We start from the raw sequence: 56,729 nt of genomic DNA, 5'->3' as shown, positions 1-56,729 counted from the left end.
GTCACAGCTTTATTGTCAGCCTGCTGGGCATCAAGCACGTGATCGTGGCCATCAACAAGATGGACCTGGTAGAGCATAGCCAGCAAGTGTATGAGCGCATCCGTGAAGAATATCTGGCCTTCTCCGAACACCTGACCATTCCGGATATCCGCTTTGTGCCGATTTCCGCCCTGCGTGGCGATAACGTGGTGACCCGCAGCGAAAACATGGGCTGGTATCAGGGTGCCACCCTGATGGAGCTGCTGGAAAGCGTACAGGTAAGCCATGACGTAGCGCTGGAAGCCTTCCGTCTGCCGGTACAGTATGTCAATCGCCCGAATCTGGATTTCCGCGGTTTCTGCGGCACCGTGGTGGCGGGCGAAGTGAAGCCGGGTGATGCGATTGTGGCCTTGCCGTCCGGCAAGCGCAGCAAGGTGAAGGAAGTGGTCACCTTTGAAGGCAATCAGCCGTCGGCCTTTGTTGGTCAGGCCATTACCCTGACCCTGGAAGATGAAATCGACATTTCCCGTGGCGACATGATTGTGCGCGCCGGCGAGCAGCAGCCCAGCGTGGCGCAAGCCTTTGACGCCCATGTGGTGTGGATGGCCGAGGCGCCGCTGGTGGTGGGCAAGGAGTATGGCTTCAAGCTGGCGGGCAAGGTGGTGACAGGCCGTGTGGCTGCCATCGAACACCGCGTTGATGTCAACTCGCTGCAGCAGTTCGACGCACAAGAGCTGGCGCTGAACGAAATCGCCCTGTGCCGCGTGGAGCTTAACGCGCCGGTGGTGTTTGATGCCTATGCCCAGTGCCGTGGCACCGGCAGCTTCATCATTATCGACCGCCTGTCCAATGCCACTGCCGCTGCCGGTATGGTGACGGCAGCGGCCGAATCCGCTGCCGAGCCGGTGAGCGACGAACTGGCCCGCCTGCGTGCCTTCGAGCTGGAATTCAACCAGCTGGTGCGCAAGCATTTCCCGCACTGGGAAGCCAAGGATATTTCCAAGTTGCTGTAAATTTTCCGGCAGACCTTGCTGCATCTGCGCTGTGGCGGATTCGGCAAGGTCCGGCGATGCATCCGGCCAGCGCACCTGTCATGGGCGCTGGTTTTTCATTTCTTGCAAGCACCATGGCCGCTTGCGCTACCACCTGCGCGGCATTCAGCGGGGTTTATGCTGGCTGTCGGCCCTGTCACGCATGGCAGAAAGCTTTACATACAGCGTGCTGCGCGAGATGCCAAGCGAGCGGGCCGCCTGCGACAGATTGCCCTTGGCGTGGGCGATGGCAGCCTGTATGGCATGTTTTTCCATCTCGGCCAGCCGCCTGACCTCATTGGGCAGGACCGTCGGCACGGCCGGCTCCGGCCTGCGCTCCCCGGCCGCGGCCAGCTCGGCGGGTAGCAGGTCCGGGTCGATTTGCTGGCCCTCGCTGAGGGCAAACAGCGTTTCGTAGACGTTTTTCAGTTGACGGATATTGCCGGGCCAATCGTGGTTTTCCAGTGCTTGCCGGGTGGGCTGATCGAGCGTTTTGGCCGGTACGCCATACTTGCGGGCAAAGCAGCGGTTGAGGTGTTCGATGATCTGGCTGATGTCCTCCCGCCGTTCCCGCAGTGCGGGCAGGGCCAGGGTGGTGACGCAGAGCCGGTGATAGAGGTCGGCGCGAAAACGCCCGGCCTTGACCTCGCCCTGCAGGTCGCGGTTGGTGGCGGCGATGATGCGCACCGACACCCGTCTTTCGCGGCTATCGCCCAGTCGCACGATCATGCCATCCTGCAGTACCCGCAGCAGATGAGGCTGCATCGCCAGTGGCATTTCGCCGATTTCGTCCAGAAACAGGCTACCGCCGTGCGCCTGTTCAAACTTGCCAGCGGCCCCGCCGCGGCGCGCGCCGGTAAAAGCGCCTTCGGCATAGCCAAACAATTCGCTGGCCAGCAGTTCCTGGGTGAAGGCGCCGCAATTCACCGCCACAAACGGCGCATGCGGATGGTTGCCGGACTGGTGAATGGCGCGGGCAAACACTTCCTTGCCGACACCGGTTTCTCCCAGCAGCATCACCGGCAGGTCCAGCGGTGCCAGGCGCCTTGCCCTGGTCTTGACGCTTTGCAGCAGCGCGCTGCTGCCGATGATGTCGGCAAAGGCATCGTGAGGGGCTGCCAGGGCGGCGGGGGGCGGGTCGCTGCCGCTTGCGCCCTGGCTTGGCGGACGAGCCAGGGGAATGAGCAGCAGGCTGCCCAGTACCTCGCCATCGAGCCGCAGCACATGCAGCCAGTCCTGGTTCAGCCAGGCAGGCAGCGGGTCATGGCCGGCCTGTTTCCCCGGGGTGAGATCAGCCGCCGGCACCCGGTTGCCGACTTCCAGCTGCTGGCTGATGCCATGTTTTTCCTGGGCGATGGCCCATTTGCCATTGGTTTTCACGACCTTGCCATCGCGGTCCAGCAGGATGACGCAGGCGTTGGCATGGCGGGTGAATGCGTCGGCCGATTGCGCCAGCAGACGGGCCTCGCGCTCATGGCCGCGGCGGGATAGCAAGGATGCGATCTGGCTGGCGGCGGTCATGACCAGGCCCAGCGAGTGGCCATGAAAGGTTTCCTTTTCCCCGGAAATGTCGATCACGCCCAACAGCTTGCCGGAGTGTGGGTCGAGTACCGGTGCGGCGGCGCAGGTCCAGTGTTTGACGTCCTTGCAGTAATGCTCGCTGGCGTAGATCTGTACCGGGGCATGGGTGGCAATGGCGGTGCCGATGGCATTGGTGCCGATCAGCGATTCCACCCAGCAGCCTCCCGGTGCCAGATTGACCTGCTCACCGGCATGGCGTGCTTTGGATGCGCCATGCAGGTCGAGGATGGTGCCGTTGGGGTCGGTCAGCATCAGCAGCGAGCCGGATTCGTGCACTACCTCAGCCAGCAGGGCGATGACCGGGTGCGCTGCCTGGTAGAGCTCGCTGGCCTGGTGGCGCAGCGCTGGCAGCTGCTCGGCGCTGGCAAGCGTGGGGGCGCCCGGACAGAGCGGGTCGACGGCCTTGGAGCGACAGCGCCACCATGACTCCAGAATCACATTGCGGACATTGCCGGGGCATGGGCTGATGTTCTGGACAAATCGCTCCCAGGAGGCGGCGACCGTGCGCTCGTCACCGACTCGCGGAATCAGCAGGCTGGTGGTGTGCATTCGGATGTGCTCATGTTGGATGGCAAAACCGGCAAGCGGATGGCTCAAAGTATAAAACCATTTCTCACAGTCAATTAATATTATTTAAATCAATGACTTGTGCGATGCAGCATGTCCGGCGCAGATCGTCCGCCATCCGGACAGTTGCTGCAGCTTGTCCGGATGGCGGACGCTGCGCAGCGCATGGCGTGCCATGGCGGCTGCAAGACAGTTTGTAGTTATGTCATTGAAAATAAAAGATATTCATAGGATATTTCTGAAATTTTCATATGGCACGGATATTGCCAAATCAAGTGTGGGGGAAACGCCCCGGCTAGCAGGACGCGCTGGCAAGGCAGTAGCGGGCAGCGGCCTGATCAACAGCACACACCGAGGAGGCAATATGCAATCCGAGCAGTCAAACGTACAGGTCATGGGCATCGATGCCGGCGGCACGATGACCGATACCTTTTTTGTACGCGCCGACGGACGCTTTGTGGTGGGCAAGGCACAGAGCAATCCGGAGGACGAATCGCTGGCGATTTACCACTCGTCGGTCGATGCCCTGGCGCACTGGCAACGGGAAGTCGACGATGTTTTTCCGGAACTGGTGACCTGCGTGTACTCCGGCACGGCCATGCTCAACCGCATCCTGATGCGCAAGGGGCTGGCTGTCGGCCTGATCTGCAACAAGGGTTTCGAGCAAATCCACTCCATGGGCCGGGCGCTGCAAAGCTATCTGGGCTACGCGCTGGAAGACCGCATCCATCTGAACACTCACCGTTACGACGAACCGCTGGTGCCGGTTGCACGTACCCGTGGAGTGACCGAGCGTACCGATGTGCAGGGCAGGGTGGTGATTCCGCTGCGCGAAGAGGACGTGCGGCAGGCGGTACGCGAGCTGGTGGAGGCCGGTTCGCAAGCCATTGTCATCTGTCTGCTGCAATCCCATAAAAATGCAGCCAGCGAACTGCGGGCGCGCGATCTGGCCAGGGAGGAGCTGGCCCGGTTGCAGGTGGATATTCCGGTGTTTGCCTCGGTGGACTACTACCCGTCGCGCAAGGAAAGCCACCGCATGAACACCACCATTCTCGAAGCCTATGGTGCCGAACCTTCGCGCCAGACCTTGAAAAAGGTCAGCGACCGCTTCAAGAAACACGGTGCCCGGTTTGACCTGCGCGTCATGGCCACCCATGGCGGCACCATCAGCTGGAAAGCCAAGGAGCTGGCCCGCACCATCGTGTCCGGCCCGATTGGCGGGGTGATCGGCTCCAAGCTGCTGGGCGAATACCTGGGCGACGAAAACATTGCCTGTTCCGATATCGGTGGTACCAGCTTTGATGTGGCGCTGATCACCAAGGGCAGCTTTGCCATCAGGTCCGACCCGGACATGGCCCGGCTGGTGCTGTCGCTGCCGCTGGTGGCAATGGATTCGGTCGGCGCCGGTGCCGGCAGCTTTGTACGGCTGGATCCCTACAGCAAATCCATCAAGCTGGGGCCGGACAGTGCCGGTTATCGCGTGGGTACCTGCTGGCCGGAGAGTGGTCTGGATACTGTTTCCGTCTCCGATTGCCACGTGGTGTTGGGCTATCTCAATCCGGACAATTTCCTGGGGGGCGCCATCAAGCTGGATGTGCAGCGCGCCCGTGAGCACATCAAGGCGCAAATCGCCGATCCGCTCGGTCTGTCGGTCGAGGACGCCGCGGCCGGGGTGATCGAGCTGCTTGACCTCACCCTGTCCGAATACCTGCGAGCCAATATCAGCGCCAAGGGCTACAACCCGGCTGAGTTCACCTGTTTCTCCTACGGTGGTGCCGGCCCGGTACATACCTATGGCTACACCGAAGGCGTCGGTTTCAAGGATGTGGTGGTGCCGGCCTGGGCGGCTGGTTTCTCGGCCTTCGGCTGTGCTTGTGCCGATTTCGAATACCGCTACGACAAGTCGGTGGACCTGGGGCTGGCCCAGTTTGCCAGCGACGAGCTCAAGGCAGCGGCCTGCGCCACGTTGCAGCAAGCCTGGCAGGAACTGGCGGTCAAGGTGATCGACGAGTTCGTGATCAATGGCTTCCAGCCGCAAGACGTACTGCTGATCCCCGGCTACAAGATGCAGTACATGGGCCAGCTGAATGATCTGGAAATCGTCTCGCCCGTGTCCAGCGCGGCGACGGCGCAAGACTGGGACCGCATCGTGGCCAGTTTCGAAACCACCTATGGCCGGGTTTATGCCAGCTCGGCACGCTCGCCGGAGCTGGGCTTCTCCATCACCGGCGCCATCCTGCGCGGCATGGTGGTGACCCAGAAGCCGGTACTGCCGGAAGACCCGGATGCCGGTCCGACACCGCCTCCGCAAGCCTACCTCGGCACCCGCCCGTTCTATCGTCACAAACAATGGCGCGAAGCCGCGCTGTGGAAAATGGAAGCGCTCAAGGCCGGCAACCACATCACCGGCCCCGCCATCATCGAGTCGGACGCCACCACCTTTGTGGTCCCGGATGGCTTTGAAACGACGATAGACAAGCACCGCTTGTTCCATCTCAAACAAGTCAAATAAGGAGACACACCATGAACCAGATGAGCAATCAGGAAATCGGCGTCGGCTATCTGCTGGCCAGTGGCCTGACACTGAAGCAGCACCGCGATGCCATCATTGCCCGCACCCAGGCGACCGGCTATTACAACGGTCTGGAGAAGCTGGAACTGCGCGACAGCGACCCGATCGGCTATGAAAAACTGTTCTCCAAACTGCGCGGCGGCCTGGTGCATGCCCGTGAAACCGCCAAGAAGATTGCCGCCAGCCCCATCGTGGAACAGGAAGGCGAGCTGTGCTTCACCCTGTACAACGCTGCCGGCGACTGCGTGCTGACTTCCACCGGCATCATCATCCATGTCGGCACCATGGGCGCGGCGATCAAGTACATGATCGAGAACAACTGGGAAGCCAATCCGATGATCAATCCCGGTGACATGTTCACCACCAACGATTGCGCCATCGGCAATGTGCACCCCTGCGACATCGCCACCATCGTGCCGATATTCTGGGAAGGCAAGCTGATCGGCTGGGTAGGCGGGGTCACCCATGTGATCGATACCGGTTCGGTTACGCCGGGCTCCATGTCCACCGGCCAGACCCAGCGCTTTGGCGACGGCTACATGATCACCTGCCGCAAGACCGGCATCAACGACGAGCCGCTGCGCGACTGGCTGCATGAAAGCCAGCGTTCGGTCCGCACGCCGAAGTACTGGATACTCGACGAAAAAACCCGTATCGCCGGCTGCCACATGATTCGCGAGCTGGTGGAGGAGGTGATCCGTGCCGATGGCCTGGCAGCCTACGAGCAGTTCTCCCACGAGGTGATCGAAGAAGGTCGCCGTGGCCTGATGAGCCGGGTCAAGGCCATGACCCTGCCGGGCATTTACCGCAAGGTGTCGTTTGTCGACGTGCCCTACAAGCACGAAGACGTGCAGGTCTCCAATGCTTTTGCCAAGCTGGATTCCATCATGCACTCGCCGTGCGAGATGACCATCCGTGCCGACGGCAAATGGCGGCTGGACTTCGAAGGCGCCAGCCGCTGGGGCTGGCATACCTTCAATGCCCACCAGGTGGCCTTTACCTCCGGCATCTGGGTGATGATGTGCCAAACCCTGGTGCCGACGCAGCGCATCAATGACGGTGCCTATTACGCCACCGAATTCCGCCTGCCCAAAGGAACCTGGTGCAACCCGGATGACCGCCGCACCGGCCATGCCTACGCCTGGCACTTCCTGGTATCCGGCTGGTCCGCCTTGTGGCGTGGCCTGGGGCAGTCCTACTTCAGCCGCGGCTACCTGGAAGAAGTCAATGCGGGTAATGCCAATACCTCCAACTGGCTGCAGGGTGGCGGCATCAATCAGGATGGCGAGATCCACGCCGTCAACAGCTTTGAAGCCTCCTCTTGCGGGACCGGGGCCTGCGCGGTGAAAGACGGCCTGAACCACGCCGCCGCCATCTGGAATCCGGAAGGCGACATGGGGGATATCGAAATCTGGGAAATGGCGGAACCGCTGCTCTACCTGGGTCGCAATGTCAAAGCCAACTCCGGCGGCTATGGCAAATATCGCGGCGGCTGCGGTTTTGAAACCCTGCGCATGGTGTGGAACGCACAAGACTGGACCATGTTCTTCATGGGCAATGGTTTCATGAACAGCGACTGGGGCATGATGGGCGGCTATCCCTCGGCCACTGGCTATCGTTTCGAGGCGCACAAGACCGGCCTTGCCCGGCGCATTGCCAATGGCGAAAGCCTGCCGCTGGGGGGCGACATCAACCCGAGTGCGCCGACCTATGAGCAGCACATCGACGCCACTGCCCGCGTCAAGCGCGACAAGCAGTGCATCACCACCGAAGACTGCTACGACAACTACGACCTGTACCTGAATTACCTGCGCGGCGGGCCGGGTTTTGGTGACCCGCTGGATCGTGAGGTGAAGGCCATCGAAAACGACCTGAACCTGAACTATCTGCTGCCGGAATACGCCCGGAAGGTTTACGGCGCCGTGTTCACGCAGGATGCCAAAGGCGTGTACAGCGTGGATGCCGCCAGGACACAGGCGCGCCGTGGCGAAATCCGTCAGGAGCGGCTGGCACGCGCCCAGCCTACCCGCGAGTGGATGAAGCAAGAGCGGGAACGCATCCTGGCCAAGGATGCGTCGGTACAGGTGCAGCACATGTTTGCCACCAGCTTTGCCTTGTCCGGGAAGTTCACCCGCTCGTTCAAGGAATTCTGGAGCTTGCCGGCCGAGTGGCAGCTGCTGGAGGACGAGCTGGATGTGCCGACCTACGGCTCCAGGCACCGCATGGATCTGTCGTTGATGCCGGATGTCACGACCGTGGTGCAGGTTGAAGAGTGATTTCCCGTCCGCGCAAATAGCCGAATCAAGGAGCAAGCAATGTCTTACACGAACGAACAGGTAGCCCACCTGGTAGAAGGCACGCTGGACTGGGAAACCACCTTCCGCATGCTGTCCATGCCTAAGGACAATAGCCGTTTTGCACAATACCTGGCGGCGCTGCAGGCCAAAGTCGGCTTCCCCGACCGCATCGTCCTGCCGCTGGGGCCGCATTTGTACATCGTGCAATCGGCCAGGGATAAAAAGTGGCTGATCCAGTGCGATTGCGGTCACGCATTCTGCGGCTACAAGGACAACTGGAAGCTGCATGCCGCCATCTATGTGCGCGATACCGAAGCCGCCATGACCGAGGTGTACCCGGCGCTGATGGCGCCGGATACCAGGTGGCAGGTCTACCGCGAGTACTATTGTCCAAGCTGCGGCACCATGCATGATGTGGAAGCGCCGACGCCGTGGTATCCGGTGATACACGACTTCGAGCCGGACATCGACACCTTCTACAAGGAGTGGGTGAACTTGCCGCTACCCGAGCGGCTTGACTGAGTCGGCAGCTGCTTGAGCGCGCAGCAACAAGGCCCCCGCCTCCGGCGGGGGCCTTGCACATGATTCAGTCCTGTCCGGTGGCCTGGCGATACTGGCGCGGGGTCAGGCCGGTCAGCGCCTTGAACTGGCGGCTGAAGGCGCTGTGGTCGGTATAGCCGCAGTGCAGGGCGACATCGGTGATGGCCATGTCGCTATGCAGCAGGCGGTGTGCATGTTCCAGCCTGGCCTTGTGAATCATCTGGCGCGGGGTCAGGTGGAACACCTTCTTGCAATAGCGCTCCAGCTGGGCTGCGGATACGCCGGCAATGGCGGTGAGTTCTGCCATGCTCAGCGGGCGGTTGAAGTGCTGGCGGATGAACTCGTCCACCGCCACCAGCCGCTTGTAGGCCGGGTGGGTCTTGCTGGCAGATTGCAGGTCCAGCGAAATGCCGATCAGCCCGATGATTGCATTGGCCTGGCTGTACAGCGGCCATTTGTAAGTCAGACACCAGCCCGGCTCGCGGTTCTTGAACAGATGCAGTTCCAGCTGGCTTTCCAGTACCAGCCCGCCTTCCAGCACTTTCATGTCCTGCGCGGTATACACCGGCCCCAACTGGGCCGGAAACACCTCGGCACTGGTCTTGCCCAGCAGCGGTTGCCGGCTTTTCAGGCCGCAGCGCTCCACCAGCGTCTGGTTGGCCAGCAGATAACGCGCCTGCGCATCCTTGATGAAGATGGCGGCATTGGGGATCAGGTCCAGCACCGGCAGCAGCGGTCCCAGTGCATCCAGCAGGCTGTCCAGGCTGGCCGGACGCGTTGTTTGCTGCCACTTGGCCATGCTGTCCACCAGATCGCCGGTCATGATTGTTCCCCTCGGTATTGTGTGCGCTGGTCCGGCCGGTTGTCGGACATGGCGGCACAGTCCTGTCTGGCCCATTGTGCTGCAAAAACAGCAATTGTGCCGATTTCGTCATTGTCGCTGATGATAAGCATCAAGATTAACCGCCGCAATAACGCCATTCTATGCAGGTGCTGACGAAGACGGATCCGGCGTGAACAGGCAATGGAATCAATGCTCTGCATGCTATTGCTGCCTTGGTTTTTTCATGGGGCATGCCTGCCGACCGTCCTGCTAGTTCTTACTGAATGGACAGGCTTATGCAAGAGATACACATCATCGACTCCCACACCGGCGGCGAACCCACCCGGCTGGTAATGCGCGGTTTTCCCGATCTGGGCTGCGGCAGCATGGCTGAGCGGCGCGAAGTATTGCGCCAGCAGCACGATCAGTGGCGGCGTGCCTGCCTGCTGGAACCGCGTGGCAGCGAGGTACTGGTGGGCGCGCTGTATTGCCCGCCGCTGTCGCCGGACGCCAGCTGCGGGGTGATCTTCTTCAACAACACCGGTTATCTGGGCATGTGCGGCCACGGCACCATCGGCCTGATTGCCTCGCTGCATTACCAGGGCCTGATTGCACCGGGCGTGCACAAGATCGACACCCCGGTGGGTCAGGTCAGCGCCACCCTGCATGAGGATGGCGCGGTGACGCTGGGTAATGTGCCGGCTTACCGCTACCGCCAGCAGGTGGCGGTGAATGTACCCGGCTACGGTGTGTTCCACGGCGATATTGCCTGGGGCGGCAACTGGTTCTTCCTGGTATCCGAACACGGCATGACGCTGGAAATAGCCAATGTCGAGGCACTGACCACCTTCACCTGGGCCATGTTGCAAGCGCTGGAGGCACAGGGCATCACCGGGGCCGATGGCGCGCTGATCGACCATGTCGAGCTGTTTGCCGACGATGCCAGCGCTGACAGCCGTAACTTTGTCATGTGCCCCGGCAAGGCTTATGACCGCTCGCCCTGCGGCACCGGCACCAGCGCCAAGCTGGCCTGCCTGGCTGCCGATGGCAAGCTGGCCGAAGGCGCGCACTGGGTGCAGGCCGGCATTACCGGCAGCCAGTTCATCGGCCACTACCAGCGTGAGGGCGATGTCATCCGGCCCTTCATTACCGGCCGCGCTTATGTCACCGCCAGCAGCACCCTGCTGATCGACCCGCAAGACCCTTTCGCCTGGGGCATCTGAACCCCGCACTGTACAGACAACACCCCATACACACATACAAGCTGCAAGGAGCAAAACAATGAGCGACAACATTTTCACCGGCTGCATTCCGGCCCTGATGACCCCGTGTAGCGCCGAGCGCAAGCCGGACTTTGACGCGCTGGTAGCAAAGGGGCGCGAGCTGATTGCCGCCGGCATGAGCGCCGTGGTGTATTGCGGCTCCATGGGCGACTGGCCGCTCCTGACCGAAGCCGAGCGTCAGGAAGGCGTGGCCCGGCTGGTGGCTGCCGGCGTGCCCACCATTGTCGGCACCGGCGCGGTGAATACCCGCGAGGCGGTGTCCCATGCCGCCCATGCCGCCCGCGTTGGCGCCCATGGCCTGATGGTGATTCCGCGCGTGCTGTCGCGTGGTGCATCGCCGACTGCGCAGAAAGCCCACTTTTCCGCCATTCTGGCTGCCGCACCCGATTTGCCCGCCGTCATCTACAACAGCCCTTACTACGGCTTTGCCACCCGTGCCGACCTGTTCTTCGAACTGCGTCGCAGCTATCCCAACCTGATTGGCTTCAAGGAATTCGGCGGTGCTGCCGACATGCGCTACGCCGCCGAGCACATCACCTCGCAAGATGATCAGGTCACGCTGATGGTGGGGGTGGACACCCAGGTGGTGCATGGCTTCGTCAACTGCAATGCCACCGGCGCCATTACCGGCATTGGCAATGCACTGCCGCGCGAGGTGCTGCATCTGGTTGCGCTGAGCAAGGCGGCGGCCAAGGGCGACGCCGTGGCGCGTCGGCAGGCCCGCGAGCTGGAATCCGCGCTGGCGGTGCTGTCCTCCTTCGATGAAGGCTGCGACCTGGTGCTGTATTACAAGTACCTGATGGTGCTGAACGGGGATACCGAATACAGCCTGCACTTCAACGAAACCGATGCCCTGACCGAAGCCCAGCGCCGTTATGCCGAAACCCAGTACACGCTGTTCCGCAACTGGTACCGCAACTGGTCGGCCGGGCTGAACGTAGCCTGAGCCAACAACAGGGCAGCCGTGCCACGCTGCTGCGTGGCCGGGCTTTCACTTCAAGCAGGAAATCCTATGAATCTGACAGGCCAGATGCTGATTGGCGGGCAATCCGTCAGCGGCACGCGTGAAGCGCTGCACGCCATCAACCCGGCTACCGGCCAACCCTTGCAACCAGGCTATGCCGGGGGCGATCAGGCACACGTCGAACAGGCAGGTGCACTGGCCTGGGCCGCGTTTGATGCCTACCGCGAAACCACGCCGGCACTGCGGGCGCAGTTGCTGGAAACCATTGCCGGGGAAATCGAAGCGCTGGGCGATGCGCTGATTGAACGCGCCATGCTGGAAACCGGTTTGCCGCAGGCCCGTTTGCAGGGCGAGCGGGCCCGCACTTGCGGCCAGCTGCGCATGTTTGCCCGTACCGTACTGGCTGGTGAATGGCTGGATGTGCGGGTAGATCAGGCCCAGCCTGCCCGCCAGCCGCTGCCGCGTGCTGATTTGCGCCAGCGCCAGATCCCGCTGGGGCCGGTGGCCGTATTCGGGGCCAGCAACTTTCCGCTGGCGTTTTCGGTGGCCGGGGGCGATACCGCCTCGGCACTGGCGGCCGGTTGCCCGGTCATCGTCAAGGCGCACAGCGCCCATCCTGGCAGCAGCGAACTGGTGGGCCAGGCCATTGTGCGCGCGCTGCAACAGTGCGGCCTGCCCGCCGGGATATTCGCCCTGCTGTTTGGCAGTGGCCGCGAAGTAGGGCAGGCACTGGTGAATGATGCGCGCATCAAGGCGGTGGGCTTTACCGGCTCGCGTGCTGGCGGGCTGGCCCTGTGTCAGACCGCACAGCAGCGTGCGGAGCCGATTCCGGTGTATGCGGAAATGAGCTCCACCAACCCGGTGTTCCTGCTGCCCGCCGCCTTGCAGGCAAGGGCGGCGTCGCTGGCCCAGGGTTTTGTCGGCTCGCTGACGCAGGGGGCAGGGCAGTTTTGTACCAATCCCGGTCTGGTGGTGGCGGTACAAGGGCTGGCACTGGAACAGTTTGTCGCCACTGCTGCCGAGCTGCTGCAACACAGTGCGGCGCAAACCATGCTTACACCGGGCATCTGGGCAGCGTATCAGGACGGGGTGGACAGCCTGTCCCGCCACGCCAGCCCGGTAGCCAGCGGCGTATTGCCCACCGGGCCCAACCAGTGCCAGGCACAGCTGCTGCGGGTGACTGCGGCGGAATACCTGGCCAATCCGGCCTTGCAGGCCGAGGTGTTCGGCGCGGCCGCGCTGATCGTGCAATGCCGTGATGAGGCAGAACGCCTGCAACTGGCCGAGGCGCTGGAAGGCCAGCTCACCGCCACGCTGCAACTGGATGACGACGATATCGCGCTGGCACGCAGCCTGTTGCCGGTGCTTGAGCGCAAGGCGGGCCGCATCCTGGTCAATGGCTGGCCTACCGGGGTGGAAGTATGTGACGCCATGGTGCATGGCGGGCCGTTCCCGGCCACCTCGGATGTGCGTGCCACTTCGGTGGGGACAGCTGCCATCCAGCGTTTCCTGCGCCCGGTGTGCTATCAGGACTTGCCGGATGCACTACTGCCGACAGCCTTGCGGCATGGCAATCCACTGGCGCTGCGCCGGCTGGTCAATGGCGTGCGGGAGGGCTGAGCCATGGCCGACACCCTTGTTGCGGGAGATGAAGTCATTGTGGTGGGGGCTGGGGTGGTGGGCATCGCCATTGCCCTGCATTTGCGGCTGGCTGGCTTGGCCGTCACTCTGCTGGACCGTGGCGAACCGGCCATGGAAACCAGCTATGGCAATGCCGGTGCCTTTGCCATCAGCGATGTGATTCCGCTGGCCGAGCCCGGCGTGCTGCGCAAGGTGCCGGGCTGGATGCTGGACCCGCTGGGGCCGCTGGCCCTGCGCTGGCGCTATCTGCCCAGCCTGCTGCCATGGCTGCTGCGTTTTCTGGCTGCCAGCCGCCCCAGCCGGGTGGCATCACTTACGGCTGAACTGTCCGCCTTGCTGGGCCGGGTGAACAGCGACTACGCCGCGCTGATTGCCCAGGCCGGGCTGGGGGCCATGTGGCGGCGCCACGGCAATCTCACCCTCTACCGTAATCAACAGGAATTCGATGCGGCCCTGCCTGCCTGGGAGGAGAAACGCCGCCACGGCGTGCAGTGGCAGGCCTTGTCACGCACCCAGTTACAGGAACAAGAACCGTTGTTGGCCGAAGAGTGGCAATACGCGGTGCGGGTGCCGGACTGGTCGCATGTGGACGACCCCTACACCTTCAGCCGCGGCCTGTTTGATGCCTTCATTCGTGCCGGTGGACGGTTTGTGCAGGATGAGGTGCTGGCTACTGTCGAGGGGAACGGGCGGGTGAGCGGGGTGGCGACAGCCAGCCATGGCCGCCTGTCGGCAGCCGCCACGGTGATTGCCTGCGGCGTGTGGAGCGACCGTTTTACCCGTCAGCACCGTTACCGCGTGCCGCTGGAAAGCGAACGTGGCTATCACGTCAACCTGCCCCAGGCCGGGGTGAGGCTGCATCACTTCATCCAGTGTGCCAGCGAGAGCTTTGTCATTTTGCCGATGGCGGGTGGTGGCCTGCGGCTGGCCGGCACGGTGGAGCTGGCACACCGCGATGCCGCGCCGGACTGGCGGCGCGCCCACATCCTGCTGGACAAGGCGCGGCGCATCGTCGGCGATTTTTCCACCGCGGACATGACGGTGTGGATGGGCAACCGCCCCTCGCTGCCGGATACCTTGCCCATCATCGGCCCGGCACCGCAGCAGCCCGGCCTGTGGTTTGCCACCGGCCACGGCCATCTGGGCCTCACCCTGGCCGCCACCACGGCGGCCTTGCTGGGTGATTTGTTACAGGGCCGCGCACCGGCACTGGATATGCAGCCCTACCGCTTGCAACGGTTTTGATCCTGTCAGGCGCCGGCGCAGACCGGTCATGACGGGGGAGCAGTAGCAGGGGAAACCAGCGGGTTTCTCTTGAATAAATGCAGCATCAAAGGAGAAATGACATGGCACAGAAGAAACTGTTTGCAGAAATGAACTGGGTGGTGGCGCTGGGCGGCATGATGATGCCGTTTGCCATGGCCGCCGCCCATGCCGACACCGTGGTGAAAATCGGCTTTTCCTCGCCGCTGTCCGGCCCGCAGGCCCACTATGGCAAGGACAATGAAAACGCCACCAAAATGGCGATTGACGACATCAATGCCAAGGGCCTGATGGTGGGCGGGCAAAAGATCAAGTTCGAGCTGGTGTCCGAAGACGACCAGGCCGACCCGCGCGTTGGCACCCAGGCGGCGCAAAGGCTGGTGGATGCCGGGGTGAAGGCGGTGATTGGCCACTTCAATTCCGGGGTGTCCATTCCCGCCTCGCGCATTTATTCGGAGGCGGGCATTCCGCAGCTGTCGGTGTCCACCAACCCGGCTTACACCCAGCAAGGCTACAAAACCACCTTCCGCCTGGTGGGCAGCGACAGCCAGATTGGCGGCTCGCTCGGCCAGTTTGCGGTGAAATCGCTCAAGGCCACGCGCATCGTGGCGATTGACGACCGCACCGCCTATGGCCAGGGCATTGCCGACGAATTCGTCAAGGCGGTGACCGCCAATGGCGGCAAGGTGCTGCGGCGTGAATTCACCTCGGACAAGGCGACGGATTTCACTTCCATCCTCACCGCGGTGAAGGCGGTCAATCCGGAAGTCATCTTCTATGGCGGGGCCGATGCCCAGGCCGCGCCGATGGCCAAGCAGCTCAAGCGGCTGGGGCTGAAGGCCAAGCTGATGGGCGGCGACATGATGAACACGCCCACCTTTATTCAGCTGGCTGGTGCGGATGCCGCCGGGCATTACTCGGCCGTGGCTGGCGGCATCCTGGCGGCCCGCCCGGCTGGCAAGGAGTTTGAACGTCGCTACAAGGAGCGCTTCCATCAGGATGTGGTGCTGCTGGGGCCGCAGTTTTACGACGGCGTGATGCTGGTGGCCGAGGCCATGAAGCAGGCCGGCTCGGTGGAACCCGCGAAATACCTGCCCAAGCTGGCGGCTATCCGCTACAGCGGCGTGACGGCCGACTTTGCTTTTGCCCCCAATGGCAATCTGCTGAAGGCACCAGTCACCCTGTCCGTAGTCAAGAACAATGCCTGGGAAGTGCAAACAGTAGTGCGCTAGACCGGGCGGTTTTTGCAGTTTTTCCCCGCGCTTCTCATCAGTCTCATGCTTGGGCTGGCTGTCATCTGGCAGGCCAGCCGTTTTTTTGGCGATGCCAGACAGCAAAAAGGCCATCGCACGGGATGGCCTGGCTGGAGCGGGGCGGGCTTACAGATCGCCGCCGGTTTCCAGAATGAAACCGGCCTTGGCATCCTGGCCCAGTTGCTCCACCAGATAGGGCAGCACTTGTTTCAGGGTTTCCGGCAAGGTCCATGGCGGGTTGAGCAGGAACATGCCGCTGCCGTACATGCCAAAGCCGTCGGCCGACGGTGCTTGTACATGCAGCTCGGCGCGCAGCCAGCTCTTGGCCGGCAGCTTTTTCAGCTCCTTGGGCAGCTCTTTCATCTCGGCGCGCTGCAGGCAGGGGTACCACACCGCATAGACGCCGGTGGCGAAGCGCTTCAAGCCTTCTTTCAGTGCGGTCACCACATGCTGGTAGTCGCGCTTGTCTTCGTAGGGCGGGTCGATCAGCACCAGGCCGCGGCGCGGTGGCGGCGGCAGAATGGCCTTGATGCCTTCAAAGCCGTTGGCCTGTTGCAGCTGGGTACGGCGCGGCTGGCCGCCGAAGTTCTGCTCCAGCAGCTGGAAATCAGTAGGGTGTAGCTCAAACAGGCGCAGCTTGTCGCTTTGCGGCATCACCGCGGCCGCGCACCAGGGCGAGCCGGGGTAGAAACGCAGCTCGCCATCCGGGTTCATTTCGCGCACCACATCCACATAAGCCGCTACGGCGGGCGGCAGGTCGCTACGGTCCCACAGCCGGGCAATGCCGCTCAGGTATTCGGCATTCTTGGCGGCGTAGCCTTCCTGCAGGGCATAGCCACCGGCACCGGCATGGGTGTCGATATACCAGTAGGGTTTGTCTTTCTGGCCCAGGTAGTCCAGTACGGCAATTTCAATCAGGTGCTTGAGCACGTCGGCGTGGTTGCCGGCGTGAAAGGCGTGGCGATAACTCAGCATGCATCAGCTTTCTAAGACAATGGCGGCATTGTAGCGGATTTGGGTTCGCATCAGACGGCGGGCAGCCAGTTGGCAGGCAGGGCGCTTTCCCAGCCCAGCGCACGCACCACGCTGGCAAAGTCTTCCGCCAGCGGGCAGGTCAACTGGATGGCGGCGCCGGTCAGCGGATGGGTGATCTGCATTTCCATGCAGGCCAGCAACATGCGCTGGCTGCCAAAGTGCTGGGCAAACATGCGGTTGTGCACGCCCTTGCCGTGGGTGGCATCGCCGATGATGGGGTGGGCGATGTGTTTCATGTGGCGACGCAGCTGGTGGCGGCGGCCGGTGAGTGGCGACAGTTCCAGCAGCGCGTAGCGGCTGCTGGGGTAGCGGTCCACCGCGATGGGCAGCTCCACCGTGGCCAGGCGGCGGTAGTCGGTTTGCGCTTCCTGCGGACCGGGCTGCACCTTTTCCCCCAGCCAGGCGAGGTCGTCCACGCGGCGGCTGAGCGGGTGGTCGATATGGCCGGCTTCGGCCGGATGGCCGCGCACCACCGCCAGATAGCGCTTGCTGACCTGCTGGCGTTCAAACTGCCAGCTCATTTCGCGCGCACTGTCCTTGTCCAGGGCAAACAGCAGTACGCCCGATGTCCCCTTGTCCAGCCGGTGTACCGGGTAGACGCGCTGGCCGATCTGGTCGCGCAGCAGCTGGATGGCAAAGCGGGTTTCGTGGCGGTCCAGCTCGGAGCGGTGCACCAGCAGGTTGGATGGCTTGTGGATGGCGATCAGCTGCGGGTCGCGGTAGAGAATGGGTAGCATGGCGATGTGGATGAGGCGAAGGCGGCGATTGTAGGACTTTGCCGGCGGCTTGGATATGTGCAAGGCGCGGCCGTGGCCGAATTACGACAGCCGGACGGGGCTGCCGGCCTGCTTTTTTCCTTGACGGCGACTTCTTGCGCCCTGGGCAGGAAAACGTCATATTTTGTGATCCGGTCATGCAAAAAGGCATAAATTTGCTGCGTGCTGTGCTTTTCTGGTGCCGGATCATTGCGAAAGCTGTTGCCGGGTTAGCAGCTTTGCGACAAGGTATTTCAAAGTGGAGAGGAAATTGTTTACAGTCAATTTCCCGGTCATTACAATTCGCCGCGCCCATCAAATTGAAATACTGCCTTGTTAGCTGACATCGGTTTAGCCATCAGCAGGTGATGGGTGCAAAATAGCCAATGCGGAAGGTGGGGCTTCCCGATGGTGCATGAACAGGCTAGCGTCCGCTCGTGCATGTTGACCAACAAAACCAAGAGTTCCTGATATGACCATCCAACTGAAACGAGCAAGCCTTGCCGTCGCCCTGTCCATGCTGGCCGGCGCCACCTTTGCCAAGGACTTCACCCCGGCCGTGATCTACGATCAGGCCGGCAAGTTTGACAAGAGCTTCAACGAAGCGGCGTTCAACGGCGCAGAGCGTTTCAAGAAGGAATTCAAGATCAGCTATCGTGAAGGCACCATTGCCTCCGAAGCCCAAAAGGAACAGCTGCTGCGCAATCTGGCGCGCAAGGATGCTGACCTGATCGTTTCCGTCGGCTTCTCCTTTACCCAGGCGGTGGAAACCGTGGCCAAGGAATTCCCCAAGGTGAAATTCACCATTATTGACTCCGTGGCCAAGGGTCCGAATGTGCAGAGCATCGTGTTCAAGGAACAGGAAGGCTCCTTCCTGGTGGGCATGGCGGCTGCCATGGCCTCCAAGTCCGGCAAGGTAGGGTATATCGGTGGCATGGATGTGCCGCTGATCCGCGCCTTTGGCTGTGGCTATGTGCAGGGTGTCAAATACGCCAACAAGAAGGCTGAGGTCATCCAGAACATGACCGGTACCACCCCGCAGGCCTTCAATGACCCGGCACGCGGCACCGAGCTGGCCAAGAGCCAGTTTGACCGTGGCGTGGACGTGGTATTCGCTGCCGCCGGCGGCACCGGCCTGGGTGTGCTGCAGGCTGCCAAGACTGCCAACAAGCTGTCCATCGGCGTCGACAGCAACCAGAACCACCTCTATCCGGGCTTTGTGCTGACCTCCATGGTGAAGCGCGTGGACAATGCGGTGTACGACACCTTCAAGTCGGCCAAGGATGGCAGCTGGAAGCCGGAAGTCAAGGTCATGGGCCTGAAGGAAGGCGGCGTGGACTGGGCGCTGGACAGCAACAACCGCAAGCTGATCTCCGCCGACATGGAAAAGAAAATCGGCGCAGCCAAGAAGGACATCATCAGTGGCAAGCTCAGCGTGGTGGACTACCGCGCCAACAACAGCTGCCCGGTGAAATAACTCTCTAGATCATCTTTTCCCGGCTGCGGCCCGGGAGGACTGCAGGCACGATGGCTCAGGCTATCGTGCCTGTTTGGTTCTTGCGGGGCCGACAACCGGATTCATGGAAATCGGGAACATACGGGCATGACTGATTTCGCCATCGAGCTGAACGGCATCTGCAAGCGTTTCGGCGCAGTGCAGGCCAATCGCGATGTCTCAATGAACATCGCCAAGGGCTCCATACACGGCATCATCGGCGAGAATGGTGCGGGCAAATCCACCCTGATGAGCATTCTGTACGGCTATTACCAGGCCGACAGCGGCAGCATCGCGGTGGATGGCAAGACCGTGCGCATCCGCAACAGCCAGGAAGCCATCCGGCTGGGCATCGGCATGGTGCATCAGCATTTCATGCTGGTGGACAATTTCACCGTGCTGGAAAACATCGTGCTGGGGGCCGAGGGTGGCCTGCTGCTCAAGCAGGGCCTGGCCAAGGCGCGCGAACACCTGCAGGCACTGAATCGCGACTATTCGCTGGAGGTTGACCCGGACGCCATCGTCGGCGAGCTGGGCGTGGGCCTGCAGCAGCGGGTGGAGATTCTCAAGGCGCTGTATCGCGGTGCCGATGTGCTGATTCTGGACGAACCGACCGCCGTGCTGACGCCGCAGGAGGCCGATCACCTGTTCTGCATCCTGCGTGCGCTGCGCGAGCAGGGCAAGACGGTGATCCTGATCACCCACAAGCTGCGCGAGGTGATGGACATCACCGACGCGGTCAGCGTGATGCGTGCCGGCACCGTGGTGGGCAATGTGCGCACTGCCGATGTCGACAAGGAAAAACTGGCCGACCTGATGGTGGGGCGCAAGGTCACGCTGAAAGTGGACAAGGCCGAGCGCGCCCCCGGTGCCGCGGTGCTGGACGTGCGCCAGCTGTGCCTGACCGATGCGCGTGGCGTCAAGCTGCTGGACGACTTGAACTTCCAGGTGCGCGCCGGCGAGATCGTCGGCATTGCCGGGGTATCCGGCAATGGTCAGTCCGAGCTGCTGGAAGTGCTGGCCGGCATGCTGGAGCCGACTTCCGGTGAAATCCGTTACCAGGGGACGGATCTGCTGCAGGAAAAATCCACGCAGCCGCGGGCGGCGCTGTACCGCAGGAAGGGCATCGCCCATGTGCCGGAAGACCGTTCGCGCGAGGGGCTGGTGAAGTCATTCCCCATGTTCGAGAACGCCATTCTCGGTTATCACGACGACAAGAGCGTCAGCAAGGGCGGCTTGTATTCTCGCCAGGCGCTGCTGGCACGCACCCGCGACTTTATCCGCCAGTTTGATATCCGGCCGGACAATGCCCAGCTGCGCGTCGGGCTGCTGTCGGGTGGCAATCAGCAAAAAGTGGTGCTGGCACGCGAGATTCATGCCAATCCGGACTTGCTGCTGATCGGCCAGCCGACCCGTGGCGTGGATATCGGTGCCATCGAGTTCATCCACAAACGGCTGGTGGAGCTGCGCGATGCCGGCAAGGCCATCCTGCTGGTGTCGGTGGAACTGGAAGAAATTCTGGCCTTGTCCGACCGCATCCTGGTGATGGCGGGCGGGCAGATCAGTGGCGAAGTGGCGGCCAGGGAAGCCGACACCGTATCGCTAGGCTTGTTGATGGGGGGGCATAAACAGTGAAATTCGGACAACCGTCCACCTTGCCGCGCTGGGCACAGCTGACTGTGCTGCCGGTACTCAATCTGCTGGCGGCCTTGCTGGTCACCGGCCTGGTGACCTGGCTGATTGGCGAAGATCCGTGGGAATGCCTGCAGCTCTTGGTGAGCGGCGCCTTTGGTAGTGGCGAAGGCATAGGCTACACCCTGTTCTACACCACCGGCTTCATCTTTACCGGGCTGGCCGTGGCCACGGCATTTCATGCCGGACTATTCAATATCGGCGGGGAAGGGCAGGCTTATCTGGCCGGCCTGGGGGTGACGCTGGTGGTGCTGGCGTTTGACCACACCCTGCCGCCCATGGTGCTGGTGCCGCTGTGCATCCTGGCCGCCATGGGTTTTGGCGCGGCCTGGGCCTTTGTTCCGGGCTGGCTGCAGGCCAAACGCGGCAGCCATATCGTGGTCACCACCATCATGTTCAACTTCATCGCCTATTCGCTGATGTTGTACCTGATCGGTCACCACCTGATCGAAGCCGGCTCGCAAAACCCCACCACCCGCGAGTTTGGCCAGGCTTCATGGATTCCGGCCATCCACCAGGTGGCTGCCGGCATGGGCATCAGCCTGCCCAGCACGCCGCTGAACCTGACTTTTGTCATGGCCTTGCTGGCCTGCGGCCTGTTTTACCTGCTGGTGTGGCATAGCCGCTGGGGCTTCCAGCTGCGCACCGTGGGGGTGAACGAAAGCGCGGCGCGCTATGCCGGCATCAATGTCAGCAAGACCATCATCCTGGCGATGTGTGTGTCTGGTGCGCTGTCCGGCTTTGCCGCCATCAACGAGCTGCTGGGTTCCACCCACCGCATGAATGTGTCCTTTACCAATGGCGTGGGCTTTGTCGGCATTGCCGTGGCGCTGATGGGGCGCAACCACCCGGTGGGCATCATCCTGTCGGCCCTGCTGTTTGGCGGCCTGACCCAGGGCGGGCTGGAGCTGTCGTTTGAAAAGCCGGTGATCACCCGTGAAATGATCATCTTCATCCAGGGCCTGATCATCCTGTTTTGCGGTGCGCTCGAAAACCTGTTCGAGCCGTTTATCGCCGGCCTGTTCAAGCGCAAGGAGGACAAATAATGGAACAGCTGTTCAGCTTGCTGGATTCGACCATCCGCGTCGCCACGCCGCTGGTGCTGGCGGCGCTGGCCGGCATGTTCTCCGAGCGCTCCGGCGTGGTGGACATCGGCCTGGAAGGCAAGATGCTGGTGGCGGCTTTTGCTGCCGCTGCCGCCGCCTTTGTCACGCATTCGCCCTGGCTGGGCCTGCTGGCCGGCATCATGGCCTCGGTCAGCCTGGCCATGGTGCATGCCTTTGTCTCGGTCACCTATAACGGCAACCAGCTGATCTCCGGCATGGCCATCAACACCATTGCCTCCGGCATCACGCCGGTGCTGGGGCTGGCCTGGTTCCAGCAGGGCGGCAATACCCCGCAGCTGGATGATGACTCGCGCTTTCACGACATCAGCCTGCCGTTTGCCGATGCGCTGTCGAATGTGCCGCTGGTCGGCCATGTCTATAGCAAGCTCTTGTCCGGGCACAGCATTCTGGTCTATCTCACCATCCTGATCATCCCCGTGGTGAGCTGGGTGGTGTATCGCAGCCGCTTTGGCCTGCGCCTGCGTGCGGTGGGTGAAAACCCGCATGCCGCCGATACCGCTGGCGTGTCGGTGGCGCGGGTACGCTATATCGCGCTGTTCTGGGGCGGTGTGCTGTGCGGGATGGCCGGGACTTTCCTGTCGGTATACCAGACCGGCAGCTTTATCAAGGAAATGACCGCCGGCAAGGGCTTTCTGGCGCTGGCTGCGCTGATTTTCGGCAAATGGCGGCCGCTGCCCGCCGTGCTGGGCTGCCTGTTGTTTGCTTTTGCCGATGCGCTGCAAATCCGGCTGGAAGGGGTGGACCTGCCCGTGGTCGGCCAGATTCCCTCGCAGGCCATCCAGGTGATTCCCTATGTGCTGACCGTGCTGCTGCTGGCTGGCTTTGTCGGTCGCGCCGTGGCGCCCAAGGCCATTGGCGTGCCGTTTGTAAAGTCACGCTAGACAGTCAGACGGCCCATGTGGCGCGTACCCGCAAAAACCGGCCCTGGCCGGTTTTTTTGCGTCTCATGCTGATGGACTGGTGCTGGCAGGTCGAAAAGTCCAGTGAAGTGCACTACAACGAGGATAGTGTGCCAGCCTGCCTGGGCGGTGTCTGGCCAAAGATAACAAACAAGGGCTGCAACCGTCAGCCCAATCCGGGGGAATGCCATGTGGCTGGCCATGCTGACACTGATCCTGGTGGGATGTACTGTCGCCGCGCTGGCCGGCGTGCTGGGTGGCGCGCTGCGCCAGCACGATCCGGAAGCCATGGCCGGACAGGGTCAGCCCGCAGGGGATAGCGTGCTGGGCAAGGTGGCGGCCATCCGCAAGACGCGGGACGACTCCTGGACCCGCCGTCCCTGGCCCTATATCCGCGACCGGCTGACCTTTCCGCCGCTGGATATCCCCGCGGTCATCCTGCATAGCAGCATCACCCCCGGCAAGTGCTACCGCGTGGATCCTGTCACGCTGACCTGTACCTGCAGCTATTTCCTGCTGCGCGGTTCCCATGCCGCCGTCGGCAGCAAGGAAAGGCTGTGTCGTCATCTGCGCAAGGTCTATGCCGAGCGCGGCGCGCTGCCGGCGGTGGTCAATATGGTGTTGCTGGATGATGTGCATTTCTGCGAGACCGACCAGTTGTGGTCGGGCGAGGTGGAAGGGGTGCCGGTGGCCATCGCCTGGCGCGAAGGCGACCCGTGGGTCACCATCTACACCCGCAGCAATGCCCTTAACCAGCCGCCGGAATTCCAGCGCTACAACTTTCACCTCGACCATGCCAGCTGGGCCGACAGCCGCGCGCCCAAGTACAACGCCACCGCCATCCGCCAGATGCTGGCCGACTGGTTTGGCGACCGCAAGCTGATGGCCTGAGCCGCGCGGCTTTCCCTTCACGGCTGATTGGCCACGCAGCCTAGCGGATGGCTTTGCGCGGCTTGCCGGTTGCGGCCCTGGTCTTGCTTGGGGTGGGGCTGCTGTTCTGGGTGGAAAAATACTGCTGCAGATAGTGTTCCAGTGCGGCGGCATCCAGCGGCCGGGAGTAGAAGTAGCCCTGAAAGGTATCGCAGCCGTTTTCCCGCAGAAAAGCCACTTGTTCCATCTCTTCCACCCCTTCGGCGGTGATGCCCAGCATCAGGCTTTTGGCCAGCATGATGATGGCCTTGCACACGGCGGAGTCCTGCATCAGTGCCGGTGTATTGCAGATAAAGGAGCGGTCGATTTTCAGCCGGTCCACTGCCAGGTCTTTCAGCACGGCCATGGACGAGTAGCCGGTGCCGAAATCGTCAATGGCCACGGACACGCCCACGGCTTTCAGTTCTTTCAGGATGCGTTTGCTGTCCTCCAGTGATTGCAGCACGCTTTCGGTGATTTCCAGTTCCAGCAGATGGGGTGGCAGGCCGGAGTGTTCCAGCTCCGCCGCCACGCGCTGGCGAAAATCGGCCTCGACAAATTGCATGACCGATACATTGACCGCGACCTTGAGCGGGTAATGGAAGGTGGTGTTCCAGCGCTGGGCCTCGATACAGGCCTGTTGCAGCACCCAGCTGCCGATCTCCTGGATCAGCCCGCATTCCTCGGCCACCGGGATGAAAATCGCCGGAGGGATGTCCTGCCCGCCATCCTGCCAGCGCAGCAGGGCTTCGAAGCCGATCAGCACGCTATCCTCCACCCGGATCAGCGGCTGGTAGTGCAGGGTAAAGTGCTGTTCCTTGACCGCCTGGCGCAGCCGCTGTTCCAGCCGCAGCCGTTCGTGCACTTTTTCCGCCATGGATTCATCAAAGGTGCAATAGCGCCGCTTGCCGGATTCCTTTGCCTCGTACATGGCGCTGTCGGCGGCGCTGAGCAGTTTTTCCGCGGTGCGGCCATGCTGCGGGTACATGGCAATGCCGATGCTGCAGGTCACCACGATGGTTTCATCGCGGGCTTGCATCGGCTGTTCCAGCTTTTCCAGCAGGCGCCCGGCAATCGCCGTGCAGTCTTCCTCGCTGCTGTGCGGGCAGATGATGAAAAATTCGTCGCCGCCAAAACGCACCGGGATGTCGGAACGGCGCACGGTTTCACGAATGCGCTGGGCCACCACTTTCAGCAACTGGTCGCCGGTGGCGTGTCCCAGGCCGTCGTTGATCAGCTTGAAGCCGTCCAGGTCGATGAACAGCAGGCCCATGCGGCTGCCATTCATTTCCGCGCGCTGCAGTTCGATGGCCAGCTGCTCGTTCAGCAGGTAGCGATTGCCCAGCTCGGTCAGCGCATCATGAAAAGCCATGCGGTTGAGTTCGATTTCGGCTTTCTTGATAGAGCTGACATCGGTGCAGCCAATGATGTAGTGCGAGGGAAATTCATTGTCGTAAGACACCAGGCAGATGTGTTCCCAGGCCGGGAACTGCTCGCCGTTCTTGCGCTGGCACATTACTTCGCCATGCCACCCCACCTCTTTCATCTGGCTGATGCTGTGGTAAAAGTCCGGCGTGTGCTTTTTGACATGCAGCAGTTCGTCGATGTCCTGACCGAGGATTTCCAGCAGGGAAAAACCGGTCATGCGCAAAAAGGCCGGATTGGCCGATTTCACCAGCCGCTCGGCATCGATCACCACGATTCCTTCTGCCGTGGACTGGAATACCGCGCCGGCTTGCTGCAGCAGCTGTTCGGACTTGATGCGTTCGCTGATGTCGCGCAGTACGCCAATCTGCTTGGCGCTTTCCTGCCATTGCGGCTCGTACTCCTGTACCGACATCTCCACCCATACCGCTTCGCCATCGTCCGGGGTGATGGTGGTGATCATGTCGACGCGGCCACGGTCCTTCAGCAACTGGTTCAGCCGGCTCTGGTCGGCGTGTTCCAGCAGGCGCAGGAACGGCGGTGCGGCTTCCTGGCGCGGCTCCATGGCCAGGCCGGTGATCTTGCCGAAATAGCCCTGGCCGGTAAACAGCGATTGCTGCTGGTCCCATTCCCAGATGCCCAGCTGGGCGGTTTCCACCGCCAGCATCAGCAGCTTCTGCTGCTTGTGCACTTCGCGTTCGGCGGTGCGACAGGCCAGCGCCATGCGGATGGTGGCGTTCAGTTCGCGCAGTTCGAAGGGTTTGAGCAGATAGCCGTAGGGCGCACTTTTTTCCGCCTGCTGCAGGATGTTCTCTTCGGCAAAGGCGGTCAGGTAGACCACGGGGATGTCCAGTTGCTGGCGGATGTGCAGGGCGGCAGCGGTGCCGGACATGCCGCCCTCCAGGTGGATGTCCATCAGGATCAGGTCGGGCCGCAGCTCGGCCGCGCTGCGGATGGCCTCCTCGCCGGAGGCGCAGTTGGCGACAACCTCGAAGCCCAGGCTTTGCAAGGCGATTTTCAGATCCAGCGCCACGATGCGCTCATCTTCTACGATCTGGATGCGGTGGGCCATGCTTACTCCCGGATGAGGTCTGGAATGGTCAGGGTGAAACAGCAGCCTTGATCCGGTGCGGTTTCCAGGGTCAGTGTCGCCTTGAGCTGCTCGCTCAGCATGGGCAGGAGCTGAAACCCCAGCGTGCTGGCATGTCCCAGCGACACACCGGGCGGGCAGCCCTGGCCATCGTCGCGTATCTGCAGCACCACGCTGGCAGCGCTGCGCATCTGTATGGCCACCTTGCCGGGACGGCCGGGGCGGAAGGCATGCTTGCAGGCATTGACCACGATTTCGTTGAGGATCAGCCCGAAGGGAATGCTGTTTTGCAATTCCAGATAGGCTTCCTCTCCCTCGCGCTGAAAGCTGAAGGCGATATGGTTGCCATAGCCGGTGCTGACATCGCGCAGCAGATGGATCAGCCGTTCGACATACACCGACATCGGGATGCGCGAGAAGTCATTGCGCTCGTACAGCAACTGGTGGATCAGCGCCATCGAACGCACATGGTTCTGGCTGTCCAGCAAGGCCTTGTTGACCTCGGCCGTGGCATTGCGTGATTGCAGGCTGAGCAGGCTGGAGATCACCTGCAGATTGTTCTTTACCCGGTGATGCACCTCGCCTAGCAGCACGGTTTTTTCCTGCAGCGCCTTTTCCAGTTCCAGCTTGGCATAGTAGCGCTCGGATACATCGGAAATGCAGGCCAGCGTCAGCACTTCCTCGCCCACCTGCATGGGGTTGAGGCCGATTTCACAGGGAAACTGCGAGCCATCGCGGCGCTGGGCAAACAGCGGTTTGCGATTGGCCATGCCGCGGGCCGATGGCGCGGTGAAAAACTGTGTGACATAGCTGTTGTGGGTGGCACGGAAGTCATCGGGCAACAGGCTGGACAGTTTTTCGCCCACCAGCTCGCGCCGGCTGTAACCGAACAGCTGCTCCATGCGGGTGTTGATCAGGCGGATGATGCCGTGCTGGTCCACCATCATCAGACCGTCCGGGGTGGACTCCACCACTTCCCGGAAATAGGTTTCGCTGATTTGCAAGGCCAGTTCGTTTTGCTTGCGGTCCGTGATGTCGATGCCGGAGGCGATCAGGTTGCTGATGGCACCATTTTCATCGTGCAGGGGGCGCAGCATGAAATCGATGATCATGCGGCTGTCGTTCTTCATGCGCACCACCACGTCGTAGCGCACGGTTTCACCGCTGGCGGCACGGGCAATGGCCTGTTGCAGCTCGCTTTGCACCAGTGGATCGTGGTCCCACCAGTAACATTCCCAGAACAGCTTGCCCTGGACGTCGGCAAGTTCCAGCCCGGCCTGTTCCAGCGGTGCGCGGTTGGCTTCCAGCAGCACCCCCTCGCTGCTGAGCACCCCGACAAAGGTGAACAGGGCATCCAGTACCTTGCGGATGCGTTCGTTACTGACGCGGATGGCCAGCTCTGCCCGTTTTTTCAGCGAAATGTCTTCCACCATGGCAATGATGCCGCAAGGCTCGCCTTGCTTGTCAAAGCGCGGGTGGTAGCTGGCATTCCAGTAGGTGATGCAGCCGGAACCGGGAGGGATTTCGGCACTGGCTTCAAAATTGCATTCGGCCAGGCCGCTGGCCATCACCTGGTGCATGATGGCTTCCAGGCCGGGGCCGGCCTCGGGCAAAACGTCGCGCGGGGTGCGGCCGATATGGGCCTCAGGGCTCAGTCCGTTGGAGTCGGCCAGCTGGTGATTGATATGGACATAGCGCAGCTGGCTATCCAGCACCGCAATGCCGATGGGGGAGGTTGCCAGCAAGTCCGCGATCAGTTTTTCCATGCCCATGCCCCGCTATGCCGTATATGGCGACTGAATAGTCATTATGGGTAACGAAAATGAGTATTGAAAGTATTGAATTGGGCATGAGTTGATCGGCCAATGCCGCTATTTGCAGCATGGTTTTGTAGGAATGGGCAAGAATGCAAGGGCGGCAGCGGCTACTGCGCGTGGAGGCCGGGGCTGCTGGCTTCCGCTGGCGGCGGCACTGTGGGCCGGCTGCGGTCGGCAGGCATGGCTGTTGGGTGAATCTGCGGCAATGAATATGCAGTGATGGCGATTATTCAGAATGCGGCGATTATTTTATTCCGGTTTTAATATATTCATTCGGATGGCCGAATAAATGAAGCGGTCGTCGTTCGGATTTTCGGATGAATAAATCTACTGTACCAATATCCATAAAACCTGCGTTGCGCCGAATAGATGAACTGTTTAGCATGCACCCGTTGTCAGATCAAAGATTATCAGCGTGTCGCTTGACAGGATAATGTCACGGCTTTGATAGTCACGCATAAATATGTGAAACCAACGGGAAAATCATCGTGTCAGAAAATCAAGGTGACAAAAAGCTGCAGCGCGGGCTTGAGGCACGGCACATCGAGCTGATCGCCCTGGGCGGTACCATCGGTGTCGGGCTGTTCATGGGTTCGGCCAGCACGCTTAAATGGACCGGGCCATCGGTATTGCTGGCTTATGCCATTGCCGGCGTATTTATCTTCTTCATCATGCGCACCATGGGCGAGATGCTGCATACCGAACCGGTAGCCGGCTCATTTGCCTATTACGCCTATAAATATCTCAGTCCTTACTGGGGTTATCTGACCGCCTGGGCTTATTGGCTGATGTGGATAGCGGTGGGTATTTCGGAAATCACCGCCGCCGGGGTTTATGTGCAGTACTGGTTCCCTACGGTGCCACAATGGGTGCCGGCCATTGCCTTTGTCGGCATTCTGGCGGCATCCAATCTGCTGGCGGTACGCCTGTATGGCGAATTTGAATTCTGGTTCGGCCTGATCAAGATTTCCACCATCGTGGTGATGATTCTGGTGGGCCTGAAGCTGATTCTGGTGGGCGGTGCCGACATGCCGGCCATCGGTTTTGCCAACCTCACCGCGCATAGTGGTTTCTTTGCCGGTGGCTGGCAGGGCTTCCTGTTCGCACTGTGCCTGGTGGTGGCGGCGTACCAGGGGGTGGAGCTGGTGGGCATTACCGCCGGTGAGGCCAAGAACCCGCAAGTCACGCTCAAGCGCGCCATCAACAACATCATCTGGCGCATCCTGATTTTCTATGTGGGTGCCATCTTCGTCATCGTGGCCATCTACCCGTGGAACCAGATCGGCAGCAGCGGCAGCCCCTTCGTGCTGACCTTTGCCAAGGTGGGCATTGCCGCCGCAGCGGGTGTCATCAACTTCGTGGTGCTGACCGCAGCGCTGTCCGGCTGCAATAGCGGCATCTATAGCTGTGGCCGCATGCTGTACACCCTGGCGCAGAACAAGCAGCTGCCGTCCTTCCTGGCCAAGGTGTCCAAGGGCGGGGTGCCAGTCAACGCCATCTGGGTGACCATCGCCTGCATCGGCCTGGGTTCGGCGCTCAACTACATCATCCCGAATCCGGAGCGGGTATTCGTCTATGTCTACAGCGCCAGCGTGTTGCCGGGCATGGTGCCCTGGTTTGTGGTGCTGCTGTGTCAGGCCCGCTTCCGTGTGGCGCATAGCGACAAGATGGCGGCACATCCCTTCAAGTCCATCCTGTTCCCCTTCACCAACTGGCTGACCATTGCCTTCCTGGTGTGCGTGCTGTTTGGCATGCTGGTGAATCCGGACACCCGTGTCTCGCTGTTTGTCGGCAGCGGCCTGCTGCTGGTAGTGTCCGTGGTGTACAAGATGTTCAATCTGGGTCGTCATCACCAGCCGGCACTGGCTGCGGTGGAGCGTGACTGAGTGACGAGCCGGCGTGCCACTGCACGCCGTTAATGTGCAAAGGGCGTGCCTGTGGGCACGCCCTTTTTGCTGGTGAAGTCTCAGTCGAATACCGCAGTGCTGCGCTGCAGGCTGGCGCCCAGCTGGCGGATTTCGGCGACAAAGTCCGCCGCCTGTTTTTCGAATCCTGGCACCGGGCTGCTGCAGTCTTCCAGAAGGATCAGCTTGCGGGCGAAGTCTGGCCCCAGATGACGCAGCAGGCTGCGCACCGAGCTGGCCACGCAGTGTGACAAGGCTTCGCCGCCCACCAGCACGCGGTCTGCTGCCTGCAGTGCGGCCAGCTGCTGGTGGTCGAAGCAGGTGGCAGGGTCGTCGGCACGCGGCACATCGGCCTCAAAGGCGGAAAAGTGCTCGGTCAGCGGGTTCAGCCCCTTGAACAGCAGCTGTATCACCCGCAGCCGCTGGCATTCCCACTGCTGCAATGCCTGGTTCAGCTCCTGATGGATAGTGTGTCCCCAGCTGCCCACCAGGCAGTGTGGCGGCCACACATACAGCTGGCTCTGCTGCAGATAGGCGCGCACCTCGCTTAGCAGTGCCGGGTCGGCCGGCAGCCAGCGTCCGCTGTCGACATCCTCCAGGCTGATCGGGGTGTGCAGCGGCTGCTCGCCATGCGGGCCGCGCCAGAAGGCGGGGTGGGCGATGTCGTAGCGATGATGGCTGTCCAGCGTCACGGTAATGCCGTCCAGCCGCGCAGCGTGCTGCTTGATCAGCTGGGCCAGCCGCGCCAGGTCGGCATTGGCGCCGCTGACCGGTAGGGCAGCGTGCGGCAGGTCACAAAAATCGTTCTGGGGATCGATGATCAACAAATGATGGCGCATGCTGGCCTCGCAGTCTGGCTGGACGCATATTGTGCGGCAACTGCGGTTTTTTGGACAGGCGGGCGCTGGCCTGGCGCAGTGGCCGGATTGGTCTCCTCGCTGGCGCCATTTGCGCTTGGTGAACCGAGCAAGCTTGCCATGTCATCGACTTCTGGCATTATAAATTTTCATTTCAATGACTTTGAAGGAGATATCATGGGACTGCTGGATACCCTGGGTGAAGTAGCCGGTGCCATTGCTGCGGTGGAAGCAGCCGAGAAGCTGGACCCGGATGCGGGCCTCCTGACCAAGGGCATTGCCGCTGTGGCCGGTTTCAAGGGTGCGGGCGCACTGGAAGACATGCTGGAGAAGAAGGACGACAGCACCAGCGACGCCGCTCAGGACGACCAAGCCCAGGCTTGAGCCCGGCTTGAAGCTGCCATCAGCCAGCCCGTGCCGCACACCAGCAGCACGGGCTTTTGTCTGTCTGTCACCTGTAGCCGCCAAGCAAAGCCCTGCGCCTTATTGCCTTACGGCTGCTACTGTCTGCACCGGTGCGCCTTGCCAGCGCGCCACTAGGCTTTTTCCTTGGCTGCGCTAAGTAAATCACATTGTTTCATTAGCATTTTCTCTGCTAACAAGTCCAATTATTATTGGTTATGGATATAACAGGGCTCTGCTAAGGTGCTGCTCATTGCCATGACGCACTGCGGAAACCCCACCCATGACCGTTCTCGCCATTCTCGGCAGCCCCAGTAAAACCTCGCGCACCGCGCGCCTGATCGAGCGCAGCCGCGTTGCGCTGACTGCACTGGATATCGAGCTGCAAACCATCAGCATTCACGACTTCCCGGCCGATGCGCTATTGCACGGCCAGTTTTCCCATCCGCAAATCCAGGAATTCCAGCAGCGGGTCGGTGCGGCCAGCGGGCTGATCATCGCCACTCCGGTGTACAAGGCGGCTTATGCCGGTGCGCTCAAGGTGCTGCTGGACCTGATTCCCGAAGGCGGCCTCGCCGGCAAACCGGTATTGCCGCTGGTGAGCGGCGGCAGCCCCGGCCATTTGCTGGCGGTGGATTACTCCATCAAGCCGGTGCTGGCAGCGCTCAAGGCCAGTGCCATCCACCAGGGGGTGTATGCGGTTGAGTCGCAAATCGGCGCCAATGCCAATGGGGAGGCCGAACTGGCCGAGGAGCTGGAACAGCGCCTGCAAACCGCCGTGCATGAGTTTGCCGCGCTGCTGGGGGTGAATGCCCCGGCCCCGCATGCGCCGCGCTATGCCAACGATTTCATTTCCCGGCTGATCAGCCTGTAATTCCGGACTTCATCATGACTCTATCCCTCCTGAAAAAAACGCTGGGTCTCGCCGTGCTGGCGAGCTGGTCGCTGGCAGCCCACGCGCTGGACCTGAATGTCGGCTATCAGAAAAGTGCCATCAATCTGGTGTCACTCAAGGCGCAAGGCACGCTGGAAAAACAACTGGCCCCGCTGGGCGTGACGGTGAAATGGTATGAATTCCAGGCCGGCCCACCGATTCTGGAAGCCATGAATGCCGGCAGTGTCAGCATCGGCATGACTGGTGACTCACCGCCGGTATTCGCCCAGGCTGCCGGGGCCAATATCGTGTATATCGGCCAGGAGCCATCCAAGCCGGAATCGTCGGCCATTCTGCTACCGGCCGGTTCGCCCATCAAGAAGCTGGCCGATCTCAAGGGCAAGCGCGTGGCCTTTACCAAGGGCTCCAGCGCGCACTACCTGACAGTGGCCGCACTGAAGAAAGCCGGCTTGCAGTACAGCGACATCACCCCGGTTTACCTGACACCGTCCGAGGCGCGTGCCGCCTTCGAACGCGGCAGCGTCGATGCCTGGAGCATCTGGGACCCGTACTACGCAGCGGCCACCCGTGGCGGTGGTGTGCGTGTGCTGTCCACCGGCAAGGGGCTGAGCGCCAACAACACCTTCTATCTGGCGGCACGTGACTTTGCCCAGGCCAACCCCAAGGTGATTGCCATCGTGTTCAAGGCGTTGACCGACAACAACAAACAGCTGCGCGGCGATGTGCAGCAAGTAGCCAAAACCCTGTCCGGCTACACCGGGCTGGAAGCGGAAACCTATGCCGCCATGCTCAGCCGTCACCCGGACTACAGCGTCAGCTATGTCAATGCCAAAACCATCCAGCAACAACAGCAAGTGGCCGATACCTTCCACGCACTGGGCCTGATTCCCAAGGCCATCAAGGTGCAGGACGCGGTATGGAAGCCCTGAGCGCAATTCAAGAACAAGCAAAGAACAAGACAGGAATAATGGACATGCAGATTTTCTGGTTTTTCCCCACCCATGGTGATGGTCGTTATCTGGGCAGCCCGGAAGGTGCGCGCACCGTGGATCTGGACTACCTCACCCAGATTGCCCGCGCGGCCGACAGCCTGGGTTTTGATGGCGCGCTGATTCCCACCGGCCGTTCGTGCGAAGACCCGTGGGTGACCGCCGCCACGTTGATTCCGGCCACCCGCAAGCTGAAATTCCTGGTGGCAGTGCGCCCCGGCATCATGTCGCCCACGGTGGCGGCACGCATGGCCTCCAGCTTTGACCGCCTGTCGCAAGGTCGCCTGCTGGTGAATGTGGTGGCCGGGGGCGACCCGGTGGAACTGGCCGGTGATGGCAGCTGGCTCAGCCACGACGAGCGCTACGAAGCCGCCAGCGAATTCCTGCATATCTGGAAGGGCGTACTGGCCGGTGACAAGGTGAATCTGGACGGCAAGCACATCAAGGTGAGCGATGCCCAGTTGCTGTATCCGCCGGTGAGCAAGCCTTATCCGCCGCTGTATTTCGGTGGGTCGTCGGATGCTGCGCATGATCTGGCGGCCGAGCATGTGGATGTCTACCTCAGTTGGGGCGAGCCGCCAGCGGAAGTGGCCAAGAAGATTACCGATGTGCGGGCGCGGGCGGCAAAGCTGGGCCGGACGGTGCGCTTTGGCATCCGTCTGCACATCATCGTGCGCGAAACCAATGAAGAAGCCTGGGCTGCGGCCGACCGGCTGATCAGCCGTCTGGACGACGCCACCATCGCCAATGCACAGAAAACCCTGGCGCGAGCCGACTCGGAAGGCCAGCGCCGCATGGCTGCGCTGCATGGCGGCAGCCGCGACAAGCTGGAAATCTCGCCCAATCTGTGGGCGGGCATTGGTCTGGTGCGTGGCGGCGCAGGCACGGCGCTGGTGGGGGATGGACCCACCGTGGCGGCACGCATGCAGGAATACGCCGAGCTGGGCATCGAAACCTTCGTATTCTCCGGTTACCCGCACCTGGACGAAGCCTACCGTGTGGCCGAGCTGCTGTTCCCGCATCTGCCGGACCGTCTCAAGGCCAGCATCGGCCAGCAGCCGGCAGGCGAGGTGATGGCCAATCAGCTGTTGCCCAATGAAACCCGCCTGGCGGCGGCTTCCTGAGGAGCGCCCATGTCACGTTCTGTCTCATTCGCCCGCGGGCTGTGGCAGCGCCTGCTGCCCTGGCTGGTGCCGCTGTTATTGGTGATCGGCTGGCAGATTGCCTCGCTGGCCGGTTGGCTGAACCACCGGGTTCTGCCAGCACCCAGCGAAGTGCTGGTGGCCTTCTGGCAATTGCTCAGCAGTGGCGACCTGTTCCGCCATCTGGCGGTCAGTTTTGCGCGTGTGGCCAGCGGTTTTGTCATCGGTGCCGGCCTTGGTCTGGCCTTCGGCCTGCTGGCCGGGGTATCCCGACTGGGTGAGGCCTTGTTCGACACCACCTTGCAGATGCTGCGCAATATCCCGCCGCTGGCCATCCTGCCGCTGGTGATTCTGTGGTTCGGCATTGATGAATCGGCCAAGGTGTTTCTGGTGGCCTTCGGGGTGCTGTTTCCGGTCTACCTCAACACCTATCACGGCATTCGCTCGCTCGACCCGCAGCTGCTGGAAATGGCGCGCAGTTATGGCGTGAGTGGCAAAGCCCTGTTCTGGCAGGTGGTGCTGCCCGGTGCCTTGCCGTCGATTCTGGTGGGCATCCGCTACGCACTGGGCATTGCCTGGATCATCCTGATCGTGGCGGAAACCCTGTCCGCCACCAGCGGCATCGGCTATCTGGCGGCCAATGCGCGCGAGTTCCTGCAAACCGACATCGTGGTGCTGTCCATCCTGTTGTATGCCGCACTGGGCAAGGTGGTGGATGTAGCCGCCCGCGCACTGGAAAAACGCTGGCTGCGCTGGCATCCGTCCTACTTCAAGGCCGCCTGAGGAGAGCATGATGAAACTGGATGATCTCAAGACCAGCAGTCCCATCCTGTTGCAGGGCCTGAGTCGGCGCTTTGGCGAGCGCGTGGTGCTGGATGCGCTCGACCTGCATATTCCGCAGGGACAGTTTCTGGCTATTGTCGGGCGCTCCGGCGGCGGCAAGAGCACCTTGCTGCGTTTGCTGGCCGGGCTGGATCAGGCCGATGGCGGCATGTTGCAGCAGCCGGCCGGGCAAAGCGTGCGGGTGATGTTTCAGGAAGCCCGCCTGCTGCCGTGGAAGAGCGTGCTGGACAATGTGGCGCTGGGCTTGCCAGCAAATCGTCGTGGCGAAGCCGAGCAGGCTTTGGCTGAAGTAGGGCTGGCTGACCGGGCGCAGGAATGGCCGGCCCGGCTGTCCGGTGGCCAGCGCCAGCGGGTGGCATTGGCGCGGGCGCTGGTGCATCAGCCGTCCTTATTATTGCTGGACGAACCCTTGGGCGCGCTGGATGCGCTGACCCGGCTGGAAATGCAGGGTCTGATCGAGCGCCTGTGGCAGCAGCATGGCTGCACCACGGTGCTGGTGACGCACGATGTCAGCGAAGCCGTGACCCTGGCCGACCGTGTAGTCCTGCTGGAAGCGGGCCGCGTGGCGCTGGATTTGCCAGTAGATTTGCCGCGCAGCCGTGACCCGGCCGATAGCCGCTTTGTCGCGCTGGAGCAGCACATCCTGCAACGCGTGCTGCAAGGGCCTTCCTTTACTACCCCGTTAATCAATGAAATACCGCTCGCGTCGCTGCATTTCTCGCAGCTGCATTGGGCCTTGTAACTCCATTACATAGAAAGCAGAGCATGAGCATTCAATCCATTAATGTGCGCAACCAGTTCAAGGGCGTGATCAAGGAAATCATCGAAGGGCCGGTCTTGTCCGAAGTGGATGTGGAAACCGCCTCCGGCATTGTCACCTCGGTAATCACCACCCGCTCGGTGCGCGAGCTGCAGCTGAAGGTGGGCTCGCCGGTGGTGGCCTTCGTCAAATCCACCGAAGTGTCGATCGCCACCCTGGCCTGAGTGGACATTGGTCTTCCAGCGCAGGCTGGCCGTCTTGGCCTGTGCTGGAAGACAAGCGCATGCAGTTTTCTGTATCCAATATTCTCCAAAACGATATACAACAAAATTTTTATTATTTTTGGTTTGTAACAACAATCGCTAGACTTGCCACTCCTGACGGGTTATCCCCCGTCGCTCACCCGCTTTCTGCCCGACCAGGGCAGGGGATAGAACGCAGACGGTATGATAGAAGTACGCAATCTCAGCAAGCATTTCAGCCATGAAGGCCGCAGCATCGCCGCACTGGACGATGTCAGCCTGCAAGTGGCCGCCGGAGAAATCTACGGCATCATCGGCCGCTCGGGGGCCGGTAAAAGTACCCTGATTCGTTGCCTCAACCTGCTGGAGCGCCCGGATAGCGGCACGGTGACGCTGGGCGAGCAGGAACTCACCGCCTTGCCGGAAGCCGAGCTGCAACTGCGCCGCCAGCGCATTGGCATGGTGTTCCAGCATTTCAATCTGCTGCGTTCGCGCACTGTGGCCGGTAATGTGCGCTTCCCGCTGGAACTGGCAGCTACCCTGAGCCCGGCGCAAATGGACGCGCGGGTGGACGAATTGCTGCAACTGGTGGGCCTCGCCGATCACAAGGATAAACGTCCGTCGCAATTGTCCGGCGGGCAAAAGCAGCGCGTGGGCATTGCCCGTGCGCTGGCCAATCACCCGGACCTGCTGCTGTGTGACGAAGCCACCTCCGCGCTGGACCCGGAAACCACCGATTCCATTCTGGCCCTGCTGGCCGATATCAACCGACAGCTCAATCTCACCATTGTGCTGATTACCCACGACATGCGGGTGATTCGCCAACTGTGCGATCACGTGTCGGTGATGGATCACGGCAAGGTGGTGGAAAAGGGCAGTGTGCTGGATGTGTTCCTGCAACCGCAGCATGCCGTCACCCGCAGCCTGCTGGCCGAAACCGGCTTTGGTCAGGGCGAGCGTGTTGACGCCTGGCGTGCGCGCATTGGCGTGCCGCTGCTCAAGCTCACCTTTGTCGGTGAACCCACGCTCAGCCCGGTGCTGGACAAGGTAGGCCGCGAAACCGGCCTGCGCGTCAACCTGCTCAGCGGCACCTTGAGCGAAATCCGTGACACCCCTTGCGGCCAGCTGCTGGTAGGCGTGGTGGCGTCTGATGTGGAACTGCCGGCCTTGCCGGAGATTTTTGCCCGCGAGGGTGTACGTTGCGAGGTGCTGGCATGAGCGGATTCGACCCAAGCCTGTTGTTGACGGTGGACTGGCCGGAAATCGGCACTGCCACCCTGGATACCCTGACCATGCTGGGCGTGTCCCTGCTGTTTACCATTGTGTTCGGCCTGCCGCTGGGCGTGCTGCTGTACATCAGCGCACCGGGCCAGCTGCGCGCCCGCCCGCGGCTGTATGCGGTGATGTCTTTTCTGGTGAATGTGCTGCGCTCGCTGCCCTTTGTCATTTTGCTGATTGTGCTGATTCCGCTCACCCTGCTGCTGGTGGGTACCTCTATCGGTGTGGCTGGTGCCATCGTGCCGCTGGTGGTGGGGGCCATTCCCTTCTTTGGCCGTCTGGTGGAAAACGTGCTGCGCGAGGTGGATCGTGGCGTGATTGAAGCCAGCCAGTCCATGGGCGCCAAGCTGCCGCAGATCGTGTTCAAGGTGCTGCTGCCAGAAGCCATGCCTGGCTTGATTGGCGCGGCGACTGTCACCGCCGTGGCGCTGGTGGGTTATACCGCCATGTCCGGGGTGATTGGCGGCGGTGGCCTGGGCGATCTGGCCATCCGCTACGGCTATCAGCGCTTCCAGACCGAGGTGATGATCGTCACCGTGGCCCTGCTGCTGGTGCTGGTGCAAGCCCTGCAAACTGCCGGCGATGCCCTGGTGCGTCGCTGTCGCTTCGGCTGATTCAGCCGCCAGCACATTACTGTATTCCCTTTGTTGTGAATCCCTGTGCAGCCGGACTTGACCGGCTGTATGGACCCCCTTTGCCCATTGATCTGGAGATAATAAAGATGAAACGTGTTTCCAAGCTGTTTGCTGCCCTGAGCCTGAGCGTGGCCGCCCTGGCCGTACACGCCGAAAATGTAAAACTGGTGGTGGCTGCTTCCCCGGTGCCGCACGCTGAAATCCTGGAAGCCCTGAAGCCCACCCTGGCCAAGCAAGGTGTCGACCTGCAAGTCAAGGTGTTCAATGACTACGTGCTGCCCAATACCCAGGTAGAAGAAAAGCAGCTGGATGCCAACTTCTTCCAGCACATTCCGTATCTGGACAAGTTCAACAAGGACCGTGGCACCCACCTGGTGGTGGCGTCCAAGCCGGTGCACATCGAGCCGTTTGCTGCTTACTCTAGCAAGTACAAGAAAGTGGCTGACTTGCCGCAGGGCGCTACCGTGGCCATCCCGAATGACCCGACCAATGCCGGCCGTGCGCTGCTGCTGCTGGATCAGGGCGGTGTGATCAAGCTGAAGGACCGTAAGAACATCTACCCGACCACCAAGGACATCGTGTCCAATCCGAAAAACATCAAGATCAAGGAACTGGAAGCCGCTACCCTGCCGCGCGTGCTGAACCAGGTGGATATCGCCCTGATCAATGCCAACTACGCGCTGGAAGCCAAGCTGAACCCGAAGAAGGATGGCCTGTTTACCGAAACCACCTCGCCGTACGCCAACCTGCTGGTTGCCCGTCCGGACAACAAGGACAGCGCCGCCATCAAGAAACTGGCTGCTGCGCTGAACAGCCCGGAAGCCAAGAAGTTCATCGAAACCAAGTACCAGGGTGCGGTGATTCCGGCTTTCTAAGCCTGAAACGCACGATCTGACTGCCCCGGACGGGATGGCTACGGCCATCCCGTTTTTGTTTTTTCAAGCCATGCATTACCTGCTTTCAATCGTTTTGTAAGCACCTGCCTGCTCAGAACACGAAGATTCTTTTTGTTATTCCAGAAAATGCCATAAGAGCGGCATGGTTATCTATTTTCTTCATAATCACTGCAGTTTTTCTTGCTTAGTCGGCGGCACGCTGCCGCGTATATTGGTCTGCAACGCAACAGATCAAGCAGCGCAAGGAGACCCGCATGAGCCAACTGCATTCCCCCGTCAGCACCAGCCAGGCCGGCCCGACCGGCCATCAACTCAGCGCCACCGATGCGGTAACAGCCAGCGCAGAACTGCTGGAAATTGCCCGCCTGCGTGCGGCAGACAGCGGCCTTGCCTATACCGGCGCACTCTACCCGCTGGAAGCCTGGTCGCTGGTGGAGGCCGGTGTGGCCACGCTGGTGGATGTGCGTACGGCAGAAGAGCGCAAATTCGTCGGCCAGGTGCCTGGCTCGCTGCATGTGGCCTGGCAGACCGGTACGGCATTGATCAAGAACCCGCGTTTCCTGCGCGAGCTGGAAAACAAGGCCGGCGGCAAGGACAGCATCGTGGTGCTGCTGTGCCGCAGCGGCAAGCGTTCCGCCGCCGCGGCCGAGGCAGCTGCCAAGGCCGGCTTTACCCAGGTGTACAACGTGCTGGAAGGTTTCGAGGGCGATCTGGACAGCCAGAACCAGCGCGGTGATGTGGGTGGCTGGCGTTACTGGAACCTGCCCTGGCAGCAAGACTGAAACCCGGCCCAGGCCCGACTGACGATAGAGCGAGTGAAGCCATGAATGATCTGGTCCGCCCCTTTGGTCCTTCCCAGCCAGTGGTACACGACTGGCATCTGGACAGTGTAGTCAGCGCCCTGCATGCGGCGCGTGCCGACTGGCGGCAAAGCCAGGGCCGTTTGCGGGATTTTTCCACCCGTGAATTTCCGTCCCGTGCCGTCTTGCGTGACGTCGTGGCCACGCTGGCTGCTGCGCTGTTTCCGATGCGGCTGGGCCCGCCCGGCCTGCGTGACAGCAGCGAGGACTTTTTCGTTGGTCACAGTCTGGCGGTGGCGCTGGATGCGCTGGCGGCACAAGTGGTGCTGGAGCTGCGCTATAGCGCCCGCTTGAACGGTTTGTCGGCAGAAGACAGCGAGGCGCAGTCGGAGGCCCGGTCTGTCAGCATCGTCCAGCAGTTTGCTGCTGCCTTGCCCGACCAGCGCCGCCTGCTGGATGCCGACATCACCGCCGCCTGGCAGGGCGACCCGGCAGCGCGCAGTGTGGATGAAGTGCTGCTGTGCTATCCGGGCATCAACGCCATCCTGCATCACCGCCTGGCGCACTTGCTGTATCGCGCTGGCTTGCCCCTGATTGCCCGCATCATCGCCGAAATTGCCCATGGTGAAACCGGTATCGATATCCACCCCGGTGCGCAGATCGGTGCCGGCTTTTTCATCGATCACGGCACTGGCGTGGTGATAGGCGAAACTGCTGTCATCGGTGAGCGGGTGCGGCTGTATCAGGCCGTCACCCTGGGTGCCAAGCGCTTCGAACAGGGCGAGGATGGCAGCCTGCTCAAGGGCCAGCCGCGCCACCCCATCGTGGAGGACGATGTGGTGATTTATGCCGGGGCCACCGTGCTGGGGCGCATCACCATCGGCCGCGCTTCCAGCATAGGCGGCAATGTCTGGCTCACCCGCAGCGTGCCACCGGGCAGCCAGATCAGCCAGGCCAGCCTGCAGGGCTGATTCAGGCTCGGTCCTTCGCTCATTTAAGACAATTCCGATGAATTACCCCACCGCCCTGCGGCAAGCTGCCGGGCTTGGCGGAGTATTGCCTGCAGGCCGCCGGCAAGGGGGCTGTGTTGCCTGCAATTTGTTTCTTCCACCATCCCTTATGGAGCAGACATGTCTCAACATCAGGACATCAAACAGGCACTGGGCGACAACGCCGCGCGCCAGCTGGCCAATGCCACCAAAACCGTACCGCAGTTGTCCACCATCAGCCCGCGCTGGCTGGTGCACCTGCTGCAATGGTCGCCGGTAGAAGCGGGCATTTTCCGGCTGAACCGGGTGAAAAATGCTGCCGGTGTGCAAGTGGCCTGCTCGCAGCGCGACGAATCCGAACTGCCGCAAACCTTTGTCGATTACGAAGAGCACCCGCGTGAGCTGTTCCTGAATGCGGTGACCACCGTGCTGGACGTGCACACCCGCGTGTCCGACCTGTACAGCAGCCCGCACGACCAGATCAAGGAACAGCTGCGCCTGACCATCGAAACCATCAAGGAGCGGCAGGAATCCGAGCTGATCAACAACCCGGAATACGGCTTGCTGGCCAATGTCGACGACACCCAGCGCATCTCCACCCTGACTGGCGCACCGACCCCGGATGATCTGGACGAGCTGCTGACCAAGGTATGGAAAGAGCCGGGCTTCTTCCTGGCCCACCCGCTGGCCATTGCCGCCTTCGGTCGTGAATGCACCCGTCGTGGCGTGCCGCCGCCGACCGTGAGCCTGTTCGGTTCGCAGTTCATCACCTGGCGCGGTGTGCCCATCATCCCGTCGGACAAGCTGCCTATCGACGAAGACGGCAAGACCAAAATCCTGCTGCTGCGCGTGGGTGAAAAGCGTCAGGGTGTCATCGGCCTGTACCAGCCGGGTGTGGCCGGCGAGCAGAGCCCGGGCCTGTCGGTGCGCTTCATGGGCATCAACCGCAACGCCATCGCGTCCTACCTGATTTCGCTGTATTGCTCGCTGGCCGTGCTGACCGAAGATGCGCTGGCCGTGCTCGAAGACGTGGAGATTGGCAAGTACCATGACTACCCAGATACCTACAAGTAAGCCTGCCGGCCTGCCAGACGGCCTGCCGGATGTCGCCCAGCTGGCGAATCTGGCCAATGCCTTCTTCAGCGCCTTGCCGGGACAGCAGCCAGGCAGCCTGCCACCTGCCGCCAGCGGACTGAATCTGGACGTGGCTGGCCCGCAGCTGTCGCCGCAGCCTGCTGCGGCCGCCGCACACACGCCGGAACCGGCGGCACTGGATGGCTTTGGCCGGGGTGGCCCGCATGCCTACGCGGTGCCGCAAGGCTATGGCGCGGCCATTCCGCAACTGGCTGCCGCCCAGCCTTCCGCGCCGTCGTTGGCCGGGTCAGCCGTGCCGTCCTCGCCGTATTACTTTATCGGCGAATCCTCGGCTTATCCCTCCGCTGCACCGGATGTAGCGGTGGATGACCGGGTGACGGCGCAGTCCTTCGGCCTGCCCGGGGCGGATGAGCTGCGTGCCTTGCTGGCCGGTGACAGTCGCCAGCCGGTGGTGGCAACTCCGGCGCAGGGTAACAGCCACGGCTATTACTTTGTCGAGGAGTGGCCGCAGCATGGCAAGGCACCGGATTTCGACCGCAAGGTGGCCAGTCGCGGCCATGGCTTCGATGTGAACGCCGTGCGCCGTGACTTCCCCATCCTGGCCGAACGGGTGAATGGCAAGCCGCTGATCTGGCTGGACAACGCCGCTACCACGCACAAGCCGCAAGCGGTGATCGACCGGCTGGCCTATTTCTACCAGCACGAAAACTCCAACATCCACCGTGCCGCGCATGAGCTGGCGGCACGGGCGACGGATGCCTATGAAGCGGCCCGTAACAAGGTGGCGCGCTTTATTGGCTCACCCAGCCCGGATCAGGTGATTTTCGTGCGCGGAGCCACCGAAGCCATCAACCTGGTGGCCAATACCTGGGGGCGCCAGAATATCGGCGCTGGCGATGAAATCGTGGTGTCGCAGCTGGAGCACCACGCCAACATCGTGCCCTGGCAGATGCTGGCAGCAGCCAGCGGCGCCAAAATCCGGGTGATTCCGGTGGATGACAGCGGCCAGATCCTGCTGGACGAATACCGCAAGCTGCTGAACAGCCGCACCAGGCTGGTGGCCATCACCCAGGTATCCAATGCACTGGGTACGGTGACGCCGGTACAGGAAATCGTGGCGCTGGCGCATGCCGCCGGGGCGCGGGTGCTGGTGGACGGGGCGCAATCGGTATCGCACATGCGGGTGAACGTGCAGGCGCTGGATGCAGACTTCTTCGTGTTCTCCGGGCACAAGGTGTTTGCACCCACCGGCATTGGCGTGGTGTACGGCAAGCAGGAATTGCTGGACAGCATGCCGCCGTGGCAAGGGGGTGGCAATATGATTGCCGATGTCACCTTCGAGAAAACGCTGTATCAGCCGGCGCCCAACAAGTTCGAGGCAGGCACCGGCAATATCGCGGACGCGGTGGGCCTGGGCGCAGCCATCGACTATGTCGAGCGTATCGGGCTGGAAGCCATTGCCCATTACGAGCACGACCTGCTGGTGTATGCCACCCACGGCCTGCAGTCGGTACCGGGTTTGCGCCTGGTCGGCACGGCAGCCAACAAGGCCAGCGTGCTGTCCTTTGTGCTGCCGGGCTATCGCACCGAGGAAGTGGGCAAGGCGCTGAATCAGGAAGGCATTGCGGTGCGCTCCGGCCACCACTGCGCCCAACCGATTCTGCGGCGCTTCGGGCTGGAAGCCACGGTACGGCCTTCGCTGGCTTTTTATAACACCTGCGAGGAAGTCGATACCCTGGTAGCGGTATTGCAGCGGCTGGCACGCCGCCGTTAGCGCCTGGCGTTGAGGGGCAAGGGCCGATGCACATGCATCGGCCCTTGTTTCGTGTGCCGCGCTCAGTTGGCGGCTTGCTGGTTGCGGATCAGCAGCAGCGATTCGCCGCTATGCATGATGACTTCCGGGCCGGGAGAAAACTCCACCTCGCCCGGGCTGCGTTCCAGTGCAATCACCATGGCCTTGCTCCCGAAGCCTTCCTTGAGAAAGCTGCCCAGTGGCTGGCCCTCCCAGCGTTCTTCCAGCACATGGATCTGGGCATGAAACTGGTTGGGGTAGCGCTGGTGCAGATGCTCGAAAAAGTGCAGGGTTTCCGGATGGGCCACGATATTGGCCATATTCATGCCGCCCAGGTGGGACGGAATCACCACATTGTCCGCGCCCACCGCCAGCAGCTTCTTGCGCGAACTTTCGTTTTCCGCCTTGGCCACCGCCAGCACTGCCGGGTTCAGGTTCTTGGCGGTCACCACCACAAAGGCATTGTCGGCGTCGGCACTCAGACAGGAAATCAGCGCGCGGGCGTGGGCAATGCCGGCGGCGGTCAGATTCTCATCCTCGGAAGCGTCGCCCACAATGAAGGGCACATCGCGCTCTTGCAGCAAGGCGATATTGGCTTCGTCCTTTTCGATCACCACCACCTGGTGGTGGGTGCCCAGCAATTCTTCCAGCGCGTAGCGCCCGGTGTGGCTCAGCCCGCAAATGATGGTGTGCTGGCGCATGTGCGCAATCAGTTTTTCCATTTTCTTTCGTCTCAGATAAAGCGGCAGGTCGCCCTGGAACAGCATCAGGGTGAGGGAGGAAATGCCATAACCGACCACGCCGGTGCCAAACACGATCAGCGCAATGGTGAAATAACGGCCAGCCAGGGACAGGTTGTGGGTTTCGCCGTAGCCGATGGTGGCCAGGGTGATCACCGTCATGAACAGGCTGTCGGAAAAGCTCCAGCCCTCCACCAGCATGTAGCCACTGGTACCAAACAGCAGGGCGGCAAATACCAGGCTGCTGAGGAAAATGAGTTTACGCGGGAAACTGTTGCGCATGAATGGTGGTGACAGCGTGGGAAAGCGGCATTATAGCGATTCTGATGCTGCATGCATGCAATTTGCTGGGCATGGCCTGTCTCCGGCCGCCTCGGCCATCTGTGTGCAGATATGTCGCAGGGTGGGGCAGGCAATGGTTCTTCACACTGTTTTACAAGCGGTTACCTGACATTGATTAATCTGGACTGGTATCAACGCACTGGAGGTCCAGTCCATGAAAACCCGCATCCTGATTCCCGCGCTGCTGGCGCTTTCCTTTACCGGCATGGCCTATGCCGATGCTTCCGCCATTCTGGGTGGTGCACTGGGTGGCGCGGTGGGCGCCGCTGTCGGCCAGTCCATCGGTGGCCGCAATGGCGCCATCATCGGCGGCGCCGTGGGTGGCAGCGTGGGCACCGCGCTGGCCTATCAGCGTGACGACTACCGCGCTTACCGTCCGGCACCGGCGGCGGTGCCGGTGTACCAGCCGGTGGCTTATGCCGCCCCTGTGCGCTATGTGGAGCCGCCGCGCTATCCGCACTGGCATGAGGAGCGGCACGAGCATGACCGCGACTGGCATGATCGCGGCTGGCGTGGCCACGACTGGCGCGATGGCTATTATCGCCACGGTGATTGAGTCTGTTGCCGTCAAGCAGGCCCTGAGCAATCAGGGCCTTTTTCATTTTGTGCATGCGCTGTTGCTGTCAACTATCGTTGACTGAAGCGCGTGCTGGCGGCTGCTGCGCCTTTGCCGCCGCGCCAGTGCCAGCGCCAGTAGCACAATAGCAACAGCGATAAAGTTGTTGCCTGCCAGGCTGGCTGTTCCCTATAATTGATTAGTAATCAAATCATTTACATGCGAAGCATTATGAACAGTGTCGATTTACTACGGCTAGGCATCACCAGTGCCATCATGCATGCCGGGCGCAAATGGCGGCAGATTTCCCAGGCAGTGGTGCTTACCCATGGCCTGACCGCGCCGGGTGCATCGGCGCTGATTTTCATTGGCCGGCTGGGCGAGGGCATCAACCAGGTGGCGCTGGCCGAGGAAATCGGCATCGAAGGGCCATCGCTGGTGCGGGTTATCGACCAGCTGGCCAGTGCCGGCCTGGTGCGTCGTGAAAAGGACAAGGTGGACCGGCGCTCCAATACCCTGTGGTTTACCGAGCAAGGCCGTGCCCTGAGCGACAAGATCGAGGCCGAGCTGGTGGATTTGCGTGCGCTGGTGTTCAAGGACGTGGCGCCGGCCGATCTGGAAGCCACCTTGCGTGTGTTTGCGGCGGTGGAATCCGCCTATCAGCGGCCGGAACTGGTGGCCGAACTGGCAGCCATGGCTGGCCAGGCGCGCGCATGACGCTGCCGGGCTGGCGTGACTGGCTGTTTTCGGCCAAGGCCTTTGCTGCGGCCATGCTGGCGCTGTATCTGGCCATGGCGCTGTCCTTGCCGCGTCCTTACTGGGCCATGGCCACGGTATATGTGGTATCGCATCCGCTGACCGGGGCCACCCGTTCCAAGGCGGTCTACCGTATTGGCGGCACCTTGCTGGGCGCCTCGGCCGCGGTCATCCTGCTGCCGCTGTTTGTCAATGCGCCCACCCTGCTCAGCCTGGTGGTGGCGCTGTGGACCGGCACGCTGCTGAGCATTTCGCTGCTGGACCGCACCCCGCGCAGCTATCTGTTCATGCTGTCGGCCTATACGCTGCCGATGATTGCCTTGCCGGCGCTCAATAGCCCGGAAGGCATTTTCGATCTGGCATTGGCGCGCAGTGAGGAAATCCTGCTCGGCATCCTGTGCGCCAGCGTGGTGTCGGCGCTGGTGTGGCCGGGCAAGGTGGCGCCCATTTTCTCTGCCCGCATCGCCAGCTGGCTGGGAGATGCGCGCGACTGGGCCTGCGAGCTGCTGCAGCAAAGCGCTGCCGCCAGCCAGCCCATGCATGCCAGCCGCCACAAGCTGGCGGCGGACATCCTGGCACTGGATCAGTTCATCTCCCACCTGTCTTACGACACCACCAGTTTTGCCATGGTGAAAAACGCCCGCGAGCTGCGTGGCCGCATGAGCATGTTGCTGCCGATTTTGTCCTCGCTGACCGAAACCAAGCAGGCGCTGCTGCGGCAGCAGGATGGCATGCCGGCCGGCTTGAGCGCGCTGATGCACGAGGTGGCGCAGTGGATGGCCAGCCCCGACCTGGGCCACATCCGCCGCGAAGCGCCGCTGTTGCAACGACGGCTGGCGGCGCTGAAGCAGCTGATCGCCAGCGGTGACAGCTGGCAGGCGCTGCTGATTGCCCACGGGCTGGCGCGTTTGCAATCGCTGATCAATCTGTGGCTGGACTGCCGCTTGCTGCAGCAACTGATTGCCGAGGAGCATCCCACTTTCCAGTGGAAGCCGGCCTATCGGCACTGGCCGGTGGGCGGCACGGCGCGGCATTACGATTACGGCATGATGGCGTTTTCCTCGCTGCAGGCGTCGGTGGCGATTTTCCTGGCCTGCCAGCTGTGGATACAGCTGGGGTGGACCGATGGTGCCGGGGCGGTAATCATGGTGGCCATTGCCTCTTGCTTCTTTGCCGCGCTGGATGAACCGGCCCCGATGATGCGCACCTTCCTGATCTGGGCGGTGGTGAGCATTGCCCTGACCACCGTGCTGCTGTTCATGGTGATTCCGGCGGCCTATACCTTTGAAATGCTGGTGGCCATGCTGGCCATCCCTTTCCTGCTGGTGGGCACCCTGTTTACCCGGCCGCAGTTCACCATGATTGCCATGATGCTGACGGTGAACACCGCCACCTTCCTCAGCCTGCAAGGCGCCTACGACACCGACTTCACCGCCTTCTTCAATGGCAATGTGGCTACCGTGGTGGGGGTGTCGTTTGCGCTGTTGTTCAGCCTGCTGGTGCGCCCCTTTGGCATCGAGCTGGCCATCCGCCGGCTGCGCCGGGCCAGCTGGCATGATCTGGCCGAAACTGCGGCGGGCCGCCGGCTGGATGATTACACCCGGCTCACCGCACGCATGCTGGACCGGCTGGGCCTGCTGATTCCGCGGCTGGCGGCCAGCGGCAATGAGCAATTGCCACAGGTGTTCAACGAGCTGCGTGCCGGTTTCAGCGTGCTGCATTTGCAGCGGGAAGAAAATGCCCAGGCCGGCCCCGCCGGCGTGGCGGTGCAGCAAGTGCTGGACGCGGTGGAGCGGCATTACCGCCAGGCGCTGGCACAGCGCCAGCAGCCGCAGGCCGATGTGCGCCTGTTGCAATGTATCGACGATGCGCTCAATCAGCTGTTGGCCAGCGGCCGCCGCAGCGACCACCACCTGCTCACCGTGCTCAATGCGCTGGTTGAATTGCGCATCACCCTGTTTCCGGCTGCCGGCAGCTATGCCATGGCAGTCAGCCCACCCTTGCCTGCAGGAGGTTCGACACCGTGATTGGTGAAATCGAAATCTACGGGGTGTATTTCCCCAGCCTGCTGATCCTGATGGTGCTGGCCTTTGGCGTCACCGCCGGCCTGCGCATCCTGCTGGGTCAGCTGGGCTTCTACAAACTGGTATGGCACCGTTCCCTGATGAACTTTGCCTTGTATGTGATTGTGCTCGGCGGTTTCGTCGTGCTGACTCGCGGATGGTAATGATGAAAAAGCTGATAGGCAAAGCAGGGCCGGTGGTGCTGACCCTGATCGTGGTGGTGGCGGCGGTGCTGGTGGGCCGTTATCTGTGGGATTACTACACCAATGCGCCGTGGACGCGCGATGGGCATATCCGCGCCGACGTGGTGCAGATCGCCCCGGACGTGTCCGGGCTGATCACCGAGGTGAAAGTCAGCGACAACCAGCTGGTGAAACGCGGCCAGGTGTTGTTTGTCATCGACCGCGCCCGTTACGCGCTGGCACTCAAGCAGGCAGAAGCGGCGCTGGCGCAGCAGAACGCCGGGCTGCTGCAGGCAAAACGCGAGGCCGCACGCAACCGTGGCCTGAGTGATCTGGTGTCGAAGGAAAACATCGAGCAGAGCGAAGCCCGTGTGCAGCAGGACGAGGCCAGCGTCGCCGCGGCCACCACCGCGGTGGAAGTGGCCCGGCTCAATCTGCAGCGCACCGTGGTGAGCAGCCCGGTGGATGGCTACCTTAACGACCGCACCCCACGGGTGGGCGATTACGTCAGCACCGGCAAGCCGGTGTTGTCGATGGTGGATGCCCATTCCTTCCATGTGGATGGCTATTTCGAAGAAACCAAGATGAACCGGGTAAGGGTCAACCAGCCGGTGGAAATCCAGATCATGGGCGAGACGCACAAGTTGCGCGGTCATGTGCAGAGCATTGCCGCCGGTATCGAAGACCGCGACCGCAGCAATGGCGCCACCCTGCTGCCCAATGTCAATCCCACTTTCAACTGGGTGCGGCTGGCCCAGCGCATTCCGGTGCGCATCACCCTGGATGAGGTTCCGGCCGACTTCCGCATGATTGCCGGGCGCACCGCCACCGTGGCCGTGGTGGCCGGCAAGGGAGAGCAGCCGTGAGCCGGCTGTATCCTGCCAGCCTGCTGCTGGCGCTGACCGCGCTTGCCGGCTGCACCAGCGTCGGCCCGGATTACCATCTGCCGGCCGGCGTGGTCATGCAACGCCAGGCAGCCCAGGGCCGCTTTGCCAATGCCGATGGCCGGCAGACCTCCAGCCAGCCGGTGGCCCCGCGCTGGTGGCAGCTCTACCACGACCCGGTGCTGAACCAGCTGGTGGAGCAGGCGCAACAGGCCAATACCGATTTGCGCGCGGCCACGGCCAATCTGCAAAAGGCACTGGCGGTGGCGAGCCAGGTGAGTGCCGAGGCTGGGCCGCATGCCGAACTGTCGGCATCGGCCGAACGGGCGCGTATCTCCGGCCAGAGCATGTTGCTGGACGTCCCCTTGCCGGTGAGCAATCTGGGAGACGAGGGCATCCGTGTGGCCTACCAGCTTGACCTGTTTGGCAAGCTCAGACGCGGCGACGAGGCTGCCGAAGCCAATAGCGAAGCCAGTGCCGCCGCCCGCGATCTGGCGCGCATCACCGTGACCGCCGAAACCGTGCGCAGCTATCTGCAGATCTGCTCGGCCAATCACGGCTACCAGGTATTGCAACAGCAGTCGGCGCTGCAGCAGAAACAGCTGGAACTGACGCGCCGCCTGGCCGGTGCCGGCCGGCTCACCGCCACCGATGTACTGCGCGCCCAGGCGCAGGCCGACAGCGTGGCGGCCGGCCTGCCGGCCTATCAGGCGCAGCGTGATGCCGCGCGTTATCGCCTGGCCATGCTGCTGGGACAAACCCCGGCCGAGGCGCTGCCGCCTGCGGCACTGGCCTGCGCGCAGGAGCCACAGCTGGCGCAAGCCATTCCGGTGGGCGACGGCCGGGCCTTGCTGGCGCGGCGGCCGGATGTGCAGCAGGCCGAGCGCAAGCTGGCACAATCCAGCGCCATGATAGGCGTGGCCACGGCCGAGCTGTACCCCAGCATCACGCTGGGGGCATCGGCCGGCTTTACCGGCCTGCTGGAAGATGTGGGGCAGCGCTCCACCCAGCGTTTCGGCTATGGCCCGCTGATCAGCTGGACCATTCCCGACAGCGGTGCCCGGGCGCGGGTGACCGCGGCCAAGGCCGACAATGCGGCGGCGCTGGCCCACTTCGACGGGGTGGTGCTCAATGCCCTGCGTGAGGTGGAAACCAGCCTCAGCCTGTATGGCAAGGATTTGCAGCGGCTGGCATTGCTGCGTACCGCGCGCGACAGTGCCCGACAGGCCGCCGCGCAGAACCGCCGCCTGTATCAGGCAGGCCGCTCACCCTATTTGTCCAGCCTGGATGCCGACCGCACCCTGGTCAGCAATGAAATGGCCGTGGCCAGCGCCGAAAGCCAGCTGGCACAGGATCAGGTCAATCTGTTCCTGGCGCTGGGCGGGGGCTGGGAGGAGGGCAAGACCCAGGCCGGCCATTAAGGAGGGCCAGCCGCGCTGAGAGGTCGTGCGCGCCGGGGTGGGCAAGCTGAAGGTATAGACCGTGGATCAATCAGCCAGTGGCATGGCAGGAACTGCTCTTGTCCTGTCCTCGTCGCTGCGCCGTGGTCCGGGTGTACTGTCGATCTTGCCCGCGGCATGCTGCTATGAGGGCCCGTGCTGCAGCCTGGGCGCTGCCAGTAGTGACAATTCATGCCATATGAGTGTTATTTTTGTTGTGCCGGCCCGGTAGTGCATATAGCATCTGCCATCGCCGTTTTCAGTCCGGAAGCCCCATGCCCGCATCTGCCAGCGTCCCCGTATTGCTGCCGGTTTTTCTGGTAACCGATATTTTGTGCGCCTGCATCCTGGCGCAACTGCTGGCCCTGCGCAAGGCCGGTGTGGCGGGCACCCGCAGCTGGATTGCCGCCAATATCGCCATGGTGGCCTATCTGCCGGCACTGGGGCTGCGTGCCGTGCTGCCGCTGGTGTTCAGCGTGGTACTCAGCAACGGGCTGGGTCTGCTTGCCGCCAGCCTGTTCTATATCGGTTGCGCCCGTTTCCTCGGCCGTCCCACCCACGCCCGTGGCTGGTTGCTACTGGTGTGCTGCGCCCTTGCTGGCCTGCTGTGGTTCACCCTGGTGGAGGATGTGATCCGGCTGCGCGTCATCATTGCCTCGGGCGGCATTGCCGTGGTGTTTGTCGCCACGGCCTACCTGCTGTGGCGCCACCGCCCGCCGGGGCAGGGCGCGGCCGTCTACTGGCTGGGCGCATGCTGCAGCACGGCCACCGCCTTGTTGCATGCATCGCGCGCCATCTATTACGGCGCTGGTTTTGGCAATCTGTCCGACCTGTTTGCCAATACGCTGGTCAATGTGCTGTCGATGAGCCTGACCGCGGCGCTGGTGCCCGGTCTGTCCATGCTGGCGGCGGCCATGGTGCAGCAGCAGCTGCTGAGCGATGCCACCTGGCGTGCCGAGCGCGATGGCATGACCGGCACGCTGACCCGGCAAAGTTTCGAGTCGCGCATCGTGGCCGACCTGCAGCGGGCCCATATCAGCGGCGATGCCTTTTGCTTTGTGCTGGCCGACCTGGATTTCTTCAAGCGCATCAACGACAACCATGGCCACCAGGCCGGTGACCGGGTGCTGGTGGCCTTTACCGAGCTGATTCGGCGGCAGCTGCGGGCTGGCGACTATATCGGCCGCATGGGGGGCGAAGAGTTTGGCATTGCCTTGCCGGCCACACCGCCTGCCGAGGCCATGCGTGTAGCCGAGCGCCTGCGTCAGGCCGTGGCCGCGCAGCAGGTGGTGACCGACAGCGGCAGCCTGCGCTACAGCGTCAGCATGGGCCTGGCCGTGCATGCTGCGGGCGCTAGCTTCAGCGATCTGTACCGCCATGCCGACCAGGCCCTGTATGCCGCCAAGCAGGCCGGACGCAATGCCATCGTCAGCCAGGATGGGTCGGCTCAGCAGGCTTGCACCGCCTTGCGCAATTGCTGCAAACCGGCCTGATACTGCTGGCGTGCCTGCAAGGCTTCCTGCATGTCGACTGCGGCAAAGGTGATCCCCTGATTGGGCTGTAATTGCGCCACCACGTCCAGATCGGCACTGATGACCGTGCCCACCATGGCATACCCCCCGCCGGAGACGGCATCGCGCAGCAGGATGATGGCCTCCTTGCCAGCCGGCAGCTGGATCGAGCCGATGGGATAGCCGGCATCCACGATGTTGGACGGATCATCCCCCGCGCCAAATGGCGCTTCCCGTGGCTGAAACTGCAAGGGCATGCCGCCTCTCAGCCGGTAGCCCGTGCGGTCGGACTCCGAGGCCACCGTCCATGGCTCCTGATAGAAACGTGCAGCCGATTACGCCGTGAGGCGATGGGCATACAAGCCGGGCAATACCCGGACCGTCGCCCGCTGCGGCAGGCTGCGCCACAGTGCTGCCGGCAGGCTGCGGCCCAGCGGCGCCACCGCTGCCGGCGCGAGGCCCAGTGGCAGGCTATCGCCAGCCTGCAAGCGTCGGCCCAGATACCCACCCAGGCTGCCCAGCGTATAAGTTGAACGGCTGCCCAGCACTTCTGGCACGTCGATGCCGCCGCTAACCGCCAGATAGGCACGCATGCCGGCGGTGGCCGGCAGGAAATCCAGCGTATCCCCCGCGGCAATCGACAAAACCTGATGTGTGGGCTGTGGCTGGCCATTGATACGTGGCTGCATGGCAGCACCGCAGACGGCAATGCGGCAGGCCACGCTGAATTGCAGCTGCGGACCCAGCAGCGTGCATTCCAGCACGGCAGCGCTTTCCGGGTTGCCCAGCAGCAGGTTGGCGGCGCGGAACGAGTATTGGTCCAGTGCGCCGCAAGGCGGAATGCCCAGGTGATAGTAGCCGTTGCGGCCCGCGTCCTGTACCGAACTGGCAAGGCCGGGCTTGATGACTTTAATGTGCATGGCGGCTTCCCGGTAGTGATTGTGCATAGGCTTGCGGATTGGCCAGGAAGTCTGCCAGGTCGAAACGGACCGGAAAGATATCCAGCTGGAAGCTGCCCGCAGCCACCGCCTGGATGGCCGCTGCGTATTGCTGCTGGGTGATGGGCTTGAAGCGGACAATATCGCCGGGCCGGAACAACACCATGCTGTCGGCCAGATAGGGCAGGCTTTGCTGCGGGTCGTAAATCGGTGCCGGCGTGATGCCGAACATCTGGTAGCCACCAGCCCCTTCTACCGAGTAAATACAGGCAAAACAGCCGCCATGGCCGATGGTCTGGCGCGGGGTGGCGGTGCGCGGGCTCAGGTACTTGGGTACTTGCAACTGCTGATCGCGTTCCACCATCTGGTAGAGAAAGGGCAGGCCGGCGACAAAGCCCACCATGGAGACAAACCACGGCGAACCGCTATGGGCGGCAATAAAGGCGTCTACCGAGTCAAACCCGTTGATCCGCGCCGCGTATTCCAGATCGGTGGATTGCGGGTCCTGATGACGCTGGCGAAAGCGCGCCCCCACTTCCCGCGTCCAGGGGTCGTTATACCAGACCGGGATTTCCAGCAGCCGGGTGTCCAGTAGCGGCGGGCTGTCCTGGACCGACTGCTCCAGCTGGCGCAGCCCTTGCAGCAATTGTTCCGCCGGCAGGATGTCCGGGTCAAAGCGCAGCTGGAACGAGGCATTGGCCGGGCAGATTTCCAGTATCCCCGGCCAGCGCTGCTGGCGCAGCCGTTCGGTGATGGCCATGCCGGTAAAGCAGGCGGGCAGCGACATCGACTCGCTGATTTCGGCAAACAGGAATTCGTCGCCGCCAAAGGTGTAGCGAATGCTCATGCCAGCCTCCCCACGCTGCTGGCCCCCGGACTGGCCGCGGTTTCACTGCCTTGCCAGTGTGTCAGCCACTGTTCCAGAAAGCGGGTGTGGTAGCGTCCGGCACGTACATCGGCATCGGCCAGCAAGGCCAGATGCAGGCCCCCGGTGTGGGCAATGCCGCTGATATGCAGTTCGCCCAGCGCGCGGCGCATGCGGCACAGCGCGCGTTCGCGGCTTTCGTCCCACACAATCAGCTTGGCCAGCATGGAGTCGTAATAGGGCGGGATGACATAGCCCGGGTACAGCATGCTGTCCACGCGCACGCCCGGTCCGCCGGGTAGTTGCAGGCTCTGGATGGTGCCGGGCGAGGGGCGGAAGTCCTGCTGCGGGTCTTCGGCATTGATGCGGCATTCGATGGCGGCACCGCGCAGCCGGATGTCTTGCTGCTGCCAGCGCAAGGGCTGGCCGTCGGCAATCAGCAGCATTTCGCGCAGCAGGTCGAGGCCAGTCACCATTTCAGTGATCGGGTGTTCCACCTGGATGCGGGTATTCATCTCGATGAAATAGAACGCGCCCTGATCAAACAGAAACTCCAGCGTACCGGCCCCGCGGTAGGCTACCGACTGTGCCAGCCGGACGGCGGCCTGACACAGGCGGTCGCGCTGCTGCGCATCCAGTGCCGGGGAGGGGGCTTCTTCCATGATTTTCTGGCGGCGGCGTTGCAGCGAGCATTCGCGCTCGTAGCAATGAATCACCCGCTGGCCGTCGCCCAGGATTTGCACTTCCAGATGGCGCGCCTGCGGCATGAATCTTTCCAGATATAACTGACCATCGCCAAAGGCACTCTGCGCCTCGCGCTGGGCGGCGGCAAAGGCGGCCGGCAATGCAGCGGCGCTGTCGACCACACGGATGCCACGACCGCCGCCACCGGCCACTGCCTTGATCAGCAGCGGGTAGCCGATGTCGCTGGCAGCGGCCATTGCTGCCGCCACATCAGCCAGTGCGCCCAGGCTGCCCGGTACGGTGGCCACGCCGGCGGCCTGGGCGGTGGCACGCGCCTGTGCCTTGTCCCCCATCAGCGCGATGGTGTCGGCGGTCGGGCCGACAAAAATCATGCCGGCGGCTTCCACCTGGCGGGCAAATTCGGCACTTTCCGCAAGAAAGCCATAGCCGGGGTGAATGGCATCCACCTGATGACTGCGGGCGGCAGCCAGAATGGCCGGAATGTCCAGATAGCTTTTGCTGGCCGGTGCCGGGCCGATTTCCACCGTCAGCTCTGCCAGCTGGCAGGCCAGGCTGTCGCGGTCGGCACTGCTGTGGGCCAGTACTGTCTGCAACCCCATTTCACGGGCGGCGCGGAGGATGCGTACTGCAATTTCGCCGCGGTTGGCCACCAGCAGGCGGCGGATATTCTTCAGGACAATGGGCTGGCTCATGTCAGCACCCTGGCCACCGGCTGGCCTATCTCTACGGCCTCGCCATCTTCCACCAGAAAGGCCATTAACTGTCCGCCGTGCCCGGCGGTCATTTCATTGAACTGCTTCATTACCTCGATGCAGGCAATCACGGTATCGGCTTCTACAGGACTGCCTTCTGCCACATAGGGGGCAGCATCGGGGGCCGGGCGGCGATAAAAGGTGCCGGGCAGCGGGGCAGGGATCAGGTGTTCGGGCATGGGGCTTCTCCTTGTATGGCTTGCATTTCGCTGGCTCAGGCGGCGCTTTGGCCTTGTGGCGCGCGAATGGTGATGCCGGCCTCCAGCAGCCGGTTGCGGGTGGTGCGGATCAGTTGCAGTGCACCGGGGGTGTCGCTGTGTATGCAGATGGAGTCGAATGCGATGGGGATGCGCTGGCCGTCCACGGTATCCACCAGCCCTTGCCGGCAGGCCAGCATCACCTTGTCGGCCACGGTAGTGGGGCAGAGCCGGCCCATCTGGCGGGTAAAGACAATGCTGCCGCTGGCATCGTAGTCACGATCGGCAAAGAATTCGCAGATGGCCCTTACCCCCAGCTGCTTTGCCGCAAGGTGGGTGGCCGAACCGGCCATGCAATACACCGCCAGAGCCGGTGACAAGCCTTGCAGCGCTTGCAAGAAGGCCAACGACAGGTCTTCGCTGGCTGCCATTGCCATATACAAGGCCCCGTGCGGCTTGACGTGCTGCATGCGCAAGCCTGCCAGTTGCAGAAAGGCTTGCAGTGCGCCGATCTGGTATATCGCATCCTGCACCAGCTCCTGCACACTGGCCTGGATGGTGCGCCGGCCGAAACCCACCAGATCGCGATAACCGGGGTGGGCGCCCACCGCCACACCGAATTGTTTGGCCAGTGCGACGCTGCTGGCCATGGTGGCCGGATCGCCGGCATGAAAACCGGTGGCGATATTGGCCGATGACAGCAGCGGCATGATGGACGGGTCGTTACCGTCGCCGAGATGCCAGGGACCAAAACTTTCGCCCATGTCGGCGTTCAGGTCGATTACCTGCTTTTGCATGTGCATTCCTGTCTGAGCGTGAGTCAGACCGACACCGTAAGCAGGGGAAGGAAAAGGGGAAAGTTTTAAATTTTGATCGTGTCCCATCAATTATTTTGATACCGCCAAGCGGCCAAGCAGAGAAGGGCGTTCGACCGCATATGCCTTGCCTTGCACGCTGATTTAGCTGTCCCACCAGACAGCTATGCCGCACCTGCTTCACTGCCCGCACAGGCCTGTCCTATCGGAACCAGCTAATGCATCTGATACCGATATTGGACCTTTCACCCGCAAACTCCTCCTTATCTGATTGGCCTGCCACCGCGCATGCTTTGATGATTGCCAACGTCATCAAACCACCCGGACTACTCCCATGCCCAACCCCTACCAGCTCGCCTTCCCCGCACGCCTGGGGCTGGACCTGTCCGTGTTCGCCTTTACCCTCGACGAAGCCCTCGACACCCCC

General features: G+C 62.2%; 49 protein-coding genes and 2 pseudogenes (1 of these 51 running past the window's edge). 37 read left to right on the top strand and 14 right to left on the bottom strand.

Going from position 1 to position 56,729, the window contains the following annotated elements:
• A protein-coding gene (cysN, locus tag DFR38_RS17360; RefSeq protein WP_059285160.1) for a sulfate adenylyltransferase subunit CysN crosses the window boundary here: on the top strand, positions 1 to 992 show its 3' portion. It extends 439 nt beyond the left edge of the window; only the last 992 of its 1,431 coding nucleotides appear in the window; its start codon lies off the left edge, out of view; its stop codon occupies positions 990 to 992.
• A 144-nt stretch (positions 993 to 1,136) separates the two neighbouring features.
• Here the strand turns inward: cysN and DFR38_RS17355 are convergent, their stop codons facing one another.
• A complete protein-coding gene (locus tag DFR38_RS17355) occupies positions 1,137 to 3,140 on the bottom strand; it encodes a sigma-54-dependent Fis family transcriptional regulator (protein WP_110313686.1) in 2,004 nt (667 codons plus the stop codon).
• A 382-nt stretch (positions 3,141 to 3,522) separates the two neighbouring features.
• Here DFR38_RS17355 and DFR38_RS17350 point away from each other — a divergent pair, with 382 nt between their 5' ends.
• Genes DFR38_RS17350 through DFR38_RS17340 form a run of 3 tightly spaced genes read left to right on the top strand, consistent with a single transcriptional unit; the run spans position 3,523 to position 8,549 of the window.
• Positions 3,523 to 5,670 carry a hydantoinase/oxoprolinase family protein gene (locus tag DFR38_RS17350; protein ID WP_059285159.1) on the top strand — a complete coding sequence of 716 codons (2,148 nt, stop codon included), beginning with the start codon at positions 3,523 to 3,525 and terminating at the stop codon, positions 5,668 to 5,670.
• Between the two features lie 11 nt (positions 5,671 to 5,681).
• Positions 5,682 to 8,006, top strand: coding sequence for a hydantoinase B/oxoprolinase family protein (locus DFR38_RS17345; RefSeq protein WP_059285158.1), 2,325 nt, complete (start codon positions 5,682 to 5,684; stop codon positions 8,004 to 8,006).
• 39 nt (positions 8,007 to 8,045) lie between these two features.
• The gene (locus DFR38_RS17340) at positions 8,046 to 8,549 is read left to right on the top strand and encodes an acetone carboxylase subunit gamma (protein WP_059285157.1); all 504 of its coding nucleotides are present in this window, start codon (positions 8,046 to 8,048) and stop codon (positions 8,547 to 8,549) included.
• A gap of 64 nt (positions 8,550 to 8,613) precedes the next feature.
• On the opposite strand, the gene DFR38_RS17335 is transcribed toward DFR38_RS17340, so the two are convergent.
• Positions 8,614 to 9,390: an AraC family transcriptional regulator gene (locus tag DFR38_RS17335; RefSeq protein ID WP_059285156.1), complete on the bottom strand. Its 777-nt coding sequence runs from the start codon at positions 9,388 to 9,390 to the stop codon at positions 8,614 to 8,616.
• Positions 9,387 to 9,611, bottom strand: coding sequence for a hypothetical protein (locus tag DFR38_RS17330; protein ID WP_110313685.1), 225 nt, complete (start codon positions 9,609 to 9,611; stop codon positions 9,387 to 9,389). The genes DFR38_RS17335 and DFR38_RS17330 overlap by 4 nt, the downstream gene beginning before the upstream one ends.
• 75 nt (positions 9,612 to 9,686) lie before the next feature.
• On the opposite strand from DFR38_RS17330, the gene DFR38_RS17325 reads away from it, so the two are divergent.
• The 5 genes from DFR38_RS17325 (at position 9,687) to DFR38_RS17305 (ending at position 15,773) form a co-directional block, all read left to right on the top strand.
• The gene (locus DFR38_RS17325) at positions 9,687 to 10,613 is read left to right on the top strand and encodes a 4-hydroxyproline epimerase (protein ID WP_059285155.1); all 927 of its coding nucleotides are present in this window, start codon (positions 9,687 to 9,689) and stop codon (positions 10,611 to 10,613) included.
• Positions 10,614 to 10,671: 58 nt separating this feature from the next.
• Positions 10,672 to 11,619 (top strand): dihydrodipicolinate synthase family protein, encoded by a 948-nt coding sequence (locus DFR38_RS17320; RefSeq protein ID WP_059285154.1) that lies wholly within the window; start codon positions 10,672 to 10,674, stop codon positions 11,617 to 11,619.
• 66 nt (positions 11,620 to 11,685) lie between these two features.
• Positions 11,686 to 13,257 (top strand): aldehyde dehydrogenase (NADP(+)), encoded by a 1,572-nt coding sequence (locus DFR38_RS17315; protein WP_110313684.1) that lies wholly within the window; start codon positions 11,686 to 11,688, stop codon positions 13,255 to 13,257.
• Positions 13,258 to 13,260: 3 nt separating this feature from the next.
• Complete coding sequence (locus DFR38_RS17310; RefSeq protein WP_110313683.1) at positions 13,261 to 14,523, top strand: NAD(P)/FAD-dependent oxidoreductase; 1,263 nt, start codon at positions 13,261 to 13,263, stop codon at positions 14,521 to 14,523.
• 101 nt (positions 14,524 to 14,624) lie between these two features.
• Positions 14,625 to 15,773, top strand: coding sequence for a branched-chain amino acid ABC transporter substrate-binding protein (locus tag DFR38_RS17305; protein ID WP_059285553.1), 1,149 nt, complete (start codon positions 14,625 to 14,627; stop codon positions 15,771 to 15,773).
• A gap of 147 nt (positions 15,774 to 15,920) precedes the next feature.
• On the opposite strand, the gene DFR38_RS17300 is transcribed toward DFR38_RS17305, so the two are convergent.
• Together DFR38_RS17300 and DFR38_RS17295 are read right to left on the bottom strand one after the other, a co-directional pair.
• The gene (locus DFR38_RS17300; protein WP_059285554.1) at positions 15,921 to 16,769 is read right to left on the bottom strand and encodes a 23S rRNA (adenine(2030)-N(6))-methyltransferase RlmJ; all 849 of its coding nucleotides are present in this window, start codon (positions 16,767 to 16,769) and stop codon (positions 15,921 to 15,923) included.
• A 50-nt stretch (positions 16,770 to 16,819) separates the two neighbouring features.
• Positions 16,820 to 17,566 carry a tRNA pseudouridine(65) synthase TruC gene (locus tag DFR38_RS17295; protein ID WP_059285555.1) on the bottom strand — a complete coding sequence of 249 codons (747 nt, stop codon included), beginning with the start codon at positions 17,564 to 17,566 and terminating at the stop codon, positions 16,820 to 16,822.
• Between the two features lie 490 nt (positions 17,567 to 18,056).
• Between DFR38_RS17295 and DFR38_RS17290 the strand changes: the two genes are divergently transcribed.
• The 5 genes from DFR38_RS17290 to DFR38_RS17270 all read left to right on the top strand — a co-directional run bounded on the left by DFR38_RS17290 (position 18,057) and on the right by DFR38_RS17270 (position 23,688).
• Entirely contained in the window at positions 18,057 to 19,061 is a 1,005-nt protein-coding gene (locus DFR38_RS17290) for a BMP family lipoprotein (protein ID WP_059285556.1), read from the top strand.
• 126 nt (positions 19,062 to 19,187) lie between these two features.
• Positions 19,188 to 20,714, top strand: coding sequence for an ABC transporter ATP-binding protein (locus DFR38_RS17285; protein ID WP_110313682.1), 1,527 nt, complete (start codon positions 19,188 to 19,190; stop codon positions 20,712 to 20,714).
• Positions 20,711 to 21,817 (top strand): ABC transporter permease, encoded by a 1,107-nt coding sequence (locus DFR38_RS17280; protein ID WP_082693366.1) that lies wholly within the window; start codon positions 20,711 to 20,713, stop codon positions 21,815 to 21,817. The genes DFR38_RS17285 and DFR38_RS17280 overlap by 4 nt, the downstream gene beginning before the upstream one ends.
• Entirely contained in the window at positions 21,817 to 22,779 is a 963-nt protein-coding gene (locus DFR38_RS17275; RefSeq protein WP_110313681.1) for an ABC transporter permease, read from the top strand. Before DFR38_RS17280 ends, DFR38_RS17275 begins: the two co-directional genes overlap by 1 nt.
• Before the next feature lie 219 nt (positions 22,780 to 22,998).
• Positions 22,999 to 23,688, top strand: a complete 690-nt coding sequence (locus tag DFR38_RS17270) for a hypothetical protein (RefSeq protein ID WP_146216006.1) — start codon at positions 22,999 to 23,001, stop codon at positions 23,686 to 23,688.
• A 40-nt stretch (positions 23,689 to 23,728) separates the two neighbouring features.
• On the opposite strand, the gene DFR38_RS17265 is transcribed toward DFR38_RS17270, so the two are convergent.
• Together DFR38_RS17265 and DFR38_RS17260 are read right to left on the bottom strand one after the other, a co-directional pair.
• Complete coding sequence (locus DFR38_RS17265) at positions 23,729 to 26,203, bottom strand: two-component system response regulator (protein WP_110313680.1); 2,475 nt, start codon at positions 26,201 to 26,203, stop codon at positions 23,729 to 23,731.
• A 2-nt stretch (positions 26,204 to 26,205) separates the two neighbouring features.
• Positions 26,206 to 27,987, bottom strand: coding sequence for a PAS domain S-box protein (locus tag DFR38_RS17260; RefSeq protein ID WP_158527754.1), 1,782 nt, complete (start codon positions 27,985 to 27,987; stop codon positions 26,206 to 26,208).
• A gap of 539 nt (positions 27,988 to 28,526) precedes the next feature.
• On the opposite strand from DFR38_RS17260, the gene DFR38_RS17255 reads away from it, so the two are divergent.
• Entirely contained in the window at positions 28,527 to 29,924 is a 1,398-nt protein-coding gene (locus DFR38_RS17255) for an amino acid permease (RefSeq protein WP_059285561.1), read from the top strand.
• An 80-nt stretch (positions 29,925 to 30,004) separates the two neighbouring features.
• Here DFR38_RS17255 and DFR38_RS17250 read toward each other — a convergent pair whose 3' ends face one another.
• The gene (locus DFR38_RS17250) at positions 30,005 to 30,781 is read right to left on the bottom strand and encodes a cysteine hydrolase family protein (RefSeq protein WP_110313679.1); all 777 of its coding nucleotides are present in this window, start codon (positions 30,779 to 30,781) and stop codon (positions 30,005 to 30,007) included.
• Positions 30,782 to 30,976: 195 nt separating this feature from the next.
• Between DFR38_RS17250 and DFR38_RS17245 the strand changes: the two genes are divergently transcribed.
• The 15 genes and pseudogenes from DFR38_RS17245 to DFR38_RS17180 all read left to right on the top strand — a co-directional run bounded on the left by DFR38_RS17245 (position 30,977) and on the right by DFR38_RS17180 (position 43,539).
• Positions 30,977 to 31,183 (top strand): hypothetical protein, encoded by a 207-nt coding sequence (locus tag DFR38_RS17245; protein ID WP_059285564.1) that lies wholly within the window; start codon positions 30,977 to 30,979, stop codon positions 31,181 to 31,183.
• Positions 31,184 to 31,484: 301 nt separating this feature from the next.
• A complete protein-coding gene (gene ssuE / locus DFR38_RS17240; protein WP_059285565.1) occupies positions 31,485 to 32,075 on the top strand; it encodes an NADPH-dependent FMN reductase in 591 nt (196 codons plus the stop codon).
• Positions 32,076 to 32,089: 14 nt separating this feature from the next.
• The gene (locus DFR38_RS17235) at positions 32,090 to 33,025 is read left to right on the top strand and encodes a sulfonate ABC transporter substrate-binding protein (RefSeq protein ID WP_059285566.1); all 936 of its coding nucleotides are present in this window, start codon (positions 32,090 to 32,092) and stop codon (positions 33,023 to 33,025) included.
• Positions 33,026 to 33,069: 44 nt separating this feature from the next.
• Entirely contained in the window at positions 33,070 to 34,209 is a 1,140-nt protein-coding gene (gene ssuD / locus DFR38_RS17230; RefSeq protein WP_204377443.1) for an FMNH2-dependent alkanesulfonate monooxygenase, read from the top strand.
• A gap of 9 nt (positions 34,210 to 34,218) precedes the next feature.
• The gene (ssuC, locus tag DFR38_RS17225) at positions 34,219 to 35,010 is read left to right on the top strand and encodes an aliphatic sulfonate ABC transporter permease SsuC (RefSeq protein WP_110313678.1); all 792 of its coding nucleotides are present in this window, start codon (positions 34,219 to 34,221) and stop codon (positions 35,008 to 35,010) included.
• Between the two features lie 10 nt (positions 35,011 to 35,020).
• Positions 35,021 to 35,812, top strand: a complete 792-nt coding sequence (locus DFR38_RS17220) for an ATP-binding cassette domain-containing protein (protein ID WP_211310778.1) — start codon at positions 35,021 to 35,023, stop codon at positions 35,810 to 35,812.
• 23 nt (positions 35,813 to 35,835) lie between these two features.
• Positions 35,836 to 36,054 carry a TOBE domain-containing protein gene (locus tag DFR38_RS17215; protein ID WP_045844948.1) on the top strand — a complete coding sequence of 73 codons (219 nt, stop codon included), beginning with the start codon at positions 35,836 to 35,838 and terminating at the stop codon, positions 36,052 to 36,054.
• A 222-nt stretch (positions 36,055 to 36,276) separates the two neighbouring features.
• A pseudogene (locus tag DFR38_RS17210) lies at positions 36,277 to 37,008 on the top strand (methionine ABC transporter ATP-binding protein); the annotation flags it as partial.
• 51 nt (positions 37,009 to 37,059) lie between these two features.
• Positions 37,060 to 37,290: an NIL domain-containing protein gene (locus DFR38_RS21920; protein WP_374556928.1), complete on the top strand. Its 231-nt coding sequence runs from the start codon at positions 37,060 to 37,062 to the stop codon at positions 37,288 to 37,290.
• Positions 37,287 to 37,964, top strand: a complete 678-nt coding sequence (locus DFR38_RS17205; RefSeq protein ID WP_059285569.1) for a methionine ABC transporter permease — start codon at positions 37,287 to 37,289, stop codon at positions 37,962 to 37,964. Before DFR38_RS21920 ends, DFR38_RS17205 begins: the two co-directional genes overlap by 4 nt.
• 107 nt (positions 37,965 to 38,071) lie before the next feature.
• On the top strand, positions 38,072 to 38,860 hold the full coding sequence (locus DFR38_RS17200; RefSeq protein ID WP_059285570.1) for a MetQ/NlpA family ABC transporter substrate-binding protein: 789 nt from the start codon (positions 38,072 to 38,074) through the stop codon (positions 38,858 to 38,860).
• Between the two features lie 275 nt (positions 38,861 to 39,135).
• Positions 39,136 to 39,663 carry a rhodanese-like domain-containing protein gene (locus DFR38_RS17195; RefSeq protein WP_059285571.1) on the top strand — a complete coding sequence of 176 codons (528 nt, stop codon included), beginning with the start codon at positions 39,136 to 39,138 and terminating at the stop codon, positions 39,661 to 39,663.
• 41 nt (positions 39,664 to 39,704) lie between these two features.
• Positions 39,705 to 40,652: a serine O-acetyltransferase EpsC gene (gene epsC / locus DFR38_RS17190; RefSeq protein WP_059285572.1), complete on the top strand. Its 948-nt coding sequence runs from the start codon at positions 39,705 to 39,707 to the stop codon at positions 40,650 to 40,652.
• Positions 40,653 to 40,811: 159 nt separating this feature from the next.
• On the top strand, positions 40,812 to 41,744 hold the full coding sequence (locus tag DFR38_RS17185) for a family 2A encapsulin nanocompartment shell protein (protein WP_059285573.1): 933 nt from the start codon (positions 40,812 to 40,814) through the stop codon (positions 41,742 to 41,744).
• Positions 41,719 to 43,539, top strand: a complete 1,821-nt coding sequence (locus DFR38_RS17180; RefSeq protein ID WP_110313676.1) for a family 2A encapsulin nanocompartment cargo protein cysteine desulfurase — start codon at positions 41,719 to 41,721, stop codon at positions 43,537 to 43,539. The genes DFR38_RS17185 and DFR38_RS17180 overlap by 26 nt, the downstream gene beginning before the upstream one ends.
• Before the next feature lie 62 nt (positions 43,540 to 43,601).
• Here DFR38_RS17180 and DFR38_RS17175 read toward each other — a convergent pair whose 3' ends face one another.
• Entirely contained in the window at positions 43,602 to 44,579 is a 978-nt protein-coding gene (locus DFR38_RS17175) for a potassium channel family protein (RefSeq protein WP_059287545.1), read from the bottom strand.
• A gap of 214 nt (positions 44,580 to 44,793) precedes the next feature.
• On the opposite strand from DFR38_RS17175, the gene DFR38_RS17170 reads away from it, so the two are divergent.
• The 7 genes from DFR38_RS17170 (at position 44,794) to DFR38_RS17140 (ending at position 52,012) form a co-directional block, all read left to right on the top strand.
• Positions 44,794 to 45,195, top strand: a complete 402-nt coding sequence (locus DFR38_RS17170; RefSeq protein ID WP_110313675.1) for a glycine zipper domain-containing protein — start codon at positions 44,794 to 44,796, stop codon at positions 45,193 to 45,195.
• Positions 45,196 to 45,414: 219 nt separating this feature from the next.
• Positions 45,415 to 45,912, top strand: a complete 498-nt coding sequence (locus DFR38_RS17165) for a MarR family winged helix-turn-helix transcriptional regulator (RefSeq protein ID WP_233170471.1) — start codon at positions 45,415 to 45,417, stop codon at positions 45,910 to 45,912.
• The gene (locus DFR38_RS17160) at positions 45,909 to 47,978 is read left to right on the top strand and encodes an FUSC family protein (RefSeq protein WP_110313674.1); all 2,070 of its coding nucleotides are present in this window, start codon (positions 45,909 to 45,911) and stop codon (positions 47,976 to 47,978) included. Before DFR38_RS17165 ends, DFR38_RS17160 begins: the two co-directional genes overlap by 4 nt.
• Entirely contained in the window at positions 47,975 to 48,178 is a 204-nt protein-coding gene (locus DFR38_RS17155) for a DUF1656 domain-containing protein (RefSeq protein WP_059285457.1), read from the top strand. Before DFR38_RS17160 ends, DFR38_RS17155 begins: the two co-directional genes overlap by 4 nt.
• Positions 48,179 to 48,180: 2 nt before the next feature.
• The gene (locus DFR38_RS17150) at positions 48,181 to 49,062 is read left to right on the top strand and encodes an efflux RND transporter periplasmic adaptor subunit (RefSeq protein ID WP_059285480.1); all 882 of its coding nucleotides are present in this window, start codon (positions 48,181 to 48,183) and stop codon (positions 49,060 to 49,062) included.
• Positions 49,059 to 50,501, top strand: a complete 1,443-nt coding sequence (locus DFR38_RS17145) for an efflux transporter outer membrane subunit (protein WP_110313673.1) — start codon at positions 49,059 to 49,061, stop codon at positions 50,499 to 50,501. The genes DFR38_RS17150 and DFR38_RS17145 overlap by 4 nt, the downstream gene beginning before the upstream one ends.
• A 293-nt stretch (positions 50,502 to 50,794) precedes the next feature.
• The gene (locus tag DFR38_RS17140; protein ID WP_110313672.1) at positions 50,795 to 52,012 is read left to right on the top strand and encodes a GGDEF domain-containing protein; all 1,218 of its coding nucleotides are present in this window, start codon (positions 50,795 to 50,797) and stop codon (positions 52,010 to 52,012) included.
• Here DFR38_RS17140 and DFR38_RS21605 read toward each other — a convergent pair.
• From DFR38_RS21605 to DFR38_RS17115, 5 genes and pseudogenes are all read right to left on the bottom strand, one after another.
• A pseudogene (locus DFR38_RS21605) lies at positions 51,967 to 52,950 on the bottom strand (5-oxoprolinase subunit C family protein). The gene DFR38_RS17140 and the pseudogene DFR38_RS21605 sit on opposite strands and share 46 nt — an antisense overlap.
• Positions 52,940 to 53,815, bottom strand: a complete 876-nt coding sequence (locus DFR38_RS17130) for a 5-oxoprolinase subunit B family protein (protein WP_059287631.1) — start codon at positions 53,813 to 53,815, stop codon at positions 52,940 to 52,942. Before DFR38_RS17130 ends, DFR38_RS21605 begins: the two are co-directional and overlap by 11 nt.
• Positions 53,812 to 55,230 (bottom strand): acetyl-CoA carboxylase biotin carboxylase subunit, encoded by a 1,419-nt coding sequence (locus tag DFR38_RS17125; protein WP_110313671.1) that lies wholly within the window; start codon positions 55,228 to 55,230, stop codon positions 53,812 to 53,814. The genes DFR38_RS17130 and DFR38_RS17125 overlap by 4 nt, the downstream gene beginning before the upstream one ends.
• Positions 55,227 to 55,469: an acetyl-CoA carboxylase gene (locus DFR38_RS17120; protein ID WP_059287643.1), complete on the bottom strand. Its 243-nt coding sequence runs from the start codon at positions 55,467 to 55,469 to the stop codon at positions 55,227 to 55,229. Before DFR38_RS17120 ends, DFR38_RS17125 begins: the two co-directional genes overlap by 4 nt.
• 35 nt (positions 55,470 to 55,504) lie before the next feature.
• Complete coding sequence (locus DFR38_RS17115) at positions 55,505 to 56,284, bottom strand: 5-oxoprolinase subunit PxpA (protein ID WP_059287644.1); 780 nt, start codon at positions 56,282 to 56,284, stop codon at positions 55,505 to 55,507.
• Positions 56,285 to 56,729: the final 445 nt, after the last annotated feature.

Source organism: Aquitalea magnusonii (genome assembly GCF_003202035.1).
Taxonomy (GTDB): Bacteria; Pseudomonadota; Gammaproteobacteria; order Burkholderiales; family Chromobacteriaceae; genus Aquitalea; species Aquitalea magnusonii.
This window is presented reverse-complemented; position numbering and strand designations above follow the sequence as displayed.

What these genes read in the sequence shown, in the direction of transcription:
- DFR38_RS17185 (WP_059285573.1), top strand. Translation starts at nt 40,812, where the DNA reads ATGTCTCAACATCAGGACATCAAACAGGCACTGGGCGACAACGCCGCG.
- DFR38_RS17200 (WP_059285570.1), top strand. Translation starts at nt 38,072, where the DNA reads ATGAAACGTGTTTCCAAGCTGTTTGCTGCCCTGAGCCTGAGCGTGGCC.
- DFR38_RS17180 (WP_110313676.1), top strand. Translation starts at nt 41,719, where the DNA reads ATGACTACCCAGATACCTACAAGTAAGCCTGCCGGCCTGCCAGACGGC.
- DFR38_RS17315 (WP_110313684.1), top strand. Translation starts at nt 11,686, where the DNA reads ATGAATCTGACAGGCCAGATGCTGATTGGCGGGCAATCCGTCAGCGGC.
- DFR38_RS17150 (WP_059285480.1), top strand. Translation starts at nt 48,181, where the DNA reads ATGAAAAAGCTGATAGGCAAAGCAGGGCCGGTGGTGCTGACCCTGATC.
- ssuD (WP_204377443.1), top strand. Translation starts at nt 33,070, where the DNA reads ATGCAGATTTTCTGGTTTTTCCCCACCCATGGTGATGGTCGTTATCTG.
- epsC (WP_059285572.1), top strand. Translation starts at nt 39,705, where the DNA reads ATGAATGATCTGGTCCGCCCCTTTGGTCCTTCCCAGCCAGTGGTACAC.
- DFR38_RS17250 (WP_110313679.1), bottom strand. Translation starts at nt 30,781, where the DNA reads ATGCGCCATCATTTGTTGATCATCGATCCCCAGAACGATTTTTGTGAC.
- DFR38_RS17125 (WP_110313671.1), bottom strand. Translation starts at nt 55,230, where the DNA reads ATGAGCCAGCCCATTGTCCTGAAGAATATCCGCCGCCTGCTGGTGGCC.
- DFR38_RS17325 (WP_059285155.1), top strand. Translation starts at nt 9,687, where the DNA reads ATGCAAGAGATACACATCATCGACTCCCACACCGGCGGCGAACCCACC.
- DFR38_RS17265 (WP_110313680.1), bottom strand. Translation starts at nt 26,203, where the DNA reads ATGGCCCACCGCATCCAGATCGTAGAAGATGAGCGCATCGTGGCGCTG.
- DFR38_RS17355 (WP_110313686.1), bottom strand. Translation starts at nt 3,140, where the DNA reads ATGCACACCACCAGCCTGCTGATTCCGCGAGTCGGTGACGAGCGCACG.
- DFR38_RS17195 (WP_059285571.1), top strand. Translation starts at nt 39,136, where the DNA reads ATGAGCCAACTGCATTCCCCCGTCAGCACCAGCCAGGCCGGCCCGACC.
- ssuE (WP_059285565.1), top strand. Translation starts at nt 31,485, where the DNA reads ATGACCGTTCTCGCCATTCTCGGCAGCCCCAGTAAAACCTCGCGCACC.
- ssuC (WP_110313678.1), top strand. Translation starts at nt 34,219, where the DNA reads ATGTCACGTTCTGTCTCATTCGCCCGCGGGCTGTGGCAGCGCCTGCTG.
- DFR38_RS17340 (WP_059285157.1), top strand. Translation starts at nt 8,046, where the DNA reads ATGTCTTACACGAACGAACAGGTAGCCCACCTGGTAGAAGGCACGCTG.
- DFR38_RS17140 (WP_110313672.1), top strand. Translation starts at nt 50,795, where the DNA reads ATGCCCGCATCTGCCAGCGTCCCCGTATTGCTGCCGGTTTTTCTGGTA.
- DFR38_RS17160 (WP_110313674.1), top strand. Translation starts at nt 45,909, where the DNA reads ATGACGCTGCCGGGCTGGCGTGACTGGCTGTTTTCGGCCAAGGCCTTT.
- DFR38_RS17115 (WP_059287644.1), bottom strand. Translation starts at nt 56,284, where the DNA reads ATGCAAAAGCAGGTAATCGACCTGAACGCCGACATGGGCGAAAGTTTT.
- DFR38_RS17205 (WP_059285569.1), top strand. Translation starts at nt 37,287, where the DNA reads ATGAGCGGATTCGACCCAAGCCTGTTGTTGACGGTGGACTGGCCGGAA.
- DFR38_RS17300 (WP_059285554.1), bottom strand. Translation starts at nt 16,769, where the DNA reads ATGCTGAGTTATCGCCACGCCTTTCACGCCGGCAACCACGCCGACGTG.
- DFR38_RS17295 (WP_059285555.1), bottom strand. Translation starts at nt 17,566, where the DNA reads ATGCTACCCATTCTCTACCGCGACCCGCAGCTGATCGCCATCCACAAG.
- DFR38_RS17335 (WP_059285156.1), bottom strand. Translation starts at nt 9,390, where the DNA reads ATGACCGGCGATCTGGTGGACAGCATGGCCAAGTGGCAGCAAACAACG.
- DFR38_RS17310 (WP_110313683.1), top strand. Translation starts at nt 13,261, where the DNA reads ATGGCCGACACCCTTGTTGCGGGAGATGAAGTCATTGTGGTGGGGGCT.
- DFR38_RS17130 (WP_059287631.1), bottom strand. Translation starts at nt 53,815, where the DNA reads ATGAGCATTCGCTACACCTTTGGCGGCGACGAATTCCTGTTTGCCGAA.
- DFR38_RS17215 (WP_045844948.1), top strand. Translation starts at nt 35,836, where the DNA reads ATGAGCATTCAATCCATTAATGTGCGCAACCAGTTCAAGGGCGTGATC.
- DFR38_RS17290 (WP_059285556.1), top strand. Translation starts at nt 18,057, where the DNA reads ATGACCATCCAACTGAAACGAGCAAGCCTTGCCGTCGCCCTGTCCATG.
- DFR38_RS17165 (WP_233170471.1), top strand. Translation starts at nt 45,415, where the DNA reads ATGCGAAGCATTATGAACAGTGTCGATTTACTACGGCTAGGCATCACC.
- DFR38_RS17345 (WP_059285158.1), top strand. Translation starts at nt 5,682, where the DNA reads ATGAACCAGATGAGCAATCAGGAAATCGGCGTCGGCTATCTGCTGGCC.
- DFR38_RS17330 (WP_110313685.1), bottom strand. Translation starts at nt 9,611, where the DNA reads ATGCAGAGCATTGATTCCATTGCCTGTTCACGCCGGATCCGTCTTCGT.
- DFR38_RS17245 (WP_059285564.1), top strand. Translation starts at nt 30,977, where the DNA reads ATGGGACTGCTGGATACCCTGGGTGAAGTAGCCGGTGCCATTGCTGCG.
- DFR38_RS17305 (WP_059285553.1), top strand. Translation starts at nt 14,625, where the DNA reads ATGGCACAGAAGAAACTGTTTGCAGAAATGAACTGGGTGGTGGCGCTG.
- DFR38_RS17320 (WP_059285154.1), top strand. Translation starts at nt 10,672, where the DNA reads ATGAGCGACAACATTTTCACCGGCTGCATTCCGGCCCTGATGACCCCG.
- DFR38_RS17260 (WP_158527754.1), bottom strand. Translation starts at nt 27,987, where the DNA reads ATGGAAAAACTGATCGCGGACTTGCTGGCAACCTCCCCCATCGGCATT.
- DFR38_RS17235 (WP_059285566.1), top strand. Translation starts at nt 32,090, where the DNA reads ATGACTCTATCCCTCCTGAAAAAAACGCTGGGTCTCGCCGTGCTGGCG.
- DFR38_RS17285 (WP_110313682.1), top strand. Translation starts at nt 19,188, where the DNA reads ATGACTGATTTCGCCATCGAGCTGAACGGCATCTGCAAGCGTTTCGGC.
- DFR38_RS17270 (WP_146216006.1), top strand. Translation starts at nt 22,999, where the DNA reads ATGCTGACACTGATCCTGGTGGGATGTACTGTCGCCGCGCTGGCCGGC.
- DFR38_RS17175 (WP_059287545.1), bottom strand. Translation starts at nt 44,579, where the DNA reads ATGCGCAACAGTTTCCCGCGTAAACTCATTTTCCTCAGCAGCCTGGTA.
- DFR38_RS17220 (WP_211310778.1), top strand. Translation starts at nt 35,021, where the DNA reads ATGAAACTGGATGATCTCAAGACCAGCAGTCCCATCCTGTTGCAGGGC.
- DFR38_RS17120 (WP_059287643.1), bottom strand. Translation starts at nt 55,469, where the DNA reads ATGCCCGAACACCTGATCCCTGCCCCGCTGCCCGGCACCTTTTATCGC.
- DFR38_RS17275 (WP_110313681.1), top strand. Translation starts at nt 21,817, where the DNA reads ATGGAACAGCTGTTCAGCTTGCTGGATTCGACCATCCGCGTCGCCACG.
- DFR38_RS17350 (WP_059285159.1), top strand. Translation starts at nt 3,523, where the DNA reads ATGCAATCCGAGCAGTCAAACGTACAGGTCATGGGCATCGATGCCGGC.
- DFR38_RS17170 (WP_110313675.1), top strand. Translation starts at nt 44,794, where the DNA reads ATGAAAACCCGCATCCTGATTCCCGCGCTGCTGGCGCTTTCCTTTACC.